Here is a 51,501-nt window from a genome sequence, read left to right on the forward strand (position 1 = left end):
ACAATCTCTTAACGAGACAGCCGGCCGGGGTATTACTTAATTGGCACTGGCTTATCAAGCACCCTGTTGAGTTCTCAAAGAACAACCGCAACCCGACTAACCGCTCCGGGGCAACCGCTCAAACTTACCTGGTCGGTCTCGCAAGCGCAAGTCCGAAGATCTCGCTTGCCCCGCCCAGTTTTCCTCACGCTTCGAAGCCCGCCGCTAAGCGGGTGAGTCGTGAAGGTGGCCTGCGGACCGGCCGACTCGATCGCTTAGCGATCCGTCCGCCCGGCTCCCGTCCGGCCTGGTTACTCTACCCGGTCGTTCTCGTCGGCGCAAGTTGCCTTGTTCCGACCTCGCCCGGCCGCGGTCTCCAGCTGAGCCAGTTTACCGCGTACCCCCGTGGTCCCCGCTCCGGCCCGTCGCTTTCGCTCCGTTCCGTCCCGGTTTCCCGTGGGCAGAGAGAAAGCTACGCGACCGGTCACCGCGCATGCAAATCGACCCCCATGCCCGTCGGTGTCGGGAGACCGCCCAAAGGGGCCCCCGACCGTGAAAGAGTGGGTGCATGGGTGCTTCCACGACGTGGGCGGCCGACGCGGTGACAGACATGGTCATGCCGTTCTGGCAGTTCGTCATCGGCACACTTGTGCTGGTCACGGTCGTGGTGTCGGTCCGCAAGCTCGTCATGCGCGGCCCCTCCCGCATGGGTGGGGCGATGTTGCTGGCCGGCGGCGCCGTAATCGGTCTGACAGTGGTCGGTTACTTAGTGCAGCTCCTGTGACCCCGGCAACACCGGGTCATAGCCGGCGGTTAGCCAGACTCGGCAGTTCGGCCCGGATCCGCTCCAGCCTCGGCATGTCCAGATCGGCGATCACTACTCCGACCTCGTCCGGGGACTGAGCGAGCACGGTCCCCCACGGGTCCACGATCATGCTCCGGCCGAAACACGTACGCCCGGGGTCGTGATCTCCGATCTGGCCCGCCGCCACCACGTAGCACTGGTTCTCGATCGCCCGCGCCCGCAGCAGGACCTCCCAGTGGTCCCGCCCGGTGTGCATCATGAAGGCGGCCGGCACGACCAGGATCCGGGCGCCGTCGACGGCCAGGCGGCGGTACAGCTCCGGGAACCGGAGGTCGTAGCAGATCGACAGCCCCGTCGGGACGCCCGCGATCTCCGCGATCACGGTCTCCTCCCCCGGCGCCACCGACCGGGACTCCTGATAGGAAACCCGGCCCGCGATCTCCACGTCGTACAGGTGGATCTTGCGATAGCGGGCCGCAAGCTCACCGGAGGGTGAGAAGACCAGCGAGGTGTTGAAGGTCCGCCGGTCGTCGGGCCCCGTCTCGTGGAAGGAGCCGGCGTGCACCCAGATCCCGAGCTCCCGCGCCGCCCGGGCGAAGAACGCGCCGAACTCGCCGTCGGAACCTTCCGGCTTGGGTGCCCGCTCCCCCGGGCCGAGGAAGTCCACATACTCCGGGAGGACGGCCAGCTCGGCCCCGCCGGCGGCCGCTCGCTCCAGCAGCTCCCGGGCCGTGGCCAGATTGCGCTCCCGATCGTCCCGGGCATTCAGCTGACACACCGCAACACGCATGACCGCAGCCTACGAGCGCTTCCGAGCCCAAGCCATCCCCGGCGCGTCCGCCCGCGAGATTGGCGTCGCCACCAGGTAAGCAACTCGGACCCCTCGAGGCGTCTTCAAGAGTGAGGGGAAGAAAAGAGCCGAGGAGGAGCAGTGAGCCCAGAGCGGTCAAGGAGCAAGTTCGGCCGTACGCCGGCTGCGGTCGAGCAGCTTGGTGTAGAAGCGCCGATGGCTCGGCGCGAAGCGTGTCCAGAGACAGCGACCCAGCGGGCGGTCGTATCGGACGAGCATGGCGTGCACCACCCCGGTCGGCGTTGTGCGCAGGACCAGGCGCGCTGTCAGCCCAGTGGCCGCGTGAACTCCCAGGACGACCATGTCCGGAGCGCGGTGAGCGATCCGCCAACCCAGCACCTGGTCCGGCGAGCGCCGCGGCGCCAGGTCCACCGCGAGGAGCCGCCATGCCGTCAGCATCTTGATCCGCTCCGGGCGGGACGCACCCTCGAGGATCAGTCGCGCCCAGGCCTCGGCGTCCCGGCGCTGCGCCGTGTCGAAGACGAACCCCTCGCGATAGTGGGCCGGCTCTAGCCCGGCGAGCCGCTCGGTCTCCGCATCCACCGCGATCTCGCGAACTGCCATCGGGTCGGGCCGCCTTTCATCCGGACGCCGCGCCGCCGAGGATCGCCGCCGGCCTTCGTGGGCGACGTTATTGGGCGGGCTGAGTCGGCTGGGCGAGCCGGGCCTGCATGGCTTCGGCCAGGGCCAGGGTGGCGCTCAGGGGGCGGACCATGACAGTGAGCTCGTCGATGCGGCCGTCGGCGGTCTGGTGGATGAAATCGCAGCCCTCCAGGTCGCGGTCGCCGACACGGGCCCGGAAGACCAGGGCGTGGTCGAGGGCGCCGGGGGTGCTGATCTCGCGGACGTAGCGGAAATCCTCGAAGACCTGGACCACGGCGCGGAGGATCTCGGCCACGGTGGCGCGGCCGCGGTACGGCTTGTGGACCACCGGGCTGTGGAAGACGACGTCGTCGTCGAGCAGGGCGATGGCGGCGTTGATGTCACCGGACTCGACGGCGGCGCGGAAAGGATGGACGACTTCGCTCACGGAGAATGCCCCTATACTCAACAAGTTGAATAGGTGCGGACAACGCTAGTCGCCCGGAAAGAGGCTGTCCAGGTGTCGTTGCGCCACGCGGTGCTGGCGGCGCTCTCCCAGGGGGAGGCGTCGGGGTACGAGCTGGCCAAGCGGTTCGACGTGGCGGTCGCGGATTTCTGGTCGGCCACGCCGCAACAGCTCTACCGGGATCTGGAGCGGCTCGAACGGGACGGGCTGGTCGAGGCGCGCGTGGTCGAGCAGGAACGGCGGCCCAACAAACGGGTCTTCACCCTCACGGCGGCCGGGCGGGCGGCGCTGGGCGAGTTCGTGGCGGCGCCGGCACGGCCGGCCGCGATCCGGGACGAGTTCCTGATCAAGCTGCAAGCCGTCGACGCCGGCGAACCGGAAGCGCTGATCGCGGCGGCCGAGGCGCGGCTCGCCCGGTCACGGGAGAAGCTGGCCCGCTACGAGCAGCTTCGCAAGCGGATGGGCACGGAGGAAAGCCTCGGTCCGTCGCTGACGCTGGAGGCCGGCATCCTCTACGAGGAGCAGAACACACGCTGGACGACGCTGGTGCTCCAGCGGCTCCGGGAGCGGCGTGCGGCATCAGGCTGAAGCGACGGGCCCACCCGGCAGCCGGGCGCGGAGCCTGACTGGCAGCCAGCGGCCCGCCGAACCGGGTTCGGCGACAGTGCTGTTGGGCCGGTCGTGCATCCGTACCGAACAAAGCCGCCGCCTCTCCCAGAGAGAGACGGCGGCGGAGGTCAGGCGGACTTCTCCTCGCGCTCGCGGCGGCGACGGCCGACGAACTCGCGCGGGACGATCGTGGGGTTGACGTTCTCGAGGACGACCTCGCGGGTGATGACCACGCGGGCCGCGTCGGGGTTGCTCGGCACCTCGTACATCACGGAGAGCAGAACCTCTTCCATGATCGCGCGGAGGCCGCGGGCGCCGGTGCCGCGGAGCATGGCCTGGTCGGCGATGGCCTCGAGCGCGCCCTGGTCGAACTCGAGCTCCACCCCGTCGAGCTCGAAGAGGCGCTGGTACTGCTTCACGTACGCGTTGCGGGGCTCGGTGAGGATCTTGATGAGCGCCTCGCGGTCGAGGTTGCGCACCGTGGTGATGACCGGCAGACGGCCGATGAACTCGGGGATAAGGCCGAATTTCAGCATGTCCTCCGGCATGACCTTGCCGAAGATGTCGTCCGTCTTGCGCTCGGTGATCGAGCGGAGGTTGGCCCCGAAGCCGACGCCGCCGTGGCCGACGCGGGACTCGATGATCCGGTCCAGACCGGCGAAGGCGCCGCCCACGATGAACAGCACGTTCGTCGTGTCGATCTGGATGAACTCCTGGTGGGGGTGCTTGCGGCCGCCCTGGGGCGGAACGTTGGCCACCGTGCCCTCAAGGATCTTGAGCAGGGCCTGCTGGACGCCCTCACCGGAGACGTCGCGGGTGATCGACGGGTTCTCGCTCTTGCGGGCGATCTTGTCGACCTCGTCGATGTAGATGATGCCCTGCTCGGCCCGCTTGACGTCGTAGTCGGCGGCCTGGATCAGCTTGAGCAGGATGTTCTCGACATCCTCACCGACGTAGCCGGCCTCGGTCAGCGCGGTGGCGTCGGCGATCGCGAACGGGACGTTGAGCATCCGTGCGAGCGTCTGGGCCAGGTGCGTCTTCCCGCAGCCGGTGGGGCCGATCAGCATGATGTTGGACTTGGCCACCTCGACGTCGCTGCCCGCGCCGGGGGCGCCGCTCGACTCGGCCTGGATCCGCTTGTAGTGGTTGTAGACGGCCACGGAGAGGGCCTTCTTGGCCTGCTCCTGACCCACCACGTACTGGTCGAGGAACTGGCAGATCTCCATCGGCTTGGGAAGCTCTTCCCACTTCACCTCGCCGGTCTCGGCCAGCTCCTCTTCGATGATCTCGTTGCAGAGGTCGATGCACTCGTCGCAGATGTAGACCCCGGGGCCCGCGATGAGTTTCTTGACCTGCTTCTGGGACTTCCCACAGAAGGAGCACTTCAGTAGGTCGCCGCCGTCGCCGATCCGTGCCACCTACGTACTCCTTGTGCTCATCGGCCGACTGCTGCCGGCCCGGAACCGGGGTCGGAACGCCCCGTTGCCTTCTCATCGTCTGCCGAACCGCGTAACTGAGGCTGCATGCTCGACGTTACCCGCTAAGGGGCGGTTCTCCGACCCCCCAAAACGGGCGTGTCAGGGGTCGGCCAGTCTAACTCGGGCCGGCCGGCCCCTGACGATACGCTTCTCTCAGTTACCGCTGCCGACGGCCTGCAGGGTCTTCTTGCGGCTGACCAGCACGGTGTCGACGATGCCGTACTCCTTGGCCTCGTCCGCCGTCATGATCTTGTCGCGGTCGACGTCCTTGCGAACCTGCTCCGTGCTGCGGCCGGTGTGGCGGGCGATCATCTCCTCCATCTGCGACCGCATGCGGAGGATCTCGCGGGCCTGGATCTCGATGTCCGAGCCCTGGCCGTAGCCGCCCTCGGTGGCCGGCTGGTGGATCAGCACCCGGGAGTGCGGCAGCGCCAGGCGCTTGCCCGGGGTGCCACCGGCGAGCAGCACGGCCGCGGCGCTGGCGGCCTGGCCGAGGCAGACCGTCGAGATGTCGGGCCGGACGTACTGCATGGTGTCGTAGATCGCCGTCATGGCGGTGAAGGAACCGCCGGGCGAGTTGATGTACATCGTGATGTCGCGGTCCGGGTCGGAGCTCTCCAGCGTCAGCAGCTGGGCCATCACGTCGTTGGCCGACGCGTCGTCCACCTGGACGCCGAGGAAGATGATCCGGTCCTCGAACATCTTGTTGTACGGGTTCGTCTCCTTCATCATCCCGTTCGAGGAACGCTCGATGAAGGAGGGCAGCACGTAGCGGTTGGTCACCGGCGCGAACCCGCGAGGCATCGTCAGGTCAGTCATAGTTCCGCTCCTCAGTTCAGCGTTCCGGCGCCCTCGGGGACCTGAGTGGCCCCGGTGATCACCTCGTCGATGAAGCCGTAGTTCTTGGCCTCCTCCGCCGTGAACCAACGGTCACGGTCGGAATCGCGCTCGATCTGCTCCTGGGTCTGGCCGGTGTGGAAGGCGACCCGCTCCTGGAACATGCGCTTGGTGTAAAGCATCTGCTCGGCCTGGATGGCGATGTCGGCGGCCGTGCCACCCATGCCGCCCGAGGGCTGGTGCATCATGATGCGCGCGTGCGGCAGCGAGAAGCGCTTGCCGGGGGCGCCGGCGCAGAGCAGCAGCTGCCCCATCGACGCGGCCATGCCCATCGCCACGGTCGAGACGTCGTTGTCGATGAACTGCATCGTGTCGTAAATGGCCATGCCCGAGTAGACCGAGCCACCGGGCGAGTTGATCCAGAGGTGGATGTCGCGCTCGGGGTCCTCGGCGGAAAGCAGCAGCAGCTGCGCGCAGATGCGGTTGGCCACCGAGTCGGACACCTCGCTGCCGAGGAAGATGATGCGCTCGCGCAGCAGGCGGTTGTAGACCGAGTCGTCGAGGTTGCCACTGATGGAGTCACCGCGGAGCAGGGGGCTCGCGGGGAGGTGAAGATCGGTCATGGCAGCCCTTCACAGCTAACTGTGTCGGCCCCGAATCGCGGGCCGGCAGGTTGTCCGTCGTACGCCCAACCTAACCGGTGGAATGGGCATCGGCTTCCCGCTCGGGCAGGTGTTCGCTATGAGCGCACGCTGCCCGGGAAAAGGCAGGGAGCCGCCACCCTTCGGGTAGCGGCTCCCGCCGGCGAAATCAGTGGTTGTGGCCCTCGTGGCCGTGCTCCTCGTCGCTGGCGGCCCGCAGGTCGTCCAGCGTGAGGACATTGCCCTCGGCGTCCTTCATCTCGACCTGCTCCATCACGGAGGCGAGCGCCTTGCCCCGGCGCACGTCGCCGAAGACCGCGGCCGCCGCGCCCGACTGCACGAGCTGGTCGTAGTACTGCTGCGGCTGCATCTGGGCGCGCTGGGCCCGGTGCACGATCTCGTGCCCGAACTCGTCGTCGGAGACCTGCACGTCCTCCGCGTCGGCCACCGTGTCGAGCAGCAGCTGGATCCGGACGCCCTCCTGGGCCGCCTCGGTCAGCTCCTGGTCGATCTGCTCCTCGGTCTTGTCCTCGGAGGTCAGGTAGTCCTGCAGGGTGGCGCCGATCCGCTCGAGCTGGTCGGTCATCGCCTGCTTGCGGCCCTCGACCTCGTCCTTGACGACGCCCTCGGGAGCGGGGATGTCGGCCGCCTCGACGAGCTGCTTGAGCGCCTCGTCACGGGCGGCGTAGATCTGCTCGACCTTCTTGACCTTGGTCAGCCGCTCGCGCAGGTCGCCCTTGAGCTCCTCGAGCGTGTCGAACTCGCTGGCCAGCTGGGCGAACTCGTCGTCGATCTCGGGCAGCTGCTTGTCCTTGACGCTGCGCACCGTGACCGCCACGTCGGCGTCGCGGCCGGCGAAGTCGCCGCCGACGAGCTGCGTGGTGAAGGTCGCGTCCTCGCCGGCCGACATGCCGACCAGCACCTCGTCGAGACCCGGGAGCAGCTGCTTGCTCCCGACCTCGTGGGAGATGTTGGTGGCCGAGCCGCCGGGAACCTCTTCGCCGTCGACGGTGGCGTTCAGGTCGAGCTGCACGTAGTCACCCTCGGCGGCCGGGCGCTCGACGGTCTTGAGAGTCGCGAAGCGCTCGCGCAGGCCGTTGATCTGCTCGTCGATCTCGTTGTCGCCGATCTCGACGGCCGGGACCTCCACCTTGATGGTGGACAGGTCCGGGATCGTGATCTCGGGCCGCACGTCCACCTCGGCGGTGAACTTCAGCGGCTCGTTGTCGGCGAACTCGGTGATCTCGACCTCGGGCCGGCCCAGGGTCTTGACGTCGTGCTCACGCACGGCGGCCAGGATCTGCTGCGGGATGGCTTCCTGAACCGCCTCGTTCAGGACCGCGCCACGCCCGACACGCTGGTCGATGACCGCGGCCGGGATCTTGCCGCGACGGAAGCCCGGCACCTGCACCTGCGCGCCGATCTCCCGGTACGCCTTCTGCAGGCTCGGCTTGAGCTCGTCGAACGGCACCTCGATGGCGAGCTTCACCCGGGTCGGGCTCAGAGTCTCGACGGTGCTCTTCACAGGCGTACTCCTTGTTGCTACCGATAGTTGATGTCAGTCGGGGTGGCGGGATTTGAACCCACGGCCCCTCGCTCCCAAAGCGAGTGCGCTACCAAGCTGCGCCACACCCCGTGGCGTCGGCCAGTGTATGCGGTCCGCTTCCCCACGCGTGCGCTGGAGTCACTTGAAGGCCCCATCCGGTTCGCAGCGGCCAGCCACGACCCAGTAAGCTAGGCGCGCGGACCCGTTCCAACGGGACGTCGCGGGCGTAGCTCAATGGTAGAGCCTCAGTCTTCCAAACTGATTACGCGAGTTCGATTCTCGTCGCCCGCTCAAGTTTGCGCTGCTCAGAGACTTGCCACATCGACTTAAATCGATTTGACAAGATCTTTTGCTAGGGATCTTCGTGGGAAGTGACCCTCTTACCGTCAGGCCGACGAGGTTGGAGTCGGCGACTCGGCCAAACCCGTCACCCACGTCACACCTGTTCAGACCGCGCATCTCATCGAGATGACACACCGGCTCTCAGCCGCGTCGGCGTGTCATCAAGGTGGGAAACTGATGACACCCGTTTCGATGACTTGCCGCTGGATTTCTGCACGTCAGCACCACAGCGTCGCTCCTCCAGTGGTGCTGACGGTGTGACGGTGCGCTTCCGTCGGCGGACGGTCCGGAGGTGGCCGACTCTCCACCCGCCGAACTAGCGGAGGAAGAAGGAGCGACCACACCGAGGCCTGCGTCGCCCAGTGAGCAGGAGATGGACGACGAACGCTGACGGCCCAGAGGACCGCCGCGGTACTGACCCCGAATGGCGAATGCGTAACCGGCTGACTCGTTTGGCGGCCCGGATGAGCGGAAAGCACGTCGATCGACTGGCCGACACCCTCGAAGCGCTACCAACCAGGATCGGCGCTCCGATCCTGACCGCGTGGAACACGAAGAAGGACCTGCTCGACCTACTCGCGACCGCCCGCACCCGCCCCTACCGCGAACTCGTCCACCGGCTGCTGCGCCGCTTCTACACCCGCTGCGCCGATTCCGACCTACCCGAACTCCACCGGCTCGCCACCACGATCGAGACCTGGTGGCCGCAAATCCTCGCGTTCCTGACCACCGGCATCACTAGGCCGCGTTTCGTAAAGGTCATCAAAGCCATTGGTTGATGGCGACGGTGGCTTCGGAGCGGACGGCGAGTTTGTCGTACCGGGTGGCCATCGCTCGGTTCTGTTCGAGCTGGTTGATACCGTATTCCACGGCGTGACGCTGCCGATAGACGACCGAGTCGAACGCCGGAGGACGCCCGCCCTTGGAACCTTTGGCCTTGCGATGGGCGTCCTGGTCAGCCTTGCTCGGAATGCACACCCGGATCTTGCGGCGGCGGGCATACCCGCGATTGCCCCGGCTGGTGTACGCCTTGTCAGCCAAGACCAGATCCGGCCGGGTGCGGGGCCGGCCACCACTGGCCCGATAGACCTTGATGCGTTCGAGGACCTTGATGAACTGCGGACTATCACCCCGCTGGCCAGCGGTGATCATCGTCGACAGCTTTACGGCCCTGTTCGCAGGCCAGGTGGGTCTTGGTGGTGAACCCGCCCAGGGACCTGCCCAGAGCAACGATCGGCGGGTTCGGTGGACACCCCACCCGGCGGTTCCTTCTACAGCTCACCATCATGGCGGGCTTCCGCGGCATGCTGATGGGCACGGCTGATCGTGGAGTCGACGCTCACCTCCCACTCGATGTCACCGGCGGCGCCGGTCCGGGTCTGCAGCCGGGCCAAGATCTTCGCCCAGGTCCCGTCGCTCTGCCAGCGCCGGAACCAGCGATACAACGTTTGCCAAGGCGCGTACGTTTCGGCACGTCCCGCCACGGTGTTCCCGCCCGGACCCGCCACCGGATCCCATCGATGATCTGCCGTTTCGTCCATCGCGGCGGACGACCTCGCCGTGTTCCTCAGGCAACGTAGGTTCCAGCACCGCCCACTGAGCGTCGGTGAGATGGTGTCGCCTCGCTGCCGCTCTCCTGAGAACGAGGTCTCCGGTGGTGCAGGTTTGCTTGGTCGCTAACCCGTTTACCGGAGACCTCACTTCGTATCGACAACCGCCACGCCGGGACACGTCACACCTCGCCCGCACTTACGAAAGGCGGCCTAGCGCCGGACGGGTTCGCCGAGCGCTCCCGAGCCGCTGGCGGCGGTGGCCCCAGCGGGCTGGCGTCCGCCGCGGCCCTGTTTCTTGATGTCGTACATGGCCAGGTCGGCTCGCTGGATCAGCGCGGCAGCCGATTCGACGCCGCCGCGTTGCATAGCCACCCCGACCGAGCTTCCGATGCGCACGGTCCGGCCGTCGAGGGTGTACGGCTCGGCGATGAGCAGCCGTACCCGCTCGGCCAGCGCGGACGACTCCTCCTCGGTGGCCAGGCCGGTGCACACCAGAACGAACTCGTCGCCACCGAATCGGCAGATCAGGCCGTTTTGCCGGGTCATCGTGCGCAACCGGTCCGCGACGGCCGTCAGCAGTTCGTCACCCACGGCGTGACCATACGTGTCATTGACCGGTTTGAAACCATCCAGATCGATGAAGAGTAGAGCCGCCAGCTCGCCCCGGCGAGCGGCCGCGGCGAGGGCCCGGTCGGCCTTCTCGGTGAACAGGATGCGGTTGGGCAGGCCGGTCAGCCCGTCGTGCATACGTTCGTGGGCGAGCCGCGCAGACCGGGACAAGGCCAGCCCGGCCAGCGCCGCGGCTCCGGCAACCGCCAGGGCGAAGGACCCGAACAGCTGCCACGCCAGTTGGCGTGATTTGCCGACCGGCTGCAACAGGACGTGGTCCGGCGCCACAAAGACGATCCGCCAGCCGCTTCCCGGCACCGCGGCCGAGGTGAAGTACGTATTGCCCACGGTGCCGCTGGCAGCCCGGGCGACGGCCGCACGCAGCCGGGCGTCCGGGATCGGCGCGGCGAGCGGATCAGTTCCGGAGGCGGCCACGACCAGGCCATGTGCGTCGACGATGTAGGCGCGTCCCTCGCGGACGCCGAGCGAGCCGATAAGGTACCCGCTGGCGAAGCCGTTGATCGTGTCGGTCGGCACCGAGCCGACCCAGACCCGGGTCTGCCCGCCCGCGGTGAAGGGCACTCCGAACAGCAGGAGCCGGCCCTTCGGGGTGTCCGCGAAGTTGGCGAACGTCATGGCCGAGCGTTGCAGGGACAGTGCGGCCACGGCATCGATCGCCGTACGGTCCCGCAGAGCGCTGAGGGTGCCGGATTGTGCCGCGACGAGGTTTCCGTTCGCTGACAGCACCGCGCCGAAGGTGGTGGTCGGATTGTTGTCCAGGGCTGCCTGCACGGAAGCGGCGTCACCGCTGAACATCTGTTCGGCGGCTTCCCGGTTCTGCCGGTCGCTGGCGGTGAAGGCCGAAGTGGTGACCTGGCCGGCGATCTCGGCTCGTTGCTGGAAGTCCCGGTGTACGCGCCGCACCGCGGCCCGGTCGGTATACAGCAGATAACCGCCGACCAGGACGATCAGAACAAGCGCCACGGCTGCGCTGAGGGCCAGTGTGCGCCGTCCGCCTTTCTCCATGGCTCTCTCATCGGCAGGCGGGGCGTGGACCTCAGCCGTTCACCGGGTGAGCCGCGGAACTGCATCACAGCCTTCCGTCGGCGCTCGCCCCCTTGGTGGTCATTCCTCCGCGTTCGGCGTTGATCACCGCTACTAGCGTCTCGACCGTGCCAGAAATACATGTTCTCCGCGTTTTCCGCGGACCCGGCGGCGTCCACGGCAATCAGCTCGGCGTGGTGCCCGACGGCGCCCGGGTGCCGGGCCGCGACGAGCGCCAGGCGCTTGCCGCCCGGCTCGGCTACAGCGAGACGGTCTTCGTCGACGACGCCCGCACCGGGTCGGTCGACATCTACACCCCGAGCGTACGGCTGCCGTTCGCCGGGCACCCGCTGGTCGGCGTCTCGTGGTTCCTGCGCCGGTTCGGCAGCGCGCCGGACATCCTGCGGCCGCCCGCCGGCGACGTGCCGAGCTGGGTGGAGGGCGAGTTCGCCTGGATCCGCGGGCGCGCCGAGTGGGCGCCGGGGCGGCTCATGCAGGAGTACGCGACGCCCACCGATGTCGACGACCTGACCGGGCCGCCGCCCGGCGACGGCTGGCTGTACGTCTGGGCGTGGCAGGACCGGTCGGCCGGGCGGGTGCGGACCCGGGGGTTCCCGCGCCGTGGTGACGCCATCGACGAGGACGAGGCGACCGGCGCGTCGGCCATCGTGCTCACCACCGCGCTGGGGCGGGCGCTCGACATCACGCAGGGCCGCGGATCGCAGATCCTGACCCGCCCCGGCCCGGACGGCACCGTCGAGGTGGGCGGCCGGGTCGTCGAGGAGGGCCTCTACCGCCTTCCCTGCTGACGGGGACGTGGGCGGGCCGGGCCAGGTCCGCGCCGGCCTCCGGCGCGGACCGTCCGGTCATCTATCCGGCGGTACGGGTTCGCGGCGGCACGACCACATCGGCCACGCCGGTCTTGAGGTCGTAGGCCAGGCCGGTGACCCGGATCCGCGGGGATGCGTACGGATAAGAAAGAATTTTCGCCACGTCGGCGCGCACCGTGGCAGCCGGGTCGAGCACCGCCAGGCCGGCCAGTTCGGCCTCGTCGAAGCCGCCCCGGGTGGCGAAGCCGCGCCGCAGCTCGTCGTCGGCGAACAGGCCCGACCCGCAGTCGGTGTGGTGCACGACGGCGAAGTCGAACCACTCGGCGTCCGGGGTCTTGACCTCGTGCAGGTAGCTGATCCAGGCCAGGTCCTGCAGCACCGCGGGGGTGACCCGGCCGCCCACGGTCCGCGCCACGATGGCGTCGCCCAATTCCAGCCCGAACACCTGCGCCGGGTCCACCCGCGGGTCGATGCAGGTCAGGATGTAGGCCTGCCGGTGGGGAACGAACGGGATCGCGGGCTGGTGGTCCTTGACGTCGGTGGCCGCGAAACGGGCGTTGTTCCGCAGAAGCTCGTCGAAGTTGGTCATGACCGAAGCCTCGCTCGGTGCGGTGCCACCGACCATGGGCAATCCTGCCGACGATGAGCAGATCTCTGCCATCCGGCCACCGAGGCGCAGCTCACATCCGTACCTCCGAAATTTGGTTGATGCATTAACCAGATCGCCCGTAGCCTTTGGTTAACACGTTAACCAAAGCGAGGTAGTCATGACTTCACTCTCGGAGCACGCCGACGGAACCCGGCTCGGCCGCCTGGACCCGGACGCCAAGCACGTCATGTTCACCGGAGCCCGCACCGCCAACACCTTCGCCGGCGCCCCGGTCGACGACGCCGAGCTGACCCAGATCTGGGAACTGGCCCGTTGGGCCCCGACGGCCGCCAACTCCCAGCCCCTGCGGGTGCTGTTCGTCCGCGCCGGCGAGGGCCGCGAGCGCCTCGTCAAGCACATGGACGAGGGCAACCGGGCCAAGACCGCATCGGCTCCCGCCGTCGCCGTGCTGGCCATGGACACCCGGTTCCACGAGCACATCCCGGCCGTCCTGCCGTACAAGCCGGAGCTGAAGGACGCCTTCGCCAGCAACGACGCCCTGCGCGCCGGGACCGCGTCCTTCAACGCGACCCTGCAGGCCGGCTACTTCATCCTGGCCGTCCGCGCCGAGGGCCTGGCCGCCGGACCGATGGGCGGCTTCGACGCCGACGGCATCGACGCGGAGTTCTTCCCCGACGGCCGGTTCCATTCCATCCTCGTCGTCAACATCGGCCACCCCGGCCCGGACGCGTGGTACCCACGGCTGCCGCGCCTCGCCCACGACGACGTCGTGCAGTGGGCCTGAGCAGGGCCCGGAAAAGGAGTTCGTGATGAGCACCCACACCAAGTACTCGATCATCGGCAGCGGCCGGATCGGAGCGGCGCTGGCCACGCTGTTCAACCGGGCCGGCATCGAGGTCAGCGTCGCCAACACCCGAGGACCGGAATCCCTGCGCGCCTGGGCGGCCGCGCGGGGCCCGGCGGTCCGCCCGGTGTCGCTGGCCGAGGCGCTGGCCGGCGACGTCATCCTGCTGGCCATCCCGTTCTCGGCGGTCGAACAGCTCGGCGGCGCGCTCCCGGACTGGACCGGCAAGATCGTCGTTGACGCCACCAACGCGCACTTCTCCGGAGCCTCGGAGGACGTCCTGAACGGCACGGCGTCCGCCCGCTACACGGCCGGGAAACTGACCGGCGCCACCGTGGTCAAAGCCTTCAACCAGCTGCCCGCCGCGACGCTCTCCGCCGAGCTGGACCCGGCGATCGGCAGGCGCGTCGTCTTCGTCGCGGCCGACGACACGGCGGCCGGCGACCGCATCGCCGAGCTCGCCGGACAGCTCGGGCTGGCCGCCGTGCAGGTCGGCGGCCTCGACGACGGCGGCCGCCTGATCCAGGTTCCCGGCCCGCTGGTGCTGCGCCACCTCGTCGAGCGGCCGCTCTGAGCGGACCACGCCGGCATACGGCAAGGAGCCCGGCCGTGCGATCACGGCCGGGCTCCACCGGCGTCCGGCCGTGGGCCGTCACGCCACTTCGGCGATGAGCTCCACCTCCACCGGAGCGCCCAGCGGCAACTCCGCCACGCCGACCGCACTGCGCGCATGCCGGCCCGCTTCGCCGAGGACCGCCAGGAACAGATCGGAGGCGCCGTCGACGACCGCCGGCTGTCCGGTGAATCCGGGCGCCGAAGCCACGAAACCGGTCACCTTGACCAGCTTGACGAATCGCGCCAGGCCCACCGACTCCCCGATCGCGGCCAGCAGGTTCAGGGCGCAGAGACGGGCCAGGCCGGCGGCCTGTTCGACGCTCACCTCGGCGCCGACCTTGCCGGTCGCCGCCAGCCGGCCGGCGATCATCGGCAACTGGCCGGAGACGTAGAGGTGGTCGCCCGACCGCAGGGTCCGGGAGTACGACGCCAGCGGAGCGGCCATCTCCGGCAGGGTCAGACCCAGCTCGGCCAGTCTCGCGTGGATCCTCGTACTACCTTCGCCGCTGCCGGGCGCGGTGGTTTTCTGCTGCATGACGTGAGTTCCCTCGTTCGAATGTCAGCACGGTGCCTGGTCACCGGCTGGACTGCCGGAGCAGTATCGGGAGCACGCGCCGAGCCCAGCCACACCCTGTCAGGAGTAGGAAGCACAGGAGGTGGCTCGCACCGGGTCCGGTGACGAAACTGCGTCCATGGAAATCGACGTCTCGTCCTACACCTTCACCCGCCGCGCGTGGGTCGGCGCCTCGCCCGCCTTCGTCTACGGACTCATCAGCGACGTGTCCCGGATCGGGCAGTGGAGCCCGAAAGCCAGCGCCGTCGCCTACGACGACGGCGAACAGCCGCGGGCCGGCGCCTGGTTCAGCGGACACAACGTCAAGGACGGCCGCAGCTGGATCACCCGTTCCCAGGTCGTCGAGGCCGAGCCGGCGCAGCGCTTCGGTTTCGTCGTCGGCGGCGCGGCCGACGGCATCGTGCGCTGGGACTGGACCCTGCTCGCGTCCGGCGACGGCACCGAGGTGCGTCAGTCGTGGCGGCTGCTGCGTTACGACCCGGTCCTGGGGGCGACCCCCGACGACGTGCGGGCCCTTCGCGACTACATGGCCGACAGCGCGGAGAGCACCCTCATTGAGCTGAGCCGGTGGATCGGCGCGCATCACGACCTGCGCGCCTACCGCTGACAGCCGGCCGGGCCGGGTCAGGCGCCCGGCGAACCGGCCCGTCCGCGGCCGGCTCCGGCCCGCCGTTCGCGGCGATAGGCGCTCGGAGTGGCGCCGAACTCCCGGCTCATGTGCAACCGCAGATTGGCCGCGCTCCCGATGCCGCAGCGGCCGGCGATCTCGTCGACGCTGAGTGTCGTGACCTCCAGCAGCCGCTGGGCTTCCAGAAGCCGCTGAACGGTGAGCCAGCGCATCGGCGTCATGCCGGTCGCCTCGCGGAACTGCCGGGCGAACGTGCGGGCCGACATCCCCGCACGCCGAGCCAGGTGATTGACGGTGACGGCGCGATGCATCTCCCGGACCGCCCAGTCACAGGTCTCCGCCAGGCGGTCACTCTCGGCCGGCGGCCGGCGGGCGTACTGCATCTGACCGCCCGGGCGATGCATCGCGACCACCATGCGGCGGGCCACCGTGGCCGCGGCGTCGGCCCCGTAATCCTGGCGGACCATGTGCAGGCACAGGTCGATCCCCGCGGACAGGCCGGCGCTGGTCAAGATGGGCCCGGCATCGACGTACAGCACGTCCGGATTCATCGGCACGTGCGGGAAGCGCTTCCGGAAGGCATCGGCTTCCTCCCAGTGCGTCGTCGCCACCCGGCCGTCCAGGAGGCCGGCGGCGGCCAGCGCGAAAGCGCCGATGCAGACCGATGCCACCCGGGCGCCTCGGGCCGCCGCCCGCTGGAGGGCCGCACACACGGCGGGTGAGGGATCCACCAGCGGGCGGAACCCGGGAACGATCACGGTGTCCGCGGTGTCCAGCTGATCCAGGCCATCCCGTACGCCGATCGGGAAACCGGTCGTCGAGGGCACGTCACCGGGCTGCTCGGCGCAGACCGCGAAGGAATATCGTTCCGCCTCGGCCGGATGCCCGAAGATCTGCGCCGCGATCGACAGATCGAACGCGACGACGTCCGGTACGACCAGCGCGACGACACGATGCGGGACCGCCATGGCGCCCACCCTAGCCAGCGGCGGACGCCGCGGAACATCCGAGCCGGATCGGTTCACCAGTCTCTTCCCTGCTGCGGTAGGCGCCGACGTCCGCGCGGCGGTCCCGGCTCAGGAGGGCGCCCCGAAGGCGGCCGCGTGATCCATCACGAACTGCCGGAAGGTCTCGGCCGGGCGGCCGAGGATGGTGGGCACGTCATCGGTGACCCAGTCGGAGTCGCCCTGGGCGAACAGGCTGACGGCCTGGGCGTTCATCTGCGCGATGTGCTCCGGGAGACCGGCGTCGATCATGTCCTGCCGCTGCTCCGCGAAGGTGCGCGGGCGGAAGGTGATGGGCCGGCCGAGCACCTCGGACAGCACGTCGGCCGCGTCAGCGTAGGAGATGCTCGCCGGACCGGTGGGCCAGTAGGTCCGGCCCACGTGTGCGGTGGCGACGGCCGCCACGTCCCGGCTGTCGATCATGCAACGGTCACCTCGAACGGCGCGTCGACCCGGCCGACCGGCGGCGCAACATCGTCGCCGCCACCGCGCCCGGCCTGCGGCACCTGCACGATCTGCAGGCGCTGGCCGACGACGTACAGGATGAACTGCTCGTCGCCCTTGATCCCGAGGAACGTCACCAGTTGCGCGTCCTGCTGGAGAAGATTCTGAACAGCCACCCGGCCCAGCCGGCCTGACCATCGCCACGAGCCACCAATGGTTGACGAATCAACTTTTGATAGCGTCTTGACGTGACCGAGCCGCGGTGGTTGAACGAGCAGGAGCAGCGGGCCTGGCGCGGGCTCATGGCGATGGAGGAGGGCCTCTCCGCCTTCATCGACCGGCGGTTGCGCACCACCTGCGGCCTCTCCCACCCGGACTACCAGGTCCTCGCCCACCTGTCGGAGGCGCCCGGCGGCCAGCTGAGATCGTTCCAGCTCGGCGAGCTGCTGCACTGGGAGAAGAGCCGGCTCTCCCAGCACCTGTCCCGCATGCAGGCGCGCGGCCTGGTCGCGCGGGAACGCTCGAAGGCCGACCAGCGCGGTGCGGTCGTCAGCATCACCGCCGAGGGCCGGCAGCTGATCGCCACCGCGGCCCGTCAGCACGTCGGCGACGCCCGGGACGCGGTGATCGACCACCTCACCGCGAGCGAGTTGCGGACCCTGGCCACCATCGCCGACAAGGTGCAACGCCGGCTCGCCGCGCTGGACGCCGAGCCGGGGCCGGACGCCGGGGACTGATCCGGCGGCGGTCAGCGCGCGGCCCAGGCCGCGGCCTCGGCCGGGAAGGCGGGCGTGGCCAGTTCCCACTCGTCACCGATCACCTGCACGCGAGGGGCGGCGACGGAGGTGGCCCGCCAGCCCGGGCTACCGGTGATCACGAACCGGACCCAGGCGGCGTGGACACGCGGGGCCAGCGTGGCCGGCGGCCGGGTCGAGCCGAGCAGAGCGCCGGGCCCGTGCAGGAACGGGCGATCGGTGATGTCGAAGACGAACGGCAGCTCCATGACGTGGCTGCTGCCGAGGTGGCCGCCGGTGGCGTCGGAGCGCCAGGTGAACTCGTAGCAAAAGGTTCCGGCGTCCGCGGTGGCGACGTGGGCCTCGGCCATCGCGCGGGTGCCGGCGACGAAGAGACCGGCGCCCAGGATCGCCGCACGCAGCTCGTCCGTCGTGGCGGTGGGCCGGGAACGCCGGTAGACGTCGACCAGCTCGGCGGGCCGGGGGTGGAAGCGTGCCGCGGTGGCGTGCAGATCGTCGTCAGTAGTGCCGGTCATTCGGCCGACCGGGGCCAGATAGAGGTTGCCCTCGTCACGGTTGTGGCCGATGAGCAGGTCGATCCGCAGATCAGCGGGCAGGTCCGCGGCCGGCTGCCGGTCGAGGACCAGGCTGAACGGGCTGAGGCCGCCCAGCGGATCGTGGTGCGTCGCCGTCCGCAGATCGAGCTGTCCCAGGTCGCCGACCAGGTCGACCAGACGTTGGTCAGGCAGTCCGGCCAGCGCGGCGACGCCTGGCTCGGCGCCGAGCCTGGCGCCGGCCGCGGCGGTCACGAGAGCCGCCTGTTCGGCGGTGAACGCGCCGTTGCCGTTGCCGCTCTGCATGATCGCCCGCCGGATGAGCCGGTCGGCGCCGGGGTGGGCGAGGATGCCGCCGACCAGGGTGGCCCCGGCGGACTGCCCGGCCAGCGTAATGCTGTCCGGGTCGCCGCCGAAGTGTTCGGCGTTGTCGCGGACCCACCGCAGGGCGGCGAGCACGTCCAGCAGGCCGCGGTTGTCCGGGGCGTCGGGCAGATGCAGGAATCCGGGGATGCCCAGGCGATAGTTGACGGTGATGAGCATGACGCCGTCGCGGGCGAAGGCGGCGCCGTCGTAGAGCGGGGCGTTCACCGACCCGGTGATGAACGCGCCACCGTGGACGTGGACCAGCACCGGCGCCGGATGCTCACGCCGGGACGGCGCCCAGATGTTCACGGTCAGATAGTCCTCGCCGCGCTGCCAGCCGGGGCCGAAGAACGGCGACATGTCGAGGGTTCCGAAGGCGTCCCGGGTGGGTTGCGGCGCGGTCGGCCCGGGTGTGGTGGCGTCCCGGACGCCGGTCCACGCCGGGTGGACGCGGGGCGGCGTGAAGCGGTCCCGCCCGGTCGGCGGGGCGGCGTAGGGCACACCCAGAAAGACCGTGCCGTCGGCGGTACGCCGGCCGCGGACCGGCCCGGAGGTGGTGGTGACGATGGCGGAATCCATGTTCGTTTCCTCGGCGGTAAAGGTGGTTCAGGACGGGCGCCACCGCGGTCCGCCCGCGGTCCGCGGTGGCGCGGTGGCTCAGAGCCGGGCGAACGGCGCCCACTGTTTGATGCCGAAGCCGGTCGCGCGGCGTTCGACCTCCAGCGCACCGTGTCCGCTGAAGTGGGCCGGCAGGACCAGGGCCCGGTTGTCGGCGGCCCAGCCCAGCAGCCGCTGCCGGGTGGCCTGCGCCTGACCGGCGTCCTCGCAGAAGCAGCTGTTGTGGCCGGGGTGCGTGACCTGCAGCGGCGTGTGCATCAGGTCCCCGGCGAAAAGTGCCTGGTCGTTGCCCGAACGCAGCTCGACAACGCTGGAGCCGGGGGTGTGGCCGGGGGCGGACCGCAGGGTCAGGTTTTCGTCGATGACCCGCTCGCCGTCCCACAGCTCCACCTGGCCGGCGGCGTGGACCGGGGCGACGCTGTCCTCGAACACGTTCTCGTTGACGCTCCCGGCGATGCCCGGATTGTGGGCCGGGTTCCAGTGCCGGAAGTCGGCCGCCGGCATCAGGTAGGTGGCGTTCGGGAAGGTCGGCACCCACGATCCGTCGACCAGGCGGGTGTTCCACCCGACGTGATCGACGTGCAGATGGGTGTTGACAACGAGGTCCACGTCCTCTGGGCGGACCCCAGCCGCGGCCAGCCGGTTCAGGTAGTCGAACCGTTGGTGGTCCCAGACCTCGACAGCCGGGCGTGCCTTGTCGTTACCCACCCCGGTATCGATCACGATCGTCTTTCCGGCGCTGCGCAGCACCCAGCTCTGCATCGCGACGTGCACCATGTCGTCGGCGCCGAGGTGATCCGGCATCAGCGCCTCCTCGTGGTCGCGCCAGGACTGGGCTGGAATGCTCGGGAAGAAGGCGGCGGTCGGCATGATCGGGCCGTGGGTCTCCTCGACCCGGGCGACGGTGACGTCGCCGAGCTTGATCTCGTTCATGTCGGAACTCCTGAGTTGATGCGGTCAGCGACGCGGGAGGGTGACGGTGATCAGGTTGGGGTCCTGCTGGGTCAGGTAGGCGGCGCTGGTTACGTACGCGGTGGTCCCGCGCACGGCGACCGACGTCGGGTTCTGCAGTCCGTCGGCGGCGGTCAGCAGGGTCGTGGCGCGCCCGGCACGGTCGATGCCGACCACGGTGTTCGGGCCGTTGAGAGCGGCGAGCACCCGGTCGGTGCCGTGCCCGACGAACGTGAAGTCGTCCAGGCCGACCAGCCCGGACGCCCGGACCTCGACCTTGCCCGGCTTGCCGTGGACGACCGGAATGCTCAGCAGCGTGCCTCGGTCAAGGTTGGTCACCCAGACCGCGCCGTCTCGGACCTTGATCCCGTTGACGCCGAGGAATCCGGTGGACGCCAGCTCCGGCGCGGACGACCACACGGTGGCCGGGCCGCCGGCCAGACGCACGGTGGAGATGGTGCCCAGCACCGAGTCGGTGACATAGAACGTGCCGGTCGCCTCGTCGAGGGCCAGTCCGTTGGGCAGCCCGTTCGCGGGCAGGGCGGCGACGCGCTGCGGCGTTCCGCCGGGCCGCAGCCGGTACAGACCGGTCGAGGCGGCGTCCCCGCTGGCGTACAGGAAATAGACGGTGCCGTCGGCCCGCCGCACGATCCCGGTGGTCAGGGCAAACTTGAGCACCGGCGTGCCGACCCCGCCGTCCGGCGGCGCGACCAGGGTCGCCAGGACACGCACCGCGCCGTCCCGGCCCAGCGCGGCGACCTGGCGGGCACCGGCGAACGTGACGTACACGGTGCCGTCCGGCGCCAACGCGATGTTCTCCGGCATCTCTCCCTTGGCCAGGTCGAAGTGCGCCGCGATCCGGGCACCCAGCGCGGCCGGCGCGGACTGGCTCCGCACCAGCGCCGCCGGCGCCGCGGCAGCCGGCGAATGGGTCACGGCCGCCGACCCGGTGCCGGTCATCAGGACGGCCGCCGCGGCGATCCCGGCGGTCGCGGTGGCGACGGCGGTGGTGATGGTCCTCTTACGCATCGCTTCCTTCTCTCGTCACTGCTGTTGTCGCCCGTTTCCGGGCGCGCGACATCGCCGCACCGCTTCCGGTGCGTTATCGATGGGGTGTGCGAAATCCGTGGGGCGTGGTGGGCCCCCGGGGGGTTATCGTTCGGCGGTGACTCCGGCGTCGTCCGCTCCGGCAGCCGGCGCCGGCTGTGCGGTGAGCACGCTGTGCACCAGCAACGTCATCGCAGCCTGCGACGGTGAGTCCGCCTCCGTGGTGGCGACTACGACGCAGTGGCCCGTCTCGGTGCGCAGGCTCTGCTGGGTGACGCTCATCGTGCCGACCAGCGGATGCCGCATCCGGTACACCGGATCACCACCGGACTTGACCCTGTGAGCGGCCCACATCCGGCCGAACTCGGGACTCTTGACCGTCAGCTCCCCGACCAGGGCGGCCAGCGCGGCGTCGTCGGGGTGCTGCCCGGACGCCAGGCGCAGCGTGCCGACCACCGCCCGGGCCTTCTCCGGCCAGTCCACGTACAAATCGCGGGTGTGCGGGTCGAGGAACACCAGGCGTGCCATGTTCGGCCGGTTCTCCGGACGCTCCGGGCCGGCGAAGTCCACGTGCCCGGCGAACAGGGCGTGACCGGCGCGGTTCCAGGCCAGCACGTCGCTGCGCCGGCCCAGCACCACCATCGGCACCTCGCCCAGCGCGGTCATCAGCTGCCGCACCGCCGGGGTGAGCCGCTCGGGCGCCGGTCGCCGTCCGGCCGGGCGGTGGCGGGTGCCGTCGGCCAGGTCGTGCAGGTGCCGACGCTCGGCGTCGTCGAGTCGCAGAGCCGTGGCGATGGCGTCCAGGACCTCGGGCGAGGCGTTCGACGACTGCCCCTGCTCCAACCGCGAGTAGTAAGAGGCGCTGACCCCGGCCAGCAGAGCCAACTCCTCGCGCCGCAGGCCGGTCACCCGGCGCCGGTCACCGTAGGTGGCCAGGCCGACGTCCCCCGGGGTCAGCTGTGAGCGGCGGGACTGCAGGAACTCGCCGAGCTGTCGTCTCATGTCCACGACACGAGTATTCGGCCGTGGCGGCCGGGTAACCACACCTTGTCGGTGATAGGCACGGCAGGCGGCGGGTACCGCTGGCCGGAGGCCGGCACAGTGCGCCTGAACAGGTGATCTGCGGACTAGTGCACCGGGCACCGGGCACCGGGCACCGGGCACCGGGCACCGGGCACCGGGCACCGGGCACCGGGCAAACGATAGGGATCTTGCTAGGGAACCGACCGGAACGGTCCACCCAGCCCAGGCATACACCGGGACGAAGCTGAAACGAAACAGCAGGTCACCGGCATTTCCTGGGACCGGGTGGACCGCATTGGCATGATCGACTTATTGCTTCCAAACTGATTACGCGAGTTCGATTCTCGTCGCCCGCTCTCCTCTGAGTGAGCCATGCCCGCAAACTGCGCGGGCCTGGTCGGATCGCCATTCCCGCTTGGGGGCCGAGCCCCCAGACCCCCACGGTGCGTCACGTTGCGGTGCGTCACGTTGCGGTGGGTTAGGACGCGGTGCGTCGGGCGCGGTGCGGCAGGGCGCGGGTTGGTGGGCTCCTGGGTCGGGGCGTTCCTTGGTCTATGCGGCCCATACCAAAGTAGGTTCCGGTGCTCGCGCGGCCTCTCTACGGTGAAGACATGGCCACGTTCGAGCATTTCGCGCGATAAGTCCGTTTCATAGATACCGACGTGCTTCGTCTGCGGCCGCCGCGGTGGCGGGTGGATCGGCGGTTCGTGGTGTGGCGGACGCTGCAGGCGTTGTTCTGGGGCGTCGGGGTGCTGGGGGTGCTCGGCGCCGTGTTTCTCTGGGTTGAGGGGGCGCGGGGCTGGCTGGGGCCGGTGCTGGTGATCCTCGGGGTGGTCTACGCGGTGAACGTCGTGGTCATGCCTGGCTGGCGTTACCGGGTGCACCGGTGGGAGACGACCGGGGACGCGGTCTATGCGCTGGAGGGGTGGCTCACCAAGAAGTGGCAGATCGTGCCGCTCTCGCGGATACAGAGCATCGACACCGAGATCGGGCCGCTTCAGCAGATGCTCGGGATAGCGACGATCAAGGTCACCACGGCGTCGAGCGAAGGCAAGATCTCGATCGAAGGGCTTGATGTACGGGTGGCTCGCGACACCGTGGATCGTCTGCGCGAGGCCACCGCGGCGACTCCGGGCGACGCGACATGAGCGAGGGGGGCTGGCGGCGGCTCAGCATCCGGGTCGTCTACATGGATCTGATCCGGGCCGTCGTGTCCTGCGCGGTGGGCTACCTCGGGGCGGTCGTCCTCAACGACGACGGGCCGGTGTGGGCGCTCGTCGCCGGGTCGGTGGCCGGCTTCCTCGGGGCGCTGACCGACCTGATCCGGTGGCTGACCACGCGCTACCGGGTCACCCCGGCCTCGGTCGAGATGCGCAGCGGGTGGGCGTCGAAGCGGCATCGGACGGTGGCCCGCGACCGCATCCGCACCGTGGACAGCGCGGCCAAGCTGGTGCCCCGGCTGTTCCGGCTGCGGGTGGTGCACATCGGCTCGGGCGAGCAGGGATCCTCGTTCGCGCTGAACGCACTGGACAGCGGGGAGGCGGCGCGCTTGCGCCGCGAGCTGATGCCGGCCGTACGGGACGCGCCGGCGCCGGCCGCCGACGCGCGTGACGAAAGACCGGACGCGGACGAAACGCCGGACGCCGATGCGGGCACCGAGACCGCGGATGCGGGCGGGCAGGGCCAGAGCGCGGACGCGGGCCGGCGGGGCGGTGAGCCGCGCGACGGCGGCGAACGGGAAGTGCTGGCGCGGCTGCGGTGGCAGTGGGTGCCGCTGAACATGGTCACCGTCTGGGGGCCAGTGGTCGTGGTGGGGCCGCTGTTCGCGCTGTACTGGTTCCTGCGGCCGTTCGGAGTCGATCTGCTCGGTGTGGGGCGGGACGTGATCGGCTGGGATTCGCGCGGGCTGCTGTGGAATCTGGTGCTGTGCGGGGCGATCGCCTATCCACTCGGGGTGATCGGGTCGGCGGGCGCCTTCGTGGTGGAGAACTGGGGTTTCGAGCTGGCGCGGGAGGGCGACGTGCTGGTCAGCCGGCGCGGCCTGCTCACCACCCGCACCCTTCAGCGCGACGACCGGCGGATGCGCGGGCTGGCCGTCAAGGAGCCGCTGCTCTGGCGGTGGCTGGGGCTGGCCGAGACCAGCGTCGTCACGACGGGGCTGCGGCAGACCGTCGACGCCCCGTCCGGCGCCATCCTGCCCCGGCTCCGGCTGGGCGAGGCGCGGGAGATCGCGGCCCGGGTGCTGCCGGGTGGGAGCCGGCCGTTGGAGGCCGAGCTGCAGCCGCACCCGCGGGGCGCGCTGGTCCGGCGGCTCGGCTGGGCGGTCTACGGCCCCGGGCTGGCCGCCGGCGTGCTGCTGATGTTCACCTTCAGCGGCGCGCTCCCCGGATGGGTGTGGCCGCTGTCCCTGGTCCTGCTGCCGGTCACGCTTCCGCTGGCGGTGGTGGCCTATCGATCACTCGCGCACGCGCTGGACGGGCCCTATCTGGTGGTCCGGCGCGGGGCGCTGAGCCGCAATACCGTGGCTCTGCAGCGCGGCGCGGTGATCGGGTGGAGTCTGCGGCAGTCCCTGCCGCAGCGCTGGGGCGACCGCATGACCGTCGGCATCGCGACCGCGGCGGGGGAACGCTACTACCAGGTCCCCGACGCGGGCACTGGGCAGGCGCTCGCGTTCATCCGAGGCGCCACGCCGGAGCTGGCCGCCCAGTTCCTGGAGGAGCCGGACCGAGAAGCCGGCGGGTGGAATGGCGGGTCCACGGGGGACGAGGACGCGCAAAGCCGAGCGGCCGACCGGGGACGGGCACGCGCGGGATGACGGGCTGGGCCGAGCGGCCGGGCGGGCCGCCACGCGGAAGACGACCAGCTAGGCCGACACGCCGAGCTGAACAGCCGGACCAGACCTGCGCGGAAGATGAGCGGCTAGCCGACACGCCGAGCTGAACGGCCGGGCCGGGCCTGCGCGGGAGATGAGCGGCTGGGCCAGACCTGCGCGGCGCGGGAGATGAGCGGCTGGGCCGACACGCCGAGCGGAGCGGCCAGGCCGGAGCTGCGCCCGGGATGACGGGCCCGGATCGACACGGCGGGCGGGCGCGTGCGGGGACGACGGGTTGGGCGGGGCGCAGCGCCGGGCCGCCACCCGGCGCTGCGCGTCTGTAACCCGTTCGACGTGCGGGCGTCAACGTAGCCGAAGACTTCGACGTGGGTCTATCAAGAGAACCTTAAGCCTTGACATGTGACCTATTGGTCTCATAACTTTACGTCATGGCGGAGGACGATCTGGTGTTCAGGGCACTGGCCGATCCGAGCCGCCGGTTTCTGCTCGACCTGCTTTTCGCGCGTGACGGCCGCACGCTCACGGAGCTGGAGTCCGAGCTGGAGATGACGCGCTTCGGGGTCGCCAAGCACCTCAAAGTCCTGGAAGAGGCGGGTCTCGTCGTCACGCGCCGCGCGGGCCGGGAGAAGCTGCACTTCCTCAATCCCGTGCCGATCCGGCAGATCCACGACCGCTGGATCGACAAGTACACGGAGCGTCACGTCGCCGCCCTCATCGATCTCAAGAACGAGCTGGAGGAAGAGCCATGACCACCGAGACCACCCAGGTGTACCGCGTCTGGATCAAGGCGAGCCCGGAACGGATCTGGGCCGCCATCACCGATCCCGAGTGGACGTCGCGGTACGCCTACGCGTCGCCCGCGCACTACGAGCTCAAGCCGGGCGGCGCCTACCGCTCGGCCGCGACCCAGGAGATGAAGGACTTCGCGCAGGCCAACGGCTTCGAGGTGCCCGACGTCATCGTGGACGGCGAGGTCATCGAGGCCGATCCGCCGCGGCGGCTGGTGCAGACCTGGCGGATGCTGATGGATCCCGGCACCGCGGCCGAGCCGTACACGACGCTGACCTACGAGATCGAGGAGGCGAAGATGCAGCCGGGCGTCCACAAGCTCACGGTCACCCACGAGCTCACCGACGCCCCGAGGACGGCCGCGATGGTCGCCGGCACCGAGGACGACGGCGCGGGTGGCGGCTGGGCGTGGATCCTCAGCGACCTCAAGACGCTGGTCGAGACGGGTTCGAGCCTGGCCGGCCGATAGCTCAGATGGTGCACGATCCGGCCGGGCTCCGAAGCGCCACACCGGGCCCGGCCGGGGCTAATCTCCCGCAGTGACCCTTCTCTGGATCGCCCTCATCGTGATCGGCATCGTCATGATCGCCGCCGCGGTCTGGCCCAGCTTCCGCGACCGCCGGCCCACCAGCGACCACGACCGGCACGACCCGGCGTAAGCCACAGCCGATCCCCCGACCACGACCGGCACGACCCGGCGTAAGCCACAGCCGATCCCTCGACCACGACCGGCGGGACCCGGCGTAAGCCACAGCCGATCCCTCGACCACGACCGGCGGGACGGGGCGTGAGGCGCGGCTGGCAGACTCGTCGGCGTGACCGAAGGGGAGCTGCAGACCTACAGCCTGGTGGAGCTCGCCGTCGACCGACTGCGCCGGGAGATCCTCAGCGGGCGCACCGATCCGGGTGAGCGCCTGGTCGAGGAGCAGCTGACCCGCCGGCTCGGGATCAGCCGGGCGCCGCTGCGCGAGGCCATGCGGCTGCTCGCCCAGCAGGGTCTGGTCGAGCACATCCCCCGCCGCGGGGCCCGGGTGGCCACGCTCTCCGACGATGACGTGCGCGAGCTGTACGAGGTGCGCGACGTGCTGGAGCGGCACGCCGTGGCCTCGATGCCGGCCGAGCCCGACCTGGGCGCGCTGCGGGCCGCCCTGTCCGCGATGCGGCAGGCGACCGAGGCCGGCGACCGGCTCGAGCTGGCCAACGCCCACCGGCGGTTCCACACCGAGGTGGTCGCGCTCGGCGGCAACCGTCAGCTCGCCGACCTCTACGGCTCGGTGCTGGTCCGCATCCAGCTCTACATGGCCGTCAACATGCGCCGGGAAGCCGAGACGGCTCGGGCCGCGGACGGTGTGCTCCGGCACGAGCGCCTCTTCGCCGCGATCGAGCGCGGCGACGTCCAGGGCATTCTCACCTCGCTGAGCGAGCACGGCGCCCGCACCTACCTGTCGTAGCGAAATCGGCTCGTTACAAAGCGCAAGCCTGGCCGAAACAAGATTGTCGACAATCGACGGTGTGGACGTACACGCGAGTGTCGATGAGTTCCTGGCCCACCCGAGACGAGACGGCGTCTGGATCAGCACCTTCGGTCCCGACGAGCTGCACCGCCAAGCCGGCCGCGTCGATCCCCGGCTACCGCTGGCCGGGCTGACCTTCGCGGTCAAGGACAACATCGACGTGGCCGGACTGCCCACCACCGCTGCCTGCCCCGGCTTCGCGTACGAGCCCGAGACCAGCGCCCCGGTCGTGCAGCGGCTGGTCGACGCCGGCGCGATCGTGGTCGGCAAGACCAATCTCGACCAGTTCGCGACCGGGCTGACCGGCGCCCGCTCCCCCTACGGCGCCCCGGAGAGCGTCTTCGGCGGCGGCCTGATCTCCGGCGGCTCCAGCTCGGGGTCGGCCGTGGCGGTGGCCGACGGCTCGGTCTCGTTCGCGCTGGGCACCGACACCGCGGGCTCCGGGCGGGTGCCGGCCGCGCTCAACGGCATCGTCGGCGTCAAGCCCACCCGCGGCCTGCTCAGCACGCTCGGCGTGGTGCCGGCGTGCCGATCGCTCGACTGCGTGTCGGTCTTCGCCGCCACCGTGGTGGCGGGGCGGCGCGTCTTCCGGGCCGCGCGGGGTCGCGTACGGCCTGACCCGTGGAGCAGGGAGGGTGACCGGCCGCTGCGAGCGGAACCCAGGATCGGCGTCGCCGAGGGGTTGGACTTCTTCGGCGACGCCGGGCAGGAAAAGGCGTACGCGCGGTTCGACGGCGACACCACCGTGGACATCGGCCCCCTGCTGGAGGCGGGCGACCTGCTCTATCGCGGTCCCTGGGTGGCCGAGCGGCTGGCCGACCTCGCCGGCCATCTGGAGAAGGCGCTGCCGGTGACGCGCCGGGTGCTGGAGAGCGGGCTCGGTTTCACCGCGATCGACGCGTTCCGCGCGCAGCACCGGCTGCAGGAGCTGAAGGCGGCCGCCGACCGGATGTGGGAGCGGATCGACGTGCTCGTGCTGCCCACGATCGGCACGACCTACACGCACGCGGAGATCGCCGAGGATCCGATCGGGCGCAACCTCGACCTGGGCCGGTACACGCAGTTCGCGAACCTGCTCGACATGGCCGCGGTGACCGTGCCCAACGGCTTCACCGAGGACGGGCGGCCGGCCTCGCTCACGCTGTTCGGCCCGGCCTTCAGCGACGAGACCCTCCTGCTGGCGGCCGAGCGCCTGGGGCCGGACGACGCCATGACGCTCGCAGTGGTGGGGCTGCATCTCAGCGGCGAGCCGCGCAACGGCGAGCTGGTCGAACGCGGCGGCACGCTGATCGGCGCCGCCCGCACCGCGCCCGCGTACCGCCTGTATCACCTGCCGTCGGGAGCGCCCGGGCTCGTCCGCGATCCCGAACGCGGCGAGGCGATCGAGGTGGAGCTGTGGGAGCTGCCGTCGGCCACGGTCGGCAGCCTGCTGGCCGGCATCGCCGCCCCGCTGGCGCTGGGCCGGCTCGCGCTCGGCGACGGCACCGAGGTCACCGGGTTCCTCTGCGAGGCGTACGCGGCGGAGGGCGCCCCGGACATCACCGCCAGCGGCGGCTGGCGGAGTTACCGCTCGAAAGGACCGGACGCATGACCGCACTCATCGGACCCGTGAAGGCAGACCCCTACCTCTGGCCGTACGACGGGTCGGTGCCCGTCTCGAAGGTCGGGCTCGTCTGCGTCGACTGGCAGACCGACTTCTGCGGGCCGGGCGGCTACGTCGACTCGATGGGCTACGACATCGAGCTGACCCGGGCCGGGCTGCCGGCCACCGCGCGGCTGCTCGACCACGCCCGCCAGCTGGGCATGCTCGTGATCCACACCCGCGAGGGCCACGACCCGGACCTCTCCGACCTGCCGGCCAACAAGCGGTGGCGCTCGGCCCGGATCGGGGCCGAGATCGGCGCCCTCGGCCCGTGCGGCCGGATCCTGATCAAGGGTGAGCCCGGGTGGGAGATCGTGCCCGAGGTGGCGCCGGTGGCCGGCGAGCTGATCGTCGACAAGCCGGGCAAGGGCGCGTTCTACGCCACCAACCTCGACCTGGTGCTGCGCACCCACGGCATCACCCATCTGATCCTGACCGGGATCACCACCGACGTCTGCGTGCACACCACGATGCGCGAGGCCAACGACCGCGGTTACGAGTGCCTGATCCTCAGCGACTGCACCGGGGCGACCGACCCGGCCAACCACACCGCGGCCCTGCACATGGTCACCATGCAGGGCGGCGTCTTCGGCTGCGTCGCCACCTCGGACGACGTCATCGCGGCGACGGCCATAGAACCACCCCACCCGCCACCCTCATACGGACTGAAGGCGTTTTGATCATGCCGACCGTTGACGCGGCACCGGGCCCCTTCGAGTTCCAGAAAGACAGCACGGCGCTGCTGGTGATCGACATGCAGCGTGATTTCCTTCTGCCCGGCGGCTTCGGTGAGTCGCTCGGCAACGACGTCTCCCAGCTCAGCCGGACGATCGAGCCGCTGGCGGCCCTGATGACGGCGTGGCGCGCGGCCGAGCTGCCGATCATCCACACCCGAGAGGGCCACCTGCCTGATTTGTCCGACTGCCCGCCGTCCAAGCTGGCTCGGGGACAGATCGGTCAGCGGGGCGCCTTCGGCCGGATCCTCATCCGCGGCGAGTACGGCCACGACATCGTCGACGAACTGGCCCCGGTGGACGGCGAGATCGTCGTCGACAAGCCCGGCAAGGGCGCCTTCTACGCGACCGAGCTGGCGGAGATCTTGGACAAGCTCGGCGTACGCAGCCTGATCGTCACCGGAGTCACCACGGAGGTCTGCGTCCACACGACCGTTCGTGAGGCCAACGACCGCGGCTTCGAGTGCCTCGTGCCAGCCGACTGCGTCGGCTCCTACTTTCCCGAGTTCCAGCGCGTCGGCCTCGAGATGATCGCCGCTCAGGGCGGCATCTTCGGCTGGGTCGCGGAGTCACCGCAAGTTGTCGCAGCCCTCCAGGAGTGATGATGAAACTGGCTTACTGGGTCCGCGGGGACACGAACGCCTTCTTCGGCTTCGGAGTCAACGTCCTGGTCAACGTGCTCACCCTGACCGCCCTCTGCGTCGGCGTCATTCAGATGCCGGCCTCGGACGTCTTCGGCGTCATCCTGCCCGCGCTCGGCATCGCCCTGGTCGCCGGCAACGTCTACTACACGTTCCTGGCCCGGCGGCTGGCCGCCCGGGAGAACCGGGCCGACGTCACCGCCCTGCCGTACGGCCCGAGCGTGCCGCACATGTTCATCGTCATCTTCGTGATCATGCTGCCGATCTACCTGCGGACCAAGGACCCGGTGGCAGCCTGGACGGCCGGCATCGCCTGGGCCTTCATCATCGGCGTCATCGTGCTGATCGGCGCGTTCGTCGGCCCGTACATCCGCAAGTACACCCCGCGGGCGGCGCTGCTCGGCACCCTGGCCGGCATCTCGATCACCTTCATCTCGATGAACCCGGCCGGCACCATGTGGAACTACGCGTGGATCGCCCTACCGGTCTTCGCCCTGCTGCTGATCGGCCTGCTGACCGACGTCAAGCTGCCGTTCAACTTCCCCATCGGGCTGGCCGCGCTGCTGGTCGGCACCGCGATCGGCTGGATCGGCGGCGCCATGTCGGTGCCCGACGTGACCTCGGCCGCCAAGGACATCGCCTTCGCCTTCCCGCACCTCAAGTTCGATCTGCTGATCGACGGCCTGCGCGACATGGCGCCGCTGCTGGCCACCGCCATCCCGCTCGGCGTCTACAACTTCACCGAGGCGATGACCAACGTGGAGAGCGCCGCCACCGCGGGCGACCGCTACAACCTGCGCAGCGTGCTGCTGGCCGACGGGGCCGGCGCGGTGATCGGCTCCTGCCTCGGCTCGCCGTTCCCGCCGGCCGTCTACGTCGGTCACCCCGGCTGGAAGGCGGCCGGGGGCCGCACCGGCTACTCGATGGCGACCGGCGTGGTGATCGCGCTGCTCTGCTTCTTCGGCCTCTTCGGGCTGCTCGGGGCGATCTTCCCGACCGCCGCCATCGTGCCCATCCTGCTCTACATCGGCCTGCTGATCGGGGCCCAGGCGTTCCAGGCGACCCCGCGGGCGCACGCGGCGGCGGTGGTCGCGGCCCTGATCCCCAACATCGCGCAGTGGGCGACCGGGCAGATGGACAACGCGCTGTCCGCCGCCGGCACGAGCGCGGCCCAGGTCGGCACGGACGCGCTGGCCGGGGCGGGGGTGGTCTACGACGGGCTCAAGACGCTGGGCGAGGGGGCGATCCTGGCCGGTCTGGTCCTCGGCGCGATCGTCGCCTTCATCATCGACAAGCGCTTCTGGCACGCGGCGGTCTTCGCCGGGGCGGGGGCGGTGCTGAGCTTCATCGGCCTCATCCACGCCGAGAAGGTGCAATGGAACGCGGACGGGCAGGTCACCCTCGGCTATCTGTTCCTCGCGATCGTCTGCGTGATCTTCGCGCTGACCCGGCCGGCGCCCCGCGTCCCGGACCCGGCGGAGGCCGAGCCGGAGAGCGCCCGGGAGCCCGAGGTGGTCGCCTCATGAGCGTCACCGACGAGGTCACGGCGCAGTTCGAAGCGTACGAACGGGCCCTGGTAGCCAATGACGTCGAGGCGATGCTCGGTTTCTTCGCAGCCGGCGCGGTGCGCTATGGCATCGCCGACCAGCAGATCGGTCTCGCCGAGCAGCGGCGGTGGCGCCTGGCCCAGCCGCCCCTGCCGCCCGGCCGCTATCTGAAGGACACGCTGGTGCAGGCCTTCGGCCCGGACGTCGCGGTGGTCAACACCCTGTTCGGCTATCCGGGCGGCGCGACCCTCGGGCGTCAGTCACAGACCTGGGTACGCCTGGCGGACGGCTGGCGGATCGTCGCGGCGCACGTCTCCGAGCCGCGCGATCAGCCGACGTAGCGGCGGGCCGTCGAGCGGCGCTGGGCCTCGTCCAGCGCCGCCAGGCGGGCCTCGATGATCGCCGGGCGCGGGTTCCGGGCGTTCACCAGCCAGGGCAGGCCGCGAAGCGCGTCGGCCACGGCCAGGGCCGAGATCCGGTCCCGGGGCACGGTGCGCGCGAGGAAGAGCGTGCGCCGCACGGCCGGGCGCATCGGGCGGCGCATCCAGGTGAACCAGAGCGTGTTGCGCAAGCCGACCCGGCGGCGGTGGGTGGCGTCCCGCAGCACCGAGGCGCGGTGATGCACCACGAGATCTTCCAGGTAGCACAGCTCCCAGCCCGCCGAGAGAAGGTCCGTGGCCAGCAGCTCCTCCTCGCCACCCAGCCAGAGCCGGTCGCTGAACCCGCCGGCCTGGTCGAACGCCTCGCGCCGGACCACGGAGGCGCCGGCCAGGAAGCTGCCGAGGGCGGGGCCGGGCATCCAGTCCGGGCCGGGCACCGGCGAGTCGCGCAACTCGGCCACGATCGGGTCGTCCGCGCCGGACGGCTCGACCACGATGCGCGCGTTCACCAGGGCCAGCCGGGGGTGCCGGTCCAGGGCGTCGGCCGCGGCGGCCAGCGAGCCGGGCTCCCACCAAGTGTCGTCGTCGCAGAACGCCACGTACGGCGTGCTCAGGCGCTCGATCCCGATGTTGCGGCCCACCGCGCCCTTGTTCTCGGTCAGCGCGACCACCTCGACGTCCGGGTAGGCCGAACGGATCGCCTCGGCCGTGCCGTCGGCCGAGCCGTTGTCCACCACCACGACCCGCGGTCGCTCGGGGAGCTCCCGTAGACGCTGGACGGCGGCGAGCGCCTCGTCGCGCCGCTGCCAGGTGATCATGACGACGCCTATCCGTTGATCAGACACGGCGGCCGGATTACCCCGCGCCTGTTCGGGCATACCGTGCTCGATCCCACACCAACGCGAGGAGGCAAGGGTGAACGACCCGCGCAGCAAGTACCCCGGACCGGAGTACGACGGGGGCGACCTGGAGCCGCCCGGCCTGACGAGCCAGATGCCGCAGCGCCCGGATCACGGCGAGGAAAGCTACAAGGGCTCGGGCCGGCTGACCGGCCGCAAGGCCGTCATCACCGGCGGCGACTCGGGTATCGGGCGTGCGGTCGCCATCGCGTACGCCCGGGAAGGCGCTGACGTCCTCATCTCGTACCTGCCCGAGGAGGAGGAAGACGCCCGCGAGACCGCCCAGCTGATCGAGAAGGCGGGCCGGACCGCCGTGCTGGTGCCCGGCGACATCCGCGAGGAGGCGCACTGCCGGTCGATCGTCGACCGGGCCGTCGCCGAGCTCGGCGGGATCGACATCCTGGTCAACAACGCGGCCTACCAGATGTCCCAGCCGGGCGGGATCACCGACATCACCGACGAGCAGTTCGACCGGGTGATGAAGACGAACCTGTACGCGATGTTCTGGATCACCCGGGCCGCCGTGCCGCACATGCCGGCCGGCGCCACGATCATCAACACGGCGTCGATCCAGGCCTACCAGTCGTCCAGCCCGCTGCTCGATTACGCCACCACCAAGGGCGGCATCGTGGCCTTCACCAAGGCGCTGGCCGAGGACCTGGCCGAGAAGGGCATCCGGGTCAACGCGGTGGCGCCCGGCCCGATCTGGACCCCGCTCATCCCGGCCACCATGCCCGAGGAGAAGGTCAAGTCGTTCGGCAGCGACACCCCGCTGGGCCGGGCCGGCCAGCCGGCCGAGCTGGCTCCGGCCTACGTCTACTTCGCAAGCCAGGAGTCCAGCTACACCACCGGCGAGGTGCTCGGCGTGACCGGCGGCAAGCCGGTCAGCTGAGTCAGAGGTTGTCGGCCACCCAGTGGTAGGCGTCCATCACCCACTGGGTCTGCTGCAGGAAGGTGATGCCGACGCCGGCCAGGAACAGCGCGGTGACCACGTGGGAGCCGCGTGAGGTGCGCCGGACCCGGCCGAACTGGCGCTCCAGCACCAGGTGGCCGACCAGGCGGGCCAGGCAGAACAGACCGGCCGCGACGGCCAGGGTGACCACGAACACGATCACCGGGGTGCCGAAGTCGCCGTCGCCGGACAGGGTCCAGATGCCCCAGCAGACGAAGGCGAAGAGCACGGCGGCGCTGGTCCACTCGCCACCCTTGCGCATCTCGCTCCAGCGCCAGCTCAACGCGGGATGGTTCGGCGCTTCGGCGCCGGGCCAGCCCGGGCTGGTGTGCTCGGGCTCGGCGTAGCGCGGCCGCGCGGCCTGCGGGTTGACCTGGGCCCGACCCCGGCTGAAGGGCGAGGCGGCCGACTCGGCCTCCGACGGCTCCGCAAAAGGCGTCGCCGGCTTCGCGAACGGCGTCGTCGGCGGCATGTGCCCGGAATGTCCCGGTGGCGGGCCGTCCACGGGTGTCGTGGGCGCGTCGGCCCACGGGTCCTGCGGTGGCATGTCGAGCGTCCGCTCCGACCACTGCGGTTGCTCAGGCATTGGTCCCCCTCCAGATCGGCGGCTGATTCCCCCGCCTCATCGAGAGTAACCAGCCCGCAAATCATTGGCCCGTAGCGCCGCGGTCCGTTACACAAGTGCGCATGGACGACTCCGTACACCTGCGCACCGCCACGACCGCGGATCTTCCGGCCATCGCCGACCTGATGGGCCAGGTCTTCCACGAGCATGTCTCCGACGACTTCCGCGACTGGGAGATGCGGATCACCGAGGCCGGGCGCTCGCTCGTGGCCGACGACGGCGGCCTGGTGGTGGGTCATGCCACCGCGCAGACGCGGGAGCTGAGCGTGCCCGGCGCGGTGGTGCCGGCGGCCCACGTCACCGGGGTCGGCGTCGCGCCCACCCATCGGCGGCGGGGCCTGCTCAGCGGCATGATGCGGCGCCAGCTGACCGAGATCGCCGAGGCCGGCCGGGAGGCTGTCGCGGTGCTGTGGGCCAGCGAGACGGCGATCTACCCGCGCTTCGGCTACGGCCCGGCCACCGACCGTCTGCGGCTGGAGGTGGCGACCCGCGAGGTGCGCATCACGGCGCCCGTGCAACCGGTGCGGCTGCGCATGGTCAAGCCGCTCGAGGCCCGGGAGGAGCTGGCCGCGCTGCACGACCGTCTGCGCGCCGACCGGCCCGGCTGGTCGAGCCGCGCCGACCACTGGTGGGAATATCTGCTGCGCGACGGCGAGAGCCAGCGTGACGGCGCCACCAGCCTCTACGGCGTGATCGTGGACGGCGACGCCGGCCCGGCCGGCTATGCGTTGTGGCGGGTCAAGGACGGCTGGAACAGCTACGGGCCCGACGGCACCGTCCGCATCCAGGAGATCGTGGCCGCCGACCCCGTGACCTACACCGAGCTCTGGCGTTTCCTGCTCACGATCGACCTGGCCCGGACGGCGAGCTTCGGCTACGCCACGCTCGACGAGCCGCTGCAGTACCTGGTCGACGAGCCGCGCCGGCTGGGCCGGACGTTCGGCGACGGGCTGTGGGTGCGCCTGGTCGACGTGCCGGCGGCACTGGCGGCCCGGCGCTACCTCCATCCGGTCGATGTCGTGATCGAGGTCACCGACCCGATCATCGAGGCCAACAACGGCCGGTGGCGGCTCACCGCCGATCAGGACAAGACCTCGGCCGTACGCTCCGCCGGCGCACCCGACTTCAGTTGCTCCGTGACCGAGCTCGGCGCGGCCTACCTGGGCGGGACGTCACTGGCGGCGCTGGCCGCCGCCGGGCGGGTGCGGCAGCTGACGGAGAACTTCCCGTCGGCCGCGTTCGGGTGGCACCGGCAGCCGGGCGCCCTCGAGGTGTTCTGAGCGGGCCGGGCGGCGGTAACGTCGGCGTCATGGGTGAACCCGAGCGCCGACGTCGCCGCGTGCGTCCTTCCCACGGGCCCGCCGCGCCCCCTGAGGCAGACCCGGCGCCCGCCACGCCCGCGGAAGGAAACCCGGCGGCCGCAGTGCCCCCGGGAAGAAACGCGCCGGTAGGGCCGGCGGCGGTGACGATGCCGGTCGCCGACCCGGACGAGGAGCAGCAGCTGAAGACCGAGCTTGACCCGGTGCCGACGCCGGCGCCCCCGCGGGCGAAGCCGGCCGACACCCGGCCGCCGCGCAACGGCACGCCGGGCCGCCGCCCCCTCGGCAACGGCAACGGCGACGACCGGGAGGTCGAGCGCGGCCTGCGCGGCCTCGTCGGCTCCGGATCGTCGCAGGTCAGCGTGGGTGCGGCCCTGCGGGCACGGGACGCCGCCCGCCCCACCGACGAGCACCTGGCCGACGCCGACGCCAACCTGGTGATCGTCCGCCGCAACTGGGTCCCGCGCGAGGATCTCCCGAGAAACCGTTAGCTGGCCGCGATCGCCGCCGGTGACTTGGCAGGTGATTTTCGACGCCCGTAGGGTTTGCGGGTGGCGGAAAATCACCTGCCAAGTCACCGGTTACAAGGCGATCGCCCGCGGAGCGAAGCGGAGCCAGTCAGCTCAGCTCGGGGAGCTCACGGGTGCGCTCGTAGTCGGCCAGCTGGGCGATGCGGCGGGCATGGCGCGGGTTGCCCGAGAACGGGGTGGCCAGGAACGTCTCGACGAACGCGGTGGCCTCGTCCAGGGTGTGCTCGCGGGCGCCGATGCTGATCACGTTGGCGTCGTTGTGCTGCCGGGCCAGCTGGGCGATCTCGGTGCGCCAGACCAGCGCCGCCCGGACCCCGTCGATCTTGTTGGCGGCGATCTGCTCGCCGTTGCCGGAGCCGCCGATGACGATGCCCAGCGAGCCCTCGTCGGCGACCACCTTCGCGCCCGTCTGCAGGCAGAACGCGGGGTAGTCGTCCTCCGGGTCGTAGACGTGCGGGCCCACGTCGACGACGTCGTGGCCCTGCTTGATCAGGTGGTTGACGAGATGCATCTTCAGCTCGTAGCCGGCGTGGTCGGAACCCAGGTAGACGCGCATGCTCTCACTCTCTCAGAACGATCTGGTGAAGAACGCTTAGAAGCACAGGGATGCTCGCAGAACGGCGGCGATCTGATCCGCCGCCACGCGCGCGTCGTCGATCACCGCGAGCTTGCGGGCGAAGCCGTGGTTGACGCCCATGTAGCGGGTGTGCACCACCGGGACGCCCGCGGCCATCAGCGCGTCGGCGTAGTCGGCGCCCTCGTCGCGCAGGGCGTCGTACTCGGCGGTGATGATCAGGGTGGGCGGCATCCCGGCCAGGTCGGCCGCGAGCGGCGCCACGTCCGGGGTGAACCGGAGCCGGGGATCCGGGACGTAGGTCTCCCAGGCCAGCTTCATCGAGGCCCGGTCGAGCCCGTACGAGCCGACCTCGTCGTACGACTCGGAGGCGGTCATCGGGTCGATCGCCGGGTAGATCAGCACCTGGTGGTCGAGCGGGGTGGCCTGGTCACGCTGCCGGCGGGCGGCCACCGTGGCCAGCTGGCCGCCGGCACTGTCCCCGCCGATGGCCAGCCGGGACGGGTCGACCCCGAGGTCGGCGCCCGACTTGCGGACGAAGGCCAGGACCGTGTCGACGTCGTCCCGGGCGGCCGGGAAGACGTGTTCGGGCGCGAGCCGGTACTCCACCGACAGCACCGCGCAGCCGGAGCGGTCGGCGATGCGCCGGCACATCCGGTCGGCCGTCTCGACGCTGCCGTAGCACCAGCCGCCGCCGTGCAGATACACGAAGACAGGAGCGTCCGTACGGGTCGCGTAGAGCCGGCACGGCACTCCGCCGGCGTCGACGTCCACCACGACGGGCAGCGGCAGGGCCGGGCCCGTCTCGGCCTCGTTGGCGTCGAGCATCGCCTGCCGGATGTCCAGGAGCCGCTCGTACGGGTCGTCGGACGTGACCGGCGGCCGGGAGCGGAGTCCGGCCGCCGCGGTGACCTGAGGGTTCAGCATGGTCAGGCGAGCTGCGCGAGGACGAGGCCGCCCCGGGCCTTGGGGGTGAACCACGTGCTCTTGCGGGGCAGCTTCTGCCGCTCGAGGTTCACCGTGACGAAGTCGTCGACGGTGACCGGGGCGATCAGGACGGCCAGCTCGGAGCGTCCCGCGTCGACCTCACCCCGCAGCCACTCGGCCGGGTAGTCGCCGCCGATGTAGGAGATCCGCTTGTCACCGGCGTCGAGACCCAGCGCATCCCGCAGCAGCACCCGCTCGACCAGCGCGTGATCGAGATTGTCGACCGCCGACAGGTTCGTGTTGACGGGCAACCCAAGAGCGAAGGTGCGTCCCGACGCGTACAGCTCGATCGTGCCCTTGCCCGGCACCTGAGCCGGTCGCGGCACCTCGGTGACCGTCGCCCCGGCCGCGCGCAACCGGGCCAGAAACTCGTCGAGCGGCACCGGCAGCTCGCTGACCAGGCGGTTGTAGGGCTGGATGGCGACCGAGGCGGGCGTGGTGACGACGGCCAGGAAGCGCGGGAAACCGGCGGTCTGCGCGGCCAGGCTGCGGTGGTTGCCGTCGGCCACCACCAGCTCGCCCCCGCCGGCCAGCGCGGTCAGCTCGTCCTGCAGCGGGCCCGGGCCGACCGGCCAGATGGCGTGGGTGCGCCCGCTCTGGTCGACGTCGGTCGCGGCGGGCTCCCCCGCCTCCTCGATCGCCGCGGCGAGGGCCGCGTGCAGCTGCTCACCCTTGGTGGTCTGCAGCAGCAGTACGGGTGACAGGAGCGTGCCCAGCGCCTCGGCCAGGGCCACGCGCTCGCGCACCTTCTCCAGGAACACTTCCTCGTTGCGGATGACCAGGCCCGGCTCGTCGGCGCGGGTGGAGATCTGATCGGTGTCGACCATGCTCCACAGGCCGTACGCCGGCGGCTCGCCCGCGCCGGTGATCCGGTAGAGCACGACGACCTGCTCGGCCGGGGCGTAGCTGCCGTCGGCGCGCTCGAACGCCAGCCGGGCCACCGCGTCCGGCAGCGACTCGGCGAAGGACTTGCCGAGCGAGTCGGGCGCCAGGTGCGGCATCTCGACAGCGAGAGAACTATGCGGATTGTCGGCGATGATGGACGTGATTTCGGCGTCGTCGGCGAATTCGTCGTAGTTCTGGGCGCCGGTGCCACCTGTGGTGACCCAGGCCTTGCTGATCGGGTGCACGACCGTCATGTCAGCCAAGTTACCGGGACGACCGGCGGTGCCGGGCGACGGGCATGTTCCCCCGTGACCTGGCCAACTGGCCCTTCCGCCAGTCGCCGACGGGGCGCGGCAGGGGCAGCGCCGAGACCGTGACCGGTGGCGCCACCAGGCTGGCCAGGTCGGGTGCGAGATTCGTCCAGTCGCCGCGGTGGACGGCGATGGTGGACAGCGCCACCGCTTCGGTGTCGGCCATGTCGGTTCTCCGTCGTGGATGAGGTGTATGTCACCTCATCCAACGACGCGTACGGAGGACCGGAAGCCGATCAGTCGAAAATAGGACCGATGTCCCGCGAGCGTTTCAGCTCGAAGAAGCCGGGAGTGCCCGCGACGAGCAGCACGCCGTCCCACAGCCGGCCGGCCGCCTCGCCCTTGGGGGCGGGCGTCACGACCGGCCCGAAGAAGGCGACCTTGTCGTCGTCGCCGTTGGGGCCGGGGGCGTGGATGACCGGGGTGCCGACGTCGGTGCCGACCGGCTTCATGCCGGCGTCGTGGCTGCCGCGCAGCGCGTCGTCCCAGGCGTCGCTGGTGGCCGCGTCGGCCAGCGCGGTGTCGAGGCCGACCTCGGCCAGCGCCTCGGTGTAGAGCTTCTCGTCGAGCTCGTACTTCTTGAGGTGGATCCGGGTGCCGAGCGCGGTGTAGAGGTCACGCAGCACCTGGGGACCGGCCGCTTCCGCGGCGGCGATGCAGACCCGGACCGGGCCCCAGCCCTTGGTCATCAGCGCCTGGTACTCCTCGGGCAGGTCGCGGCCCTCGTTGAGCACGGACAGGCTCATCACGTTGAAGCGGACGTCGACGGGACGGGTCTTCTCCACCTCGAGCAGCCAGCGGGAGGTCATCCAGGCCCACGGGCAGATGGGGTCGAACCACATGTCGACCGTTGAGCGTTCTGTCATGGGTCGATACTCCTCCACGCAACTATCTATTGCTCGACTGTCCTGTGCAGGACCGCGGGTGAGGTGTGCCACTGCTACCCCTCCGCATAGGGTGAACAGGAAAGCTTGTGCGCTCAGAGGAGAGTGACTGTGGCCGGAGTTCGTAATTTGACCCAGGTGGAGGCCGCCGAGCGGGCCCGCCTGCTCGAGGTCACCGGGTACGACATCACGTTGGACCTCACCGATGGCCACGGCAACCCCGGCGACGGCACCTTCCGCTCCACCACGGTCGTGACGTTCACCTGCCGGGAGCCGGGGGCCGAGACCTTCATCGAGACCGCCGCCAGCTCGGTGCGGTCGGCGACCCTCAACGGCCGGCCGGTCGACCTGACCGGCTTCTCGCCCGAGAAGGGGCTGACCCTGACCGGGCTCGCCGCGGAGAACCAGCTGGTGGTGGACGCCGACTTCGCCTACTCGGCGAGCGGCCAGGGGCTGCAGCGCAGCCTCGACCCGGTGGACAAGGAGATCTATCTCTACAGCCAGTTCGAGACGGCCGACGCCCAGCGGGTGTACGCCGCCTTCGACCAGCCCGACCTCAAGAGCGTCTACACGTGGCACGCCACCGTGCCGGCGCACTGGAAGGTCGTGTCCAACAGCCCGGTCGAGCGCGAGGAGAAGGCCGGGCCGGGCGCCAAGACGGTGCACTTCGCGACGTCGGCCCGGATGAGCACGTACATCACCGCGCTCTGCGCCGGCCCGTACCACGAGGTCCGGGACTCGCACGACGGCATCTCGCTCGGTGTCTTCTGCCGTGCCTCGATGGCGCAGTACCTGGACGCCGACAACCTGTTCGAGATCACCAAGCAGGGCTTCGACTTCTTCCACGAGCAGTTCGGCGTGCGCTACCCGCTGCCGAAGTACGACCAGCTGTGGGTGCCCGACTTCAACGCGGGCGCGATGGAGAACTTCGGCTGCGTCACGCACGCCGAGGCCCACTACATCTTCCGCTCGCAGGTCACCGACTTCGAGTACGAGCAGCGGGCCAACACGATCCTGCACGAGCTGGCCCACATGTGGTTCGGCGACCTCGTGACCATGCGCTGGTGGAACGACCTGTGGCTCAACGAGTCGTTCGCCGAGTGGGCCAGCCACTGGTGCAACACCCACGCCACCCGCTTCACCGACGCCTGGACGACGTTCCTGTCGGTCCGCAAGAGCTGGGGCTACCGGCAGGACCAGCTCTCCTCGACCCACCCGGTCTACACGGAGATGCCCGACCTGGAGGCCGTCGAGGTCAACTTCGACGGGATCACGTACGCCAAGGGCGCCAGCGTGATCAAGCAGCTCGTGGCCTACGTCGGCCTCGACCCGTTCCTGAGCGGCCTGCGCGCGTACTTCACCAAGCACGCCTGGAGCAACGCCACCTTCGACGACCTGCTCACCGAGCTCGAGGCGGCCTCGGGCCGCGAGCTGCGCAAGTTCGCCGCCCAGTGGCTGGAGACCTCGCAGGTCAACACGCTGCGCCCGCTCGTCGAGATCGGCGCGGACGGCGCGTACACCAGCGTCGTGGTGCAGCAGGAGGCCCCGGCCGACTACCCGACGCTGCGCACCCACCGCATCGGCGTCGGCCTCTACGACCTCGACGGCGAGCGGCTGGTCCGGCGCGACCGGCTCGAGATCGACGTGACCGGCGAGCGCACCGAGATCCCGGCCCTGGCCGGCGTCCGGGCGGCCGACGTGCTGCTGCTCAACGACGACGACCTGACCTACGCCAAGCTGCGCCTGGACGAGCGCTCGATGGCGACCGTGGTCCGGCACATCGCCGGGCTCGACTCGTCGCTGGCGCGGGCGCTGTGCTGGGCCGCGGCCTGGGACATGCTGCGTGACGCCGAGCTGGCCGCCCGGGACTACGTGACGCTGGTCTGCTCGGGCCTGCCGGCCGAGACCGACATCAACCTGTCGACGTACACGTTCCGCCAGGCCTCGACCGCCATCGCCCAGTACGCCGACCCGGCGTGGCAGGCGACCGGCTTCGCCCAGCTCGCCGAGCTGGCCCGCACCCAGCTTGCGGCGGCCGCTCCCGGCAGCGGCTGGCAGCTCACCTGGGCCCGGGCCTTCATCGGGGCCGCCCGTACGGCCGGCGAGCTGGCCGTGCTGCACGGCTGGCTGAGCGGCGAGGGCGTGCCCGAGGGCCTGGTCGTCGACACCGAGCTGCGCTGGTCGCTGCTGCAGTCCCTGGCGTCGCTGGGCGAGGCGACCGAGCAGCAGATCGAGGACGAGCTGGCCACCGACAAGACGGCCAGCGGCGAGCGGGAGGCGGCGGTGGCCCACGCGCTGATCCCCACGGCCGAGAACAAGGCCCGGGTGTGGTCGACGCTGACCGGCGAGGCCGACGTGCCCAACTGGCTCAACCGCTCGCTGCTGACCGGCTTCCAGAGCGTCAAGCAGGTCGAGCTGACCGCGCCCTACGCGACGAAGTTCTTCGACGTGGTGGGCGACGTCTGGGCCCGCTCGGACAGCGAGCCGGCGCAGGAGTTCGCGATGCTGGGCTACCCGGTCTACCAGATCAGTGAGGAGACGATCGCGCTGACCGACGCGTGGCTGGCCCGTGACGGTCAGCCGGCGTCGCTGCGCCGCCTGGTCGCCGAGGGCCGCGACGGCGTCGTCCGCGCCCTGAAGGCCCGCGCCAAGGACCTGTCGGCGGCGGCTGGTAACTAGCTAGAGCCAGGCCGCGGGGGCGATCCGCATCGGATAGGGGGCGTCGAGCTTGACCGGCTCGGCGCCCTCGATGCTGTGCCCGGCCTGGTAGCCGTCGCCGGCCAGCCGGTACGTGTGCAGCCGCGGGGTGACCCGGCCCGGCTCGACCCGCCAGAAGGACGCGATGCCGGCCTCGGCGTAGATCGACGGCTTGAGCAGGCGGTCGACCCGGCGGGTGGCCGGCGCCTCGATCTCGACGACCAGGGCCACGTCGGCCGGGTCGCACCAGACCGCGCCGGACGAGCGCGGGCGCAGCACCAGCACGTCGGGGATCAGGTTGCTCTCGCCGATCTGGACGCCGACCCGGTCGCACACCCACCAGCCGGGCGGGGCCGACGAGCGCAGCGTGGTCACCACGGCCCGGACGGTCGCCTCGTGCGCCTCGTCCGGCGGCGGGGAGGCGTGCAGGCCGCCGTCGACGATCTCGTAGCGATGACCGTCCTGCGGGAACAGATGCAGGTCGGGCTCGGTCCACTCGCCCTCGGGGGCGCTCCATCCCGTGACGGTGTACGACGCCGGGCTCGAGATCGTCAAGACGGGCCACCTCCCTACGTGGTGCTCCAGCCTACTCACACAGCGTTGTTGCCGCCCGGTTTCGGGCACGAAAAAGCCCCCGGTCCCCCGGAGGCTTTTTTCGTGCTGTGTGTCAGTTACGACCCGCGTGCGACGCCAGCTGGTCGAGGCCGGCCATGACCCCGCCGGCCAGGTCGCCGCCGGCGAAGGCAGCGGCCATCGACAGGCCGGCCAGCTTCGCGTCGCGGTCGGAGATCCGCTTGCGGGCCGCGCTGCCCGTGACGATCTCCAGCTTGCGCTGGTTGGGCGAGACCGCCAGCAGCACCGCGTGGTCGGCGTCCTTGACCTGCGCGGCGAGCTTCTCGGCGAACTCGCGGGTGGGTGTCTCGAACTCACCGATGTAGACGCTGAACGTCAGCCCGGTGGACTCGTCCGCGACCCGCAGCGCCTCGTCGAGACGGAGCAGCTGCCGGGTGGTGAACGGGCCGTCCTCGACCTCGTTGCCGGAGGACGCGTGGACCAGCGTGTCGCCGCCCGGCTCGTCGAGAGCGGTCAGCGCCTGGCCCTTCCGTGGCTGCTTGCCAAGGTCACCAGCTGTCACTTGCGCCTCCTGTGAGACCGGGCTTGACCGGGGCGCCGGAGCTGTCCTCCAGGACCCCGCCGGTCAGAGCCGGCTGAGCATGACCGTGGGCGTCACCCGCGACGAGCTTCTCCGGCCTGGCCAGGAACCAGATCGGCTGGAAGTCGTACGGACGGCCGGGCCGGTAGCGATGCGTGCGCTTGGTCCGGTCGGAGCCGGCCATGACGAGCGCAGCGATCAGCCCGATGATCACCGCCGGAATGACCACGAAGACCAGAACGGTGCTTGAAATCGACAACGTCAACGCCCCCAGGCGCCTGAATTTCCTCAAACTGATCCGAACACCAGTCACGGTAGCGGAGCGCAGGTCATGCCGGAGCGTCGGGTGTCGAACATTGCTTCGCGTTAGTTGTGGTTTGGGACGGCGGGGTGCCGTTGGGGCGGCCTCACGCTCACGGGATCTCGGCGGAATGGGCCTCGGGGTGCGAAAATCACCCACACGCGCCGTTCGTGTCCACGCGTCCCCGGACGGCAGGAGGGGGAATCGATGCGCATGTCCGTCCCCGCCGCCCTGGCGGCGCTCGTTCTGAGCCCACCCGTCCTGTTCGTCCCGGTCGTGCTTGCCGGCGCCGCGCCCGCCCGGGCCGCCGCCGTCTTCCTGGAGATCAACCCCAGCACCGTGCCCGCGGGCGACGAGATCGGGCTGCGGGCCTCCTGCGACGACAACCTCAAGGCCGCCACGGTCACGTCCGGGCTGTTCGGCACGGTCACCGTCGCGCCTCAGTACGGCTTCCTGACAGCGACCGTACGGGTCCCGTCCGGCACCCGGCCCGGCGACTTCCGGGCCGACCTCCGCTGCCCCGACGGGCGCACCACCTCGGCCACCGTGCACGTGGTGGCCAAGGTGGAGCCGGCGCGCGGCCCGGCCACCGGCGGCGGTGGCACCGCCCCCGGCCGCAACGCGCCCATGCTGATCGGCGGCGGCCTCGCGGTCATCGCCGCCGGCCTCGTCCTCGGCGTGCTGTCGCTGCGCCGCCGGCGGCTCGGCTGAGGCGCCGCCGGTGACCGGCCAGTCTCCGCCGCGCCCAGGCCCGCCACCGCCGCGCCCGGGCCCGCCACCGCAGCCGGGCTCCCAGCCGTCCGGCCGATCCCAGCCGCCGCGTTCGGGCGCGCAGCGGCAGCCGCGGCGCGGCGAGCACGTCGGCGGGACCCGCATGCCCGAGTCGGTGCTGCGCAAGAAGCCCGCTCAGATCATGGCGCCCCCGCCGGGCACCATCACCGGCCCGCTGCCGGCCCCGCGTTCCCTGCCTGGACGCCATCCCTTTCGCCAGCCGGCACCGAAGCCGCTGCCCAAGTCGCCCCCGCGCCCGGGCCGCGGCCGCAAGCCGTGGCCGATCGGCATGATCGCGCTCGCGCTGCTGTTCCTGGGTCTGTTCGTGGTGGCGATGGGGCTCGGCGCGGCCACGAACCTCGACCTCGGCCGGCTGTTCGCGGGCGAGGAGAAGAACGAGCCGCCGCCGCGATCGTTCCCGGTGCTCGACCCGAGCCGGCCGATGCGGCTGAGCATCCCGGCCATCAAGGTGCAGGCGCCGATCCTCGAGGTGGGGCAGGCCGGCGACGGCTCGATCGACGTGCCGCCGCTGGAACGGCACAACGAGGCCGGCTGGTTCGACGGCGGGCCGACGCCCGGGCAGTTCGGGCCCGCCCTGATCGTGGGGCACGCGGACACGCGTACCGGCCCCTCGGTCTTTCACGCTCTGCCCAAACTGAAGGCGGGACAGCGCATCGAGGTGCAGCGGGCCGACCGGTCGGTCGCGGTCTTCGAGGTCAACTCGGTCGAGAAGTTCGACAAGGGCAAGCTGCCCGTCCAGCGGGTCTACGGCGACTTCAGCCGCCCCTCCCTGCGCCTGCTCACCTGCGGCGGCCAGTGGATCGGCGGCAGCACCGGCTACCAGGACAACATCGTCGTCTTCGCGTCACTCGTAGATTCGCGGCTGCCCTAAAACCGGGTACACCCGCGATTTGCCCGTCGATGAGATGGTGTGCGGTTTCTCGACGTCGCGGGGTTTGCGACGGCGGGAAACCGTGCGCCATCTCATCGGCTCCCTGGGGCAAATCGCCCGCGGAGCGAAGCGGAGCCAACCAGCTCAGCCAAAAACAATTAAGCCGCCTCGGCTGCGGCAGCCGGGGCGGCGGGGAGGTCGAGCCAGTCGGCCCAACGGGGGTCTGGCGTGCGGTGTCCGAGGACCCGCCACGCCACCCCACGTGGTGCGGCCGGTATCTGGTGCAGCCGCCAGCCGAGCTCGGCCGGGGTCTTGTCGCCCTTGCTGTGGTTGCACTTGGCGCAGGCGGCGACCACGTTCTCCCAGGCGTGCAGGCCGCCACGGCTGCGCGGGAACACATGGTCGATGGTCTCGGCCGAGCCGCGGCAGTAGGCGCACCGGCCGCCGTCCCGGGCGAAGATCGCCCGGCGGGAAAGGCCGACGTGCGTACGGTACGGAACTTTCACATACCGGGTGAGGCGCACGACCGAGGGCACCGGAAGGTTGGTGTGGACGCTGTGCAGGATGCCGTCACCGTCGGAGACGCACTCGGCCTTGGCCGTCAGGACGAGGATGGTCGCTCGACGCACAGATACGACGCACAGCGGCTCGTAGGTGGCGTTCAGAACCAACGCGGATGAGCCCACTATGGGTCGTATGTCAGGCATCTTCGGCACCCTTCCGGGTAATGGGGCTACTAACGCTCCTGAGTCCGTGGCTGGCTGGCGAGGCGTCGGCGACGAGGCCTCGTGCGCCAATAGTCCCTGATGGATGACCAAATTGCGAGCGTAATCCGTAGCCGAGGGGTAAACGTCTGAGGTCGCTGCGCTGTGCGCCGCCTGAGAACCAGGTCGCCGTCTCCCGGTACGGTTGTGCCCCGTGTTGCTTCTAGCCCCATCCCCCTCACCCTCCGGGTCGCCGGACGTCTACACGACGGTCGACGTGACCAAGCTCTGCCCGGACGATGTGCTGTGCAGCCGGGTCTTCGAATGGACCAACAACCAGTGGCTGGCCAACAGCAGCTACGTGATCATCGTGAAGCCGCTGCGGATCATCGGCATCATCCTGATCGCCCTGCTGATCCGGTGGCTGCTGCACCGGGCCATCGACCGGCTGACCCACACGACCTCCCGGGCCTCGATGCCGGCGCTGCTCAAGCCGCTGAAGGAGAGGGCGGCCCAGACCGCCGAGGAGGGCCAGTACATACCCGAGCGCCGCCGGCAGCGGGCCGAGGCGATCGGCTCGGTGCTGGGCAGCTTCGTCAGCGCCGTGGTGTTCACGATGGCCGCGCTGCTCGTCTTCGGTGAGCTCGGCTTCAACCTCGGCCCGCTGCTGGCCAGCGCCGGCATCGTCGGCGTGGCCCTCGGTTTCGGCGCCCAGAGCCTGGTCAAGGATCTGATCGCCGGCCTCTTCATGCTGCTGGAGGACCAGTACGGCGTCGGTGACACGGTCGACCTGGGCGAGGCGACCGGCGTGGTGGAGACGGTCGGCCTGCGCATCACCACGGTCCGCGACGCGCGCGGCGTGCTCTGGTACATCCGCAACGGCGAGATCATCCGGGTCGGCAACAAGAGCCAGGGCTGGGCCATGGTGGTCATCGACATCCCGATCGGCTTCGTCAACTCCGAGCAGGCCATCGCAGTGCTCAAGGAGGCCGCCCAGCGGGTGGCCGACGCGCCCGAGCACCAGACCGAGTTCCTCGAGCCGCCGGACGTGGTCGGCGTCGAGCAGCTGACCGTCGACGGCGCGATCATCCGCACGATCGCCAAGACGACCGCGGACGGTCAGGTGGCCGTACAGCGTGATCTCCGGCAGGCGCTGACCGAGTCGCTGGAGACGAGCGGGCTCTCCGAGCGGATCGCCGCCTCTCGATTGCTTCCGCGCAGCGCCGTGCCGCCGGCGTACCTCGGGAATTCCGATGCCGGCCAGCAGCCGGGTGGAGCCACCTGAGCTGGGCTTAGGGCGTACGGGGGATGCCCGGACTAGACCGAATGGCCGACATCCGGACCGTACGCCCTAGCATCGACTCGGCCGATCGGGCAGAATCCGCCTTGAGCATCTGCACATGCGGCAACACGTTCCCGCCGGGCGCCACCCCCCGGAGCGGGCGTGCACGGCGCGCCGCAACCCGGTGACGGCCGAGATCCAGAGAGGACATGTGTCCGAGGCGGTGACAGAGAGCGATAGGAAGATCACCTTCCGCGACCTGTTCGGCGTGCGCGAGTACCGTGCGCTCTACCTCTCGTTGATCGTCAACTGGGTCGGCGACTACCTGGCCCGGGCCGCCATCACCATCCTCGTCTACGAGGAGAGCAAGTCGGTCCTGATGTCCGCGGCGGCGTTCGCGGTCAGCTTCCTGCCCTGGGTCGTCGGGGGCCCGCTGCTGTCCGCGGTGGCCGAGCGCTATCCGTACCGCCGGGTCCTGATCACCGCCGACCTGTTCCGCATGGTCCTCATCGCGCTGCTGCTCATCCCCGACCTGCCCATCCCGGTCATGCTCCTGCTGGTCTTCCTGGCCAGCCTGGGCACACCGCCCACCCAGGCCGCCCGCTCGGCCCTGCAGCCCCTGGTGGTGGGGCGCGACAAGCTGCCCATGGCCGTCGCCACGAACGCCACGACCGGGCAGGCCGCGCAGGTGTTCGGCTATCTGGCCGGGGCCGCCCTGGCCACCGCGATCAACCCGCAGGTGGCCCTGGCCATCGACGTGGCCACCTTCGCGGCCTCGGCCGCCCTCATCTCCGGGGGCGTGCGGCCGCGGCCGGCCGCGCACGACCGGTCCGAGCGCCGGCACCTGCTGCGCGAGTCGGGCGAGGGCTTCCAACTGGTGTTCGGCACGGCCACGCTGCGCTCGATCGCGATCATGGTCTTCGTCCTGACCATGTTCGCCGTGGTACCCGAGGGCCTGGCCGCCGCCTGGGCCGCCGAGGCCGACCCCGACTCGGCCACCCGCGGCATCGACCAGGGCCTGATCATGGCGGCCGGGCCGATCGGCTTCGTCGTCGGCGGCCTGCTGATCAGCCGGCTGGCCGGCGAAGGACTACGCGACCGGCTGGTGCGGCCGCTGGCCGTGCTGGCCGCCCTCGCGCTGGTGCCGGCCGTGCTCGGCCCGCCGGCCCCGCTCGTGGCCGTGCTGGTGGCGATCTCCGGCATGGCCCAGGGCGGCGTGACACCCACGCTGAACGGGCGCTTCGTGCTCATCCTCCCGCACGGCTACCGGGCCCGGGCGTACGGCGTGATGCAGACCGGCATGCAGCTCAGCCAGTTCTCGGCTGTCATGATCACCGGCCTGCTGGCCGACCTGTACTGGCTGCCGCTGGTGGTGGGCCTGTGGAGCCTCGGCGGCACGGTCGCGATGGGTGTGCTGGCCGCCCGCTGGCCCAGCCGGGAGGCGTTCGCCAAGGCCACCGAGCAGGCCGAGCCCGGGCACGAGCATCAGGGCCGTCACAGGGCCGCGGCCTGACCGTCACGCCGGCCGGCTGGCAGGATGGAACGGTGACCGATCCCGCCAGCTTCTTCGACGCCGTCGGTGGCGAGCCCACATTCCGCCGTCTCGTCGACCGGTTCTACGAGGGCGTCGCCGACGATCCCCTGCTGCGCCCGATGTACCCCGAAGAGGACCTGGGCCCGGCGGCCGACCGGCTGACCCTGTTCCTCATGCAGTACTGGGGCGGCCCGAACACGTACCAGGCCAGCCGCGGCCACCCGCGCCTGCGCATGCGCCACGCGCCCTTCGTGGTCGACCTGGCCGCCCGCGACGCCTGGCTCAAGCACATGCGCGACGCAGTCGACTCCCTCGATCTCCCCAAGCCCCTGCACGACCAGCTCTGGGACTATCTCGAGCGCGCCGCGCACTTCATGGTCAACGCCTGACGTTTCTTGTGTTGCCCCAAGGTCGTTGAGCGATACGTAAATCCGCTGCTCAATCGACCTGGAGCCTTTCGCATGCGTCGCCGCTTGCTTGCCGCCGCCACCGTCGTCGCCGCCGCTGTGGCGTGCGCGCACCCCGCCGCGGCCGACCTTGCCCAGCGCACCGTCGTGTCGCCGAATCCCGTGGACTTCACCCCGCACGTCCTCGACGGCACAGTGTGGTCGATGACCATCGTCGGCGACACCGTCGTGGTCGGCGGGGCCTTCACGAAGGTCACCGACAGCACCCGCCGGACCACCTTCGCCCGCAAGAACATCTTCGCCTTCGGCCTGAACGACGGGGCGGTCCGCGGATTCGCCCCCGAGGTCGACGGCGCCGTCTACGCCCTCACCGCCGGCGCCGACGGCACGGTGTACGCCGGCGGCGCGTTCAAGACCGTCAACGGGACCGCCCAGCGCGGCCTGACCCGCCTCACCATGGGCGGGCAGCGGGTCAGCGGGTTCAACGCCAAAATCAACTGGGGCGACATCCGGTCGCTCAACGCCCGCGGCCCCCGGCTGTACGCGGCCGGCACGTTCTCGGCGATCAACGGCGTCAACCGGACCGGCCTGGCCCGGCTCAGCGCCGCCACGGGCGCCGTGGACACCGGCTTCGACACGAAGCTGTCGGCGCCCGGCCTGAGCCGCACCCGGGTCGAGCACTTCGACATCTCGCCCGACGGCAGCAAGCTGGTCGCGGTCGGCGCCCTCCTGCGGGCCAGCGGCTACGACCGCACCCAGATCGCCATGTTCGACGTGGCCGGCCCGTCAGCCCAGCTGACCAGCTGGTACACCGACGCCTACAAGCCGCAGTGCATGAAAGGCTTCGACACCTACCTGCGGCAGGTGAAATTCTCCCCCGACGGCTTCTACTTCGTGGTGGCCGCAACCGGCCGGGCCAGCTCCCCCGACCGGCTCTGCGACTCGGCGGCCCGCTTCGAGGTTTCCGGCTCCGGCCGCCACAACCCGACCTGGGTGCAGCGCACCGGCGGCGACTCGCTCTACGCGGTGGCCGTGACCGGCTCCGCGGTCTACCTGGGCGGGCACCAGCGCTACTTCGACAACCCGTACGGCTCGGACGCCAAGGGCCCCGGCCCGGGCGCCGTCTCCCGCCCCGGCATCGGCGCCGTCAGCCCGTCAACGGGCCGCTCGCTTTCCTGGAACCCCACCCGCACCCGCGGCGTCGGCGTTCGCGTGTTCGTCGCCCACCCCAGAGGCTTGCTCGTCGGATCGGACACCGACCAGCTGGGGCGCGAGTACCACGGGCGCGTGGGCATGTTCCCGTTGAGCTGACGCCGATCGGGGGCGCGCCAGGAGGTGTGGGCTCAACCCAGCTGGTGGTCGCGCCGGGCGGGATGGGGCCGCCGTCGAGCTCAACCCAGCCGGTGGGCACGCCAGGCGGGATGGGGCCCACCGCCGAGCTCAACCCAGCCGGTGGGCACGCCAGGCGGGATGGGGCCCACCGCCGAGCTCAACCCAGCCGGTGGGCACGCCAGGCGGGATGGGGCCCACC

56 protein-coding genes, 2 tRNA genes and 1 pseudogene are annotated in these 51,501 nt (G+C 70.6%); 29 read left to right on the forward strand and 30 right to left on the reverse strand.

The window, feature by feature from the left end; all coding sequences use genetic code 11:
• Window positions 1-547: 547 nt before the first annotated feature.
• Window positions 548-763: a hypothetical protein gene (locus tag AB0J66_RS47490; RefSeq protein WP_364675481.1), complete on the forward strand. Its 216-nt coding sequence runs from the start codon at window positions 548-550 to the stop codon at window positions 761-763.
• A 16-nt stretch (window positions 764-779) separates the two neighbouring features.
• Here the strand turns inward: AB0J66_RS47490 and AB0J66_RS47495 are convergent, their stop codons facing one another.
• The 3 genes from AB0J66_RS47495 to AB0J66_RS47505 all read right to left on the reverse strand — a co-directional run bounded on the left by AB0J66_RS47495 (window position 780) and on the right by AB0J66_RS47505 (window position 2,664).
• The gene (locus AB0J66_RS47495) at window positions 780-1,574 is read right to left on the reverse strand and encodes a carbon-nitrogen hydrolase family protein (protein ID WP_364675484.1); all 795 of its coding nucleotides are present in this window, start codon (window positions 1,572-1,574) and stop codon (window positions 780-782) included.
• Window positions 1,575-1,730: 156 nt separating this feature from the next.
• Entirely contained in the window at window positions 1,731-2,198 is a 468-nt protein-coding gene (locus AB0J66_RS47500) for a hypothetical protein (protein ID WP_364675487.1), read from the reverse strand.
• 67 nt (window positions 2,199-2,265) lie between these two features.
• Window positions 2,266-2,664 carry a nuclear transport factor 2 family protein gene (locus AB0J66_RS47505; protein ID WP_364675490.1) on the reverse strand — a complete coding sequence of 133 codons (399 nt, stop codon included), beginning with the start codon at window positions 2,662-2,664 and terminating at the stop codon, window positions 2,266-2,268.
• A 72-nt stretch (window positions 2,665-2,736) separates the two neighbouring features.
• Between AB0J66_RS47505 and AB0J66_RS47510 the strand changes: the two genes are divergently transcribed.
• Entirely contained in the window at window positions 2,737-3,270 is a 534-nt protein-coding gene (locus AB0J66_RS47510) for a PadR family transcriptional regulator (protein ID WP_364675493.1), read from the forward strand.
• A 149-nt stretch (window positions 3,271-3,419) separates the two neighbouring features.
• Here the strand turns inward: AB0J66_RS47510 and clpX are convergent, their stop codons facing one another.
• From clpX to AB0J66_RS47535, 5 genes are all read right to left on the reverse strand, one after another.
• Window positions 3,420-4,709, reverse strand: a complete 1,290-nt coding sequence (clpX, locus tag AB0J66_RS47515) for an ATP-dependent Clp protease ATP-binding subunit ClpX (RefSeq protein ID WP_097319854.1) — start codon at window positions 4,707-4,709, stop codon at window positions 3,420-3,422.
• 213 nt (window positions 4,710-4,922) lie between these two features.
• Window positions 4,923-5,588, reverse strand: a complete 666-nt coding sequence (locus AB0J66_RS47520; RefSeq protein WP_364675495.1) for an ATP-dependent Clp protease proteolytic subunit — start codon at window positions 5,586-5,588, stop codon at window positions 4,923-4,925.
• Window positions 5,589-5,599: 11 nt separating this feature from the next.
• Complete coding sequence (locus AB0J66_RS47525) at window positions 5,600-6,229, reverse strand: ATP-dependent Clp protease proteolytic subunit (RefSeq protein WP_364675497.1); 630 nt, start codon at window positions 6,227-6,229, stop codon at window positions 5,600-5,602.
• Window positions 6,230-6,416: 187 nt separating this feature from the next.
• Window positions 6,417-7,772 carry a trigger factor gene (tig, locus tag AB0J66_RS47530; protein ID WP_364675500.1) on the reverse strand — a complete coding sequence of 452 codons (1,356 nt, stop codon included), beginning with the start codon at window positions 7,770-7,772 and terminating at the stop codon, window positions 6,417-6,419.
• A 37-nt stretch (window positions 7,773-7,809) separates the two neighbouring features.
• A tRNA-Pro gene (locus AB0J66_RS47535) sits at window positions 7,810-7,883 on the reverse strand.
• Window positions 7,884-8,013: 130 nt separating this feature from the next.
• Between AB0J66_RS47535 and AB0J66_RS47540 the strand changes: the two genes are divergently transcribed.
• Both AB0J66_RS47540 and AB0J66_RS47545 read left to right on the forward strand, forming a co-directional pair.
• Window positions 8,014-8,084: transfer RNA gene (locus tag AB0J66_RS47540), tRNA-Gly, on the forward strand.
• Between the two features lie 413 nt (window positions 8,085-8,497).
• Window positions 8,498-8,914: a transposase gene (locus AB0J66_RS47545; protein ID WP_364675502.1), complete on the forward strand. Its 417-nt coding sequence runs from the start codon at window positions 8,498-8,500 to the stop codon at window positions 8,912-8,914.
• Here AB0J66_RS47545 and AB0J66_RS47550 read toward each other — a convergent pair.
• Both AB0J66_RS47550 and AB0J66_RS47555 read right to left on the reverse strand, forming a co-directional pair.
• A pseudogene (locus AB0J66_RS47550) lies at window positions 8,898-9,725 on the reverse strand (IS5 family transposase). The gene AB0J66_RS47545 and the pseudogene AB0J66_RS47550 overlap by 17 nt on opposite strands.
• Before the next feature lie 173 nt (window positions 9,726-9,898).
• A complete protein-coding gene (locus tag AB0J66_RS47555) occupies window positions 9,899-11,323 on the reverse strand; it encodes a sensor domain-containing diguanylate cyclase (RefSeq protein WP_364675505.1) in 1,425 nt (474 codons plus the stop codon).
• 146 nt (window positions 11,324-11,469) lie between these two features.
• Here AB0J66_RS47555 and AB0J66_RS47560 point away from each other — a divergent pair, with 146 nt between their 5' ends.
• Window positions 11,470-12,150: a PhzF family phenazine biosynthesis protein gene (locus tag AB0J66_RS47560; RefSeq protein WP_364675508.1), complete on the forward strand. Its 681-nt coding sequence runs from the start codon at window positions 11,470-11,472 to the stop codon at window positions 12,148-12,150.
• A gap of 61 nt (window positions 12,151-12,211) precedes the next feature.
• Here AB0J66_RS47560 and AB0J66_RS47565 read toward each other — a convergent pair whose 3' ends face one another.
• Complete coding sequence (locus AB0J66_RS47565) at window positions 12,212-12,760, reverse strand: carbonic anhydrase (protein WP_364675511.1); 549 nt, start codon at window positions 12,758-12,760, stop codon at window positions 12,212-12,214.
• A gap of 178 nt (window positions 12,761-12,938) precedes the next feature.
• On the opposite strand from AB0J66_RS47565, the gene AB0J66_RS47570 reads away from it, so the two are divergent.
• Window positions 12,939-13,565, forward strand: coding sequence for a malonic semialdehyde reductase (locus AB0J66_RS47570; protein WP_364675513.1), 627 nt, complete (start codon window positions 12,939-12,941; stop codon window positions 13,563-13,565).
• A gap of 25 nt (window positions 13,566-13,590) precedes the next feature.
• Window positions 13,591-14,199, forward strand: coding sequence for an NAD(P)-binding domain-containing protein (locus AB0J66_RS47575; protein ID WP_364675515.1), 609 nt, complete (start codon window positions 13,591-13,593; stop codon window positions 14,197-14,199).
• Between the two features lie 78 nt (window positions 14,200-14,277).
• On the opposite strand, the gene AB0J66_RS47580 is transcribed toward AB0J66_RS47575, so the two are convergent.
• On the reverse strand, window positions 14,278-14,775 hold the full coding sequence (locus AB0J66_RS47580; RefSeq protein ID WP_364675517.1) for a RidA family protein: 498 nt from the start codon (window positions 14,773-14,775) through the stop codon (window positions 14,278-14,280).
• 157 nt (window positions 14,776-14,932) lie between these two features.
• Here AB0J66_RS47580 and AB0J66_RS47585 point away from each other — a divergent pair, with 157 nt between their 5' ends.
• Window positions 14,933-15,421, forward strand: coding sequence for an SRPBCC family protein (locus AB0J66_RS47585; protein WP_364675519.1), 489 nt, complete (start codon window positions 14,933-14,935; stop codon window positions 15,419-15,421).
• 17 nt (window positions 15,422-15,438) lie between these two features.
• On the opposite strand, the gene AB0J66_RS47590 is transcribed toward AB0J66_RS47585, so the two are convergent.
• The 3 genes from AB0J66_RS47590 to AB0J66_RS47600 all read right to left on the reverse strand — a co-directional run bounded on the left by AB0J66_RS47590 (window position 15,439) and on the right by AB0J66_RS47600 (window position 17,066).
• Complete coding sequence (locus AB0J66_RS47590; protein WP_364675521.1) at window positions 15,439-16,410, reverse strand: helix-turn-helix domain-containing protein; 972 nt, start codon at window positions 16,408-16,410, stop codon at window positions 15,439-15,441.
• 108 nt (window positions 16,411-16,518) lie between these two features.
• Window positions 16,519-16,869 (reverse strand): hypothetical protein, encoded by a 351-nt coding sequence (locus AB0J66_RS47595; protein ID WP_364675524.1) that lies wholly within the window; start codon window positions 16,867-16,869, stop codon window positions 16,519-16,521.
• Window positions 16,866-17,066 carry a hypothetical protein gene (locus AB0J66_RS47600; RefSeq protein ID WP_364675526.1) on the reverse strand — a complete coding sequence of 67 codons (201 nt, stop codon included), beginning with the start codon at window positions 17,064-17,066 and terminating at the stop codon, window positions 16,866-16,868. Before AB0J66_RS47600 ends, AB0J66_RS47595 begins: the two co-directional genes overlap by 4 nt.
• Before the next feature lie 72 nt (window positions 17,067-17,138).
• Between AB0J66_RS47600 and AB0J66_RS47605 the strand changes: the two genes are divergently transcribed.
• Window positions 17,139-17,627 (forward strand): MarR family winged helix-turn-helix transcriptional regulator, encoded by a 489-nt coding sequence (locus AB0J66_RS47605; protein WP_364675529.1) that lies wholly within the window; start codon window positions 17,139-17,141, stop codon window positions 17,625-17,627.
• 11 nt (window positions 17,628-17,638) lie between these two features.
• Here AB0J66_RS47605 and AB0J66_RS47610 read toward each other — a convergent pair whose 3' ends face one another.
• The 4 genes from AB0J66_RS47610 to AB0J66_RS47625 form a co-directional block, all read right to left on the reverse strand.
• On the reverse strand, window positions 17,639-19,123 hold the full coding sequence (locus tag AB0J66_RS47610; RefSeq protein WP_364675531.1) for a carboxylesterase family protein: 1,485 nt from the start codon (window positions 19,121-19,123) through the stop codon (window positions 17,639-17,641).
• 78 nt (window positions 19,124-19,201) lie between these two features.
• Window positions 19,202-20,095: an MBL fold metallo-hydrolase gene (locus AB0J66_RS47615; protein ID WP_364675534.1), complete on the reverse strand. Its 894-nt coding sequence runs from the start codon at window positions 20,093-20,095 to the stop codon at window positions 19,202-19,204.
• Between the two features lie 24 nt (window positions 20,096-20,119).
• Window positions 20,120-21,142 carry a hypothetical protein gene (locus AB0J66_RS47620; protein WP_364675537.1) on the reverse strand — a complete coding sequence of 341 codons (1,023 nt, stop codon included), beginning with the start codon at window positions 21,140-21,142 and terminating at the stop codon, window positions 20,120-20,122.
• A 123-nt stretch (window positions 21,143-21,265) separates the two neighbouring features.
• Window positions 21,266-22,162 carry a helix-turn-helix transcriptional regulator gene (locus tag AB0J66_RS47625; protein WP_364675614.1) on the reverse strand — a complete coding sequence of 299 codons (897 nt, stop codon included), beginning with the start codon at window positions 22,160-22,162 and terminating at the stop codon, window positions 21,266-21,268.
• Between the two features lie 683 nt (window positions 22,163-22,845).
• Here AB0J66_RS47625 and AB0J66_RS47630 point away from each other — a divergent pair.
• The 10 genes from AB0J66_RS47630 to AB0J66_RS47675 all read left to right on the forward strand — a co-directional run bounded on the left by AB0J66_RS47630 (window position 22,846) and on the right by AB0J66_RS47675 (window position 32,224).
• Entirely contained in the window at window positions 22,846-23,331 is a 486-nt protein-coding gene (locus tag AB0J66_RS47630; RefSeq protein WP_364675539.1) for a PH domain-containing protein, read from the forward strand.
• Window positions 23,328-24,998 (forward strand): PH domain-containing protein, encoded by a 1,671-nt coding sequence (locus AB0J66_RS47635; protein ID WP_364675542.1) that lies wholly within the window; start codon window positions 23,328-23,330, stop codon window positions 24,996-24,998. Before AB0J66_RS47630 ends, AB0J66_RS47635 begins: the two co-directional genes overlap by 4 nt.
• Window positions 24,999-25,444: 446 nt before the next feature.
• Window positions 25,445-25,765, forward strand: a complete 321-nt coding sequence (locus AB0J66_RS47640) for a metalloregulator ArsR/SmtB family transcription factor (protein WP_364675545.1) — start codon at window positions 25,445-25,447, stop codon at window positions 25,763-25,765.
• The gene (locus AB0J66_RS47645; RefSeq protein WP_364675548.1) at window positions 25,762-26,274 is read left to right on the forward strand and encodes an SRPBCC domain-containing protein; all 513 of its coding nucleotides are present in this window, start codon (window positions 25,762-25,764) and stop codon (window positions 26,272-26,274) included. Before AB0J66_RS47640 ends, AB0J66_RS47645 begins: the two co-directional genes overlap by 4 nt.
• Window positions 26,275-26,620: 346 nt before the next feature.
• Complete coding sequence (locus tag AB0J66_RS47650; protein ID WP_364675550.1) at window positions 26,621-27,256, forward strand: GntR family transcriptional regulator; 636 nt, start codon at window positions 26,621-26,623, stop codon at window positions 27,254-27,256.
• 61 nt (window positions 27,257-27,317) lie between these two features.
• The gene (gene atzF / locus AB0J66_RS47655) at window positions 27,318-28,910 is read left to right on the forward strand and encodes an allophanate hydrolase (protein ID WP_364675553.1); all 1,593 of its coding nucleotides are present in this window, start codon (window positions 27,318-27,320) and stop codon (window positions 28,908-28,910) included.
• On the forward strand, window positions 28,907-29,641 hold the full coding sequence (locus AB0J66_RS47660; protein ID WP_364675556.1) for an isochorismatase family cysteine hydrolase: 735 nt from the start codon (window positions 28,907-28,909) through the stop codon (window positions 29,639-29,641). The genes atzF and AB0J66_RS47660 overlap by 4 nt, the downstream gene beginning before the upstream one ends.
• Before the next feature lie 2 nt (window positions 29,642-29,643).
• Entirely contained in the window at window positions 29,644-30,297 is a 654-nt protein-coding gene (locus tag AB0J66_RS47665) for a cysteine hydrolase (RefSeq protein WP_364675558.1), read from the forward strand.
• A gap of 2 nt (window positions 30,298-30,299) precedes the next feature.
• Window positions 30,300-31,862: a regulator gene (locus tag AB0J66_RS47670; protein ID WP_364675561.1), complete on the forward strand. Its 1,563-nt coding sequence runs from the start codon at window positions 30,300-30,302 to the stop codon at window positions 31,860-31,862.
• Window positions 31,859-32,224 carry an AtzH-like domain-containing protein gene (locus AB0J66_RS47675; protein ID WP_364675563.1) on the forward strand — a complete coding sequence of 122 codons (366 nt, stop codon included), beginning with the start codon at window positions 31,859-31,861 and terminating at the stop codon, window positions 32,222-32,224. Before AB0J66_RS47670 ends, AB0J66_RS47675 begins: the two co-directional genes overlap by 4 nt.
• Here the strand turns inward: AB0J66_RS47675 and AB0J66_RS47680 are convergent.
• A complete protein-coding gene (locus tag AB0J66_RS47680; protein ID WP_364675566.1) occupies window positions 32,212-33,081 on the reverse strand; it encodes a glycosyltransferase in 870 nt (289 codons plus the stop codon). The two genes, AB0J66_RS47675 and AB0J66_RS47680, sit on opposite strands and share 13 nt — an antisense overlap.
• 97 nt (window positions 33,082-33,178) lie before the next feature.
• Between AB0J66_RS47680 and AB0J66_RS47685 the strand changes: the two genes are divergently transcribed.
• A complete protein-coding gene (locus tag AB0J66_RS47685) occupies window positions 33,179-34,054 on the forward strand; it encodes an SDR family oxidoreductase (protein WP_364675568.1) in 876 nt (291 codons plus the stop codon).
• 1 nt (window position 34,055) lies between these two features.
• On the opposite strand, the gene AB0J66_RS47690 is transcribed toward AB0J66_RS47685, so the two are convergent.
• On the reverse strand, window positions 34,056-34,700 hold the full coding sequence (locus tag AB0J66_RS47690) for a DNA-directed RNA polymerase II (RefSeq protein WP_364675571.1): 645 nt from the start codon (window positions 34,698-34,700) through the stop codon (window positions 34,056-34,058).
• A 101-nt stretch (window positions 34,701-34,801) separates the two neighbouring features.
• Between AB0J66_RS47690 and AB0J66_RS47695 the strand changes: the two genes are divergently transcribed.
• Together AB0J66_RS47695 and AB0J66_RS47700 are read left to right on the forward strand one after the other, a co-directional pair.
• On the forward strand, window positions 34,802-36,019 hold the full coding sequence (locus AB0J66_RS47695) for a GNAT family N-acetyltransferase (protein ID WP_364675574.1): 1,218 nt from the start codon (window positions 34,802-34,804) through the stop codon (window positions 36,017-36,019).
• 182 nt (window positions 36,020-36,201) lie between these two features.
• Window positions 36,202-36,549, forward strand: a complete 348-nt coding sequence (locus AB0J66_RS47700; protein ID WP_364675577.1) for a hypothetical protein — start codon at window positions 36,202-36,204, stop codon at window positions 36,547-36,549.
• A 127-nt stretch (window positions 36,550-36,676) separates the two neighbouring features.
• Here AB0J66_RS47700 and AB0J66_RS47705 read toward each other — a convergent pair whose 3' ends face one another.
• The 5 genes from AB0J66_RS47705 to AB0J66_RS47725 all read right to left on the reverse strand — a co-directional run bounded on the left by AB0J66_RS47705 (window position 36,677) and on the right by AB0J66_RS47725 (window position 40,211).
• Window positions 36,677-37,144 (reverse strand): ribose-5-phosphate isomerase, encoded by a 468-nt coding sequence (locus AB0J66_RS47705; protein ID WP_364675579.1) that lies wholly within the window; start codon window positions 37,142-37,144, stop codon window positions 36,677-36,679.
• 36 nt (window positions 37,145-37,180) lie between these two features.
• Window positions 37,181-38,089, reverse strand: coding sequence for an alpha/beta hydrolase (locus AB0J66_RS47710; RefSeq protein WP_364675582.1), 909 nt, complete (start codon window positions 38,087-38,089; stop codon window positions 37,181-37,183).
• Window positions 38,090-38,091: 2 nt separating this feature from the next.
• Window positions 38,092-39,288 (reverse strand): DUF1015 family protein, encoded by a 1,197-nt coding sequence (locus AB0J66_RS47715; protein ID WP_364675584.1) that lies wholly within the window; start codon window positions 39,286-39,288, stop codon window positions 38,092-38,094.
• Between the two features lie 10 nt (window positions 39,289-39,298).
• On the reverse strand, window positions 39,299-39,511 hold the full coding sequence (locus AB0J66_RS47720) for a hypothetical protein (RefSeq protein WP_364675587.1): 213 nt from the start codon (window positions 39,509-39,511) through the stop codon (window positions 39,299-39,301).
• Window positions 39,512-39,581: 70 nt separating this feature from the next.
• Window positions 39,582-40,211 carry a disulfide bond formation protein DsbA gene (locus tag AB0J66_RS47725; RefSeq protein WP_364675590.1) on the reverse strand — a complete coding sequence of 210 codons (630 nt, stop codon included), beginning with the start codon at window positions 40,209-40,211 and terminating at the stop codon, window positions 39,582-39,584.
• A gap of 129 nt (window positions 40,212-40,340) precedes the next feature.
• Here AB0J66_RS47725 and pepN point away from each other — a divergent pair, with 129 nt between their 5' ends.
• Window positions 40,341-42,908 carry an aminopeptidase N gene (gene pepN / locus AB0J66_RS47730; protein WP_364675591.1) on the forward strand — a complete coding sequence of 856 codons (2,568 nt, stop codon included), beginning with the start codon at window positions 40,341-40,343 and terminating at the stop codon, window positions 42,906-42,908.
• Here pepN and AB0J66_RS47735 read toward each other — a convergent pair whose 3' ends face one another.
• The 3 genes from AB0J66_RS47735 to AB0J66_RS47745 all read right to left on the reverse strand — a co-directional run bounded on the left by AB0J66_RS47735 (window position 42,909) and on the right by AB0J66_RS47745 (window position 44,338).
• Window positions 42,909-43,481, reverse strand: coding sequence for a Uma2 family endonuclease (locus tag AB0J66_RS47735; RefSeq protein ID WP_364675594.1), 573 nt, complete (start codon window positions 43,479-43,481; stop codon window positions 42,909-42,911).
• A gap of 112 nt (window positions 43,482-43,593) precedes the next feature.
• Window positions 43,594-43,983, reverse strand: coding sequence for a DUF5130 family protein (locus AB0J66_RS47740; RefSeq protein ID WP_364675617.1), 390 nt, complete (start codon window positions 43,981-43,983; stop codon window positions 43,594-43,596).
• Between the two features lie 64 nt (window positions 43,984-44,047).
• Window positions 44,048-44,338: a hypothetical protein gene (locus AB0J66_RS47745; protein ID WP_364675597.1), complete on the reverse strand. Its 291-nt coding sequence runs from the start codon at window positions 44,336-44,338 to the stop codon at window positions 44,048-44,050.
• A 249-nt stretch (window positions 44,339-44,587) separates the two neighbouring features.
• Between AB0J66_RS47745 and AB0J66_RS47750 the strand changes: the two genes are divergently transcribed.
• Together AB0J66_RS47750 and AB0J66_RS47755 are read left to right on the forward strand one after the other, a co-directional pair.
• Window positions 44,588-45,091, forward strand: a complete 504-nt coding sequence (locus AB0J66_RS47750) for a hypothetical protein (protein WP_364675599.1) — start codon at window positions 44,588-44,590, stop codon at window positions 45,089-45,091.
• A gap of 163 nt (window positions 45,092-45,254) precedes the next feature.
• Entirely contained in the window at window positions 45,255-46,043 is a 789-nt protein-coding gene (locus tag AB0J66_RS47755) for a class F sortase (protein WP_364675601.1), read from the forward strand.
• Between the two features lie 158 nt (window positions 46,044-46,201).
• Here the strand turns inward: AB0J66_RS47755 and AB0J66_RS47760 are convergent, their stop codons facing one another.
• On the reverse strand, window positions 46,202-46,750 hold the full coding sequence (locus AB0J66_RS47760; RefSeq protein WP_364675604.1) for an HNH endonuclease: 549 nt from the start codon (window positions 46,748-46,750) through the stop codon (window positions 46,202-46,204).
• Window positions 46,751-47,024: 274 nt separating this feature from the next.
• Between AB0J66_RS47760 and AB0J66_RS47765 the strand changes: the two genes are divergently transcribed.
• The 4 genes from AB0J66_RS47765 to AB0J66_RS47780 all read left to right on the forward strand — a co-directional run bounded on the left by AB0J66_RS47765 (window position 47,025) and on the right by AB0J66_RS47780 (window position 51,281).
• On the forward strand, window positions 47,025-48,032 hold the full coding sequence (locus AB0J66_RS47765; protein ID WP_364675620.1) for a mechanosensitive ion channel family protein: 1,008 nt from the start codon (window positions 47,025-47,027) through the stop codon (window positions 48,030-48,032).
• A gap of 115 nt (window positions 48,033-48,147) precedes the next feature.
• The gene (locus AB0J66_RS47770) at window positions 48,148-49,542 is read left to right on the forward strand and encodes an MFS transporter (protein ID WP_364675606.1); all 1,395 of its coding nucleotides are present in this window, start codon (window positions 48,148-48,150) and stop codon (window positions 49,540-49,542) included.
• Window positions 49,543-49,574: 32 nt separating this feature from the next.
• The gene (locus AB0J66_RS47775) at window positions 49,575-49,952 is read left to right on the forward strand and encodes a globin (RefSeq protein ID WP_364675608.1); all 378 of its coding nucleotides are present in this window, start codon (window positions 49,575-49,577) and stop codon (window positions 49,950-49,952) included.
• A 72-nt stretch (window positions 49,953-50,024) separates the two neighbouring features.
• Window positions 50,025-51,281, forward strand: a complete 1,257-nt coding sequence (locus AB0J66_RS47780; RefSeq protein WP_364675611.1) for a delta-60 repeat domain-containing protein — start codon at window positions 50,025-50,027, stop codon at window positions 51,279-51,281.
• Window positions 51,282-51,501 lie beyond the last annotated feature (220 nt).

This window comes from Actinoplanes sp. NPDC049598 (genome assembly GCF_040675435.1).
GTDB lineage: Bacteria > Actinomycetota > Actinomycetes > Mycobacteriales > Micromonosporaceae > Actinoplanes.

Coding starts and splice junctions, on each gene's coding strand:
- AB0J66_RS47490 (WP_364675481.1), top strand. CDS start 548: ATGGGTGCTTCCACGACGTGGGCGGCCGACGCGGTGACAGACATGGTC.
- AB0J66_RS47495 (WP_364675484.1), bottom strand. CDS start 1,574: ATGCGTGTTGCGGTGTGTCAGCTGAATGCCCGGGACGATCGGGAGCGC.
- AB0J66_RS47500 (WP_364675487.1), bottom strand. CDS start 2,198: ATGGCAGTTCGCGAGATCGCGGTGGATGCGGAGACCGAGCGGCTCGCC.
- AB0J66_RS47520 (WP_364675495.1), bottom strand. CDS start 5,588: ATGACTGACCTGACGATGCCTCGCGGGTTCGCGCCGGTGACCAACCGC.
- AB0J66_RS47525 (WP_364675497.1), bottom strand. CDS start 6,229: ATGACCGATCTTCACCTCCCCGCGAGCCCCCTGCTCCGCGGTGACTCC.
- AB0J66_RS47555 (WP_364675505.1), bottom strand. CDS start 11,323: ATGGAGAAAGGCGGACGGCGCACACTGGCCCTCAGCGCAGCCGTGGCG.
- AB0J66_RS47565 (WP_364675511.1), bottom strand. CDS start 12,760: ATGACCAACTTCGACGAGCTTCTGCGGAACAACGCCCGTTTCGCGGCC.
- AB0J66_RS47570 (WP_364675513.1), top strand. CDS start 12,939: ATGACTTCACTCTCGGAGCACGCCGACGGAACCCGGCTCGGCCGCCTG.
- AB0J66_RS47575 (WP_364675515.1), top strand. CDS start 13,591: ATGAGCACCCACACCAAGTACTCGATCATCGGCAGCGGCCGGATCGGA.
- AB0J66_RS47580 (WP_364675517.1), bottom strand. CDS start 14,775: ATGCAGCAGAAAACCACCGCGCCCGGCAGCGGCGAAGGTAGTACGAGG.
- AB0J66_RS47585 (WP_364675519.1), top strand. CDS start 14,933: ATGGAAATCGACGTCTCGTCCTACACCTTCACCCGCCGCGCGTGGGTC.
- AB0J66_RS47590 (WP_364675521.1), bottom strand. CDS start 16,410: ATGGCGGTCCCGCATCGTGTCGTCGCGCTGGTCGTACCGGACGTCGTC.
- AB0J66_RS47595 (WP_364675524.1), bottom strand. CDS start 16,869: ATGATCGACAGCCGGGACGTGGCGGCCGTCGCCACCGCACACGTGGGC.
- AB0J66_RS47610 (WP_364675531.1), bottom strand. CDS start 19,123: ATGGATTCCGCCATCGTCACCACCACCTCCGGGCCGGTCCGCGGCCGG.
- AB0J66_RS47615 (WP_364675534.1), bottom strand. CDS start 20,095: ATGAACGAGATCAAGCTCGGCGACGTCACCGTCGCCCGGGTCGAGGAG.
- AB0J66_RS47620 (WP_364675537.1), bottom strand. CDS start 21,142: ATGCGTAAGAGGACCATCACCACCGCCGTCGCCACCGCGACCGCCGGG.
- AB0J66_RS47625 (WP_364675614.1), bottom strand. CDS start 22,162: ATGAGACGACAGCTCGGCGAGTTCCTGCAGTCCCGCCGCTCACAGCTG.
- AB0J66_RS47635 (WP_364675542.1), top strand. CDS start 23,328: ATGAGCGAGGGGGGCTGGCGGCGGCTCAGCATCCGGGTCGTCTACATG.
- AB0J66_RS47640 (WP_364675545.1), top strand. CDS start 25,445: ATGGCGGAGGACGATCTGGTGTTCAGGGCACTGGCCGATCCGAGCCGC.
- AB0J66_RS47645 (WP_364675548.1), top strand. CDS start 25,762: ATGACCACCGAGACCACCCAGGTGTACCGCGTCTGGATCAAGGCGAGC.
- AB0J66_RS47660 (WP_364675556.1), top strand. CDS start 28,907: ATGACCGCACTCATCGGACCCGTGAAGGCAGACCCCTACCTCTGGCCG.
- AB0J66_RS47665 (WP_364675558.1), top strand. CDS start 29,644: ATGCCGACCGTTGACGCGGCACCGGGCCCCTTCGAGTTCCAGAAAGAC.
- AB0J66_RS47670 (WP_364675561.1), top strand. CDS start 30,300: ATGAAACTGGCTTACTGGGTCCGCGGGGACACGAACGCCTTCTTCGGC.
- AB0J66_RS47675 (WP_364675563.1), top strand. CDS start 31,859: ATGAGCGTCACCGACGAGGTCACGGCGCAGTTCGAAGCGTACGAACGG.
- AB0J66_RS47680 (WP_364675566.1), bottom strand. CDS start 33,081: ATGATCACCTGGCAGCGGCGCGACGAGGCGCTCGCCGCCGTCCAGCGT.
- AB0J66_RS47690 (WP_364675571.1), bottom strand. CDS start 34,700: ATGCCTGAGCAACCGCAGTGGTCGGAGCGGACGCTCGACATGCCACCG.
- AB0J66_RS47695 (WP_364675574.1), top strand. CDS start 34,802: ATGGACGACTCCGTACACCTGCGCACCGCCACGACCGCGGATCTTCCG.
- AB0J66_RS47705 (WP_364675579.1), bottom strand. CDS start 37,144: ATGCGCGTCTACCTGGGTTCCGACCACGCCGGCTACGAGCTGAAGATG.
- AB0J66_RS47710 (WP_364675582.1), bottom strand. CDS start 38,089: ATGCTGAACCCTCAGGTCACCGCGGCGGCCGGACTCCGCTCCCGGCCG.
- AB0J66_RS47715 (WP_364675584.1), bottom strand. CDS start 39,288: ATGACGGTCGTGCACCCGATCAGCAAGGCCTGGGTCACCACAGGTGGC.
- AB0J66_RS47720 (WP_364675587.1), bottom strand. CDS start 39,511: ATGGCCGACACCGAAGCGGTGGCGCTGTCCACCATCGCCGTCCACCGC.
- AB0J66_RS47725 (WP_364675590.1), bottom strand. CDS start 40,211: ATGACAGAACGCTCAACGGTCGACATGTGGTTCGACCCCATCTGCCCG.
- AB0J66_RS47750 (WP_364675599.1), top strand. CDS start 44,588: ATGCGCATGTCCGTCCCCGCCGCCCTGGCGGCGCTCGTTCTGAGCCCA.
- AB0J66_RS47755 (WP_364675601.1), top strand. CDS start 45,255: ATGCCCGAGTCGGTGCTGCGCAAGAAGCCCGCTCAGATCATGGCGCCC.
- AB0J66_RS47760 (WP_364675604.1), bottom strand. CDS start 46,750: ATGCCTGACATACGACCCATAGTGGGCTCATCCGCGTTGGTTCTGAAC.
- AB0J66_RS47770 (WP_364675606.1), top strand. CDS start 48,148: ATGCGGCAACACGTTCCCGCCGGGCGCCACCCCCCGGAGCGGGCGTGC.
- AB0J66_RS47780 (WP_364675611.1), top strand. CDS start 50,025: ATGCGTCGCCGCTTGCTTGCCGCCGCCACCGTCGTCGCCGCCGCTGTG.